The sequence below is a fragment of the Sphingomonas sp. Leaf257 genome (assembly GCF_001422185.1).
GTDB classification, from domain to species: Bacteria; Pseudomonadota; Alphaproteobacteria; order Sphingomonadales; family Sphingomonadaceae; genus Sphingomonas; species Sphingomonas yabuuchiae.
The window spans coordinates 1-55,067 of record NZ_LMMH01000005.1; the positions used below are offsets into that span (position 1 = coordinate 1).

General features: G+C 64.7%; 62 protein-coding genes and 1 riboswitch (1 of these 63 running past the window's edge). Of the genes, 29 read left to right on the top strand and 33 right to left on the bottom strand.

All coding sequences use genetic code 11. From position 1 onward, the window contains the following. The first annotated feature begins 159 nt into the window (after positions 1-159). The 7 genes from ASF14_RS05495 (at position 160) to ASF14_RS05525 (ending at position 4,782) form a co-directional block, all read left to right on the top strand. A complete protein-coding gene (locus tag ASF14_RS05495) occupies positions 160-438 on the top strand; it encodes a hypothetical protein (RefSeq protein ID WP_018251244.1) in 279 nt (92 codons plus the stop codon). A 122-nt stretch (positions 439-560) separates the two neighbouring features. Further along, complete coding sequence (locus tag ASF14_RS05500) at positions 561-1,394, top strand: DUF3800 domain-containing protein (RefSeq protein ID WP_018251243.1); 834 nt, start codon at positions 561-563, stop codon at positions 1,392-1,394. 207 nt (positions 1,395-1,601) lie between these two features. Then, complete coding sequence (locus tag ASF14_RS05505) at positions 1,602-2,225, top strand: hypothetical protein (protein ID WP_056432825.1); 624 nt, start codon at positions 1,602-1,604, stop codon at positions 2,223-2,225. 439 nt (positions 2,226-2,664) lie between these two features. After that, positions 2,665-3,600 (top strand): ArdC family protein, encoded by a 936-nt coding sequence (locus ASF14_RS05510; protein ID WP_042469543.1) that lies wholly within the window; start codon positions 2,665-2,667, stop codon positions 3,598-3,600. Continuing rightward, positions 3,597-4,250, top strand: coding sequence for a hypothetical protein (locus tag ASF14_RS05515; protein WP_018251240.1), 654 nt, complete (start codon positions 3,597-3,599; stop codon positions 4,248-4,250). Before ASF14_RS05510 ends, ASF14_RS05515 begins: the two co-directional genes overlap by 4 nt. Before the next feature lie 20 nt (positions 4,251-4,270). After that, the gene (locus ASF14_RS05520; RefSeq protein WP_018251239.1) at positions 4,271-4,588 is read left to right on the top strand and encodes a DUF7673 family protein; all 318 of its coding nucleotides are present in this window, start codon (positions 4,271-4,273) and stop codon (positions 4,586-4,588) included. Continuing rightward, complete coding sequence (locus ASF14_RS05525; RefSeq protein WP_018251238.1) at positions 4,585-4,782, top strand: hypothetical protein; 198 nt, start codon at positions 4,585-4,587, stop codon at positions 4,780-4,782. The genes ASF14_RS05520 and ASF14_RS05525 overlap by 4 nt, the downstream gene beginning before the upstream one ends. A gap of 57 nt (positions 4,783-4,839) precedes the next feature. Here ASF14_RS05525 and ASF14_RS05530 read toward each other — a convergent pair whose 3' ends face one another. Both ASF14_RS05530 and ASF14_RS05535 read right to left on the bottom strand, forming a co-directional pair. Continuing rightward, the gene (locus ASF14_RS05530; protein ID WP_241217812.1) at positions 4,840-5,364 is read right to left on the bottom strand and encodes a manganese efflux pump MntP; all 525 of its coding nucleotides are present in this window, start codon (positions 5,362-5,364) and stop codon (positions 4,840-4,842) included. A 43-nt stretch (positions 5,365-5,407) separates the two neighbouring features. Continuing rightward, a riboswitch (yybP-ykoY riboswitch) is annotated at positions 5,408-5,579 on the bottom strand. A 67-nt stretch (positions 5,580-5,646) separates the two neighbouring features. After that, positions 5,647-5,916 carry a metal-sensing transcriptional repressor gene (locus ASF14_RS05535; protein WP_007406864.1) on the bottom strand — a complete coding sequence of 90 codons (270 nt, stop codon included), beginning with the start codon at positions 5,914-5,916 and terminating at the stop codon, positions 5,647-5,649. A 137-nt stretch (positions 5,917-6,053) separates the two neighbouring features. On the opposite strand from ASF14_RS05535, the gene ASF14_RS05540 reads away from it, so the two are divergent. Both ASF14_RS05540 and ASF14_RS20640 read left to right on the top strand, forming a co-directional pair. Beyond that, positions 6,054-7,178 carry a nickel/cobalt efflux transporter gene (locus ASF14_RS05540; RefSeq protein WP_007406849.1) on the top strand — a complete coding sequence of 375 codons (1,125 nt, stop codon included), beginning with the start codon at positions 6,054-6,056 and terminating at the stop codon, positions 7,176-7,178. Beyond that, positions 7,178-7,369 (top strand): DUF1289 domain-containing protein, encoded by a 192-nt coding sequence (locus tag ASF14_RS20640; protein ID WP_037569978.1) that lies wholly within the window; start codon positions 7,178-7,180, stop codon positions 7,367-7,369. Before ASF14_RS05540 ends, ASF14_RS20640 begins: the two co-directional genes overlap by 1 nt. 152 nt (positions 7,370-7,521) lie before the next feature. Here the strand turns inward: ASF14_RS20640 and ASF14_RS05545 are convergent, their stop codons facing one another. Beyond that, a complete protein-coding gene (locus tag ASF14_RS05545) occupies positions 7,522-7,734 on the bottom strand; it encodes a hypothetical protein (protein ID WP_043058994.1) in 213 nt (70 codons plus the stop codon). Positions 7,735-7,929: 195 nt separating this feature from the next. Here ASF14_RS05545 and ASF14_RS05550 point away from each other — a divergent pair, with 195 nt between their 5' ends. From ASF14_RS05550 to ASF14_RS05560, 3 genes are read left to right on the top strand one after another with little or no spacing between them, the layout of a single operon-like run. Beyond that, positions 7,930-9,189, top strand: a complete 1,260-nt coding sequence (locus tag ASF14_RS05550) for a TolC family protein (protein WP_007406848.1) — start codon at positions 7,930-7,932, stop codon at positions 9,187-9,189. After that, positions 9,186-10,334 (top strand): efflux RND transporter periplasmic adaptor subunit, encoded by a 1,149-nt coding sequence (locus ASF14_RS05555; protein WP_018251232.1) that lies wholly within the window; start codon positions 9,186-9,188, stop codon positions 10,332-10,334. Before ASF14_RS05550 ends, ASF14_RS05555 begins: the two co-directional genes overlap by 4 nt. Next, entirely contained in the window at positions 10,331-13,567 is a 3,237-nt protein-coding gene (locus ASF14_RS05560; protein WP_018251231.1) for an efflux RND transporter permease subunit, read from the top strand. Before ASF14_RS05555 ends, ASF14_RS05560 begins: the two co-directional genes overlap by 4 nt. A 418-nt stretch (positions 13,568-13,985) precedes the next feature. On the opposite strand, the gene copM is transcribed toward ASF14_RS05560, so the two are convergent. The 21 genes from copM to ASF14_RS05665 form a co-directional block, all read right to left on the bottom strand. Beyond that, entirely contained in the window at positions 13,986-14,381 is a 396-nt protein-coding gene (gene copM / locus ASF14_RS05565) for a CopM family metallochaperone (protein WP_050794225.1), read from the bottom strand. Next, positions 14,368-14,682, bottom strand: coding sequence for a hypothetical protein (locus ASF14_RS05570; protein WP_206379108.1), 315 nt, complete (start codon positions 14,680-14,682; stop codon positions 14,368-14,370). The genes copM and ASF14_RS05570 overlap by 14 nt, the downstream gene beginning before the upstream one ends. Before the next feature lie 5 nt (positions 14,683-14,687). Continuing rightward, a complete protein-coding gene (locus ASF14_RS05575) occupies positions 14,688-15,038 on the bottom strand; it encodes a DUF3147 family protein (RefSeq protein ID WP_018251229.1) in 351 nt (116 codons plus the stop codon). A 245-nt stretch (positions 15,039-15,283) separates the two neighbouring features. Then, positions 15,284-15,892, bottom strand: a complete 609-nt coding sequence (locus tag ASF14_RS05580; RefSeq protein ID WP_007406854.1) for a DedA family protein — start codon at positions 15,890-15,892, stop codon at positions 15,284-15,286. A gap of 12 nt (positions 15,893-15,904) precedes the next feature. Beyond that, complete coding sequence (locus tag ASF14_RS05585; protein WP_236696946.1) at positions 15,905-16,384, bottom strand: hypothetical protein; 480 nt, start codon at positions 16,382-16,384, stop codon at positions 15,905-15,907. After that, a complete protein-coding gene (locus tag ASF14_RS05590; protein WP_018251228.1) occupies positions 16,381-16,836 on the bottom strand; it encodes an MgtC/SapB family protein in 456 nt (151 codons plus the stop codon). The genes ASF14_RS05585 and ASF14_RS05590 overlap by 4 nt, the downstream gene beginning before the upstream one ends. Positions 16,837-16,949: 113 nt before the next feature. Beyond that, complete coding sequence (locus ASF14_RS05595) at positions 16,950-17,699, bottom strand: HAD-IIB family hydrolase (RefSeq protein ID WP_007406852.1); 750 nt, start codon at positions 17,697-17,699, stop codon at positions 16,950-16,952. Further along, a complete protein-coding gene (locus tag ASF14_RS05600; protein WP_018251226.1) occupies positions 17,696-20,197 on the bottom strand; it encodes a heavy metal translocating P-type ATPase in 2,502 nt (833 codons plus the stop codon). Before ASF14_RS05600 ends, ASF14_RS05595 begins: the two co-directional genes overlap by 4 nt. Continuing rightward, positions 20,194-20,802, bottom strand: coding sequence for a cation transporter (locus tag ASF14_RS05605; protein ID WP_007406859.1), 609 nt, complete (start codon positions 20,800-20,802; stop codon positions 20,194-20,196). The genes ASF14_RS05600 and ASF14_RS05605 overlap by 4 nt, the downstream gene beginning before the upstream one ends. Beyond that, complete coding sequence (locus tag ASF14_RS05610; protein ID WP_018251225.1) at positions 20,799-21,485, bottom strand: ZIP family metal transporter; 687 nt, start codon at positions 21,483-21,485, stop codon at positions 20,799-20,801. The genes ASF14_RS05605 and ASF14_RS05610 overlap by 4 nt, the downstream gene beginning before the upstream one ends. 3 nt (positions 21,486-21,488) lie before the next feature. Further along, on the bottom strand, positions 21,489-21,881 hold the full coding sequence (locus ASF14_RS22145; protein WP_037477072.1) for a hypothetical protein: 393 nt from the start codon (positions 21,879-21,881) through the stop codon (positions 21,489-21,491). Then, positions 21,878-22,765, bottom strand: coding sequence for a bestrophin family protein (locus ASF14_RS05620; protein WP_019368194.1), 888 nt, complete (start codon positions 22,763-22,765; stop codon positions 21,878-21,880). Before ASF14_RS05620 ends, ASF14_RS22145 begins: the two co-directional genes overlap by 4 nt. A 31-nt stretch (positions 22,766-22,796) precedes the next feature. Then, the gene (gene fliE / locus ASF14_RS05625) at positions 22,797-23,138 is read right to left on the bottom strand and encodes a flagellar hook-basal body complex protein FliE (protein ID WP_026189139.1); all 342 of its coding nucleotides are present in this window, start codon (positions 23,136-23,138) and stop codon (positions 22,797-22,799) included. 45 nt (positions 23,139-23,183) lie between these two features. Beyond that, positions 23,184-23,558 carry a hypothetical protein gene (locus tag ASF14_RS05630; RefSeq protein WP_026189138.1) on the bottom strand — a complete coding sequence of 125 codons (375 nt, stop codon included), beginning with the start codon at positions 23,556-23,558 and terminating at the stop codon, positions 23,184-23,186. After that, entirely contained in the window at positions 23,555-24,043 is a 489-nt protein-coding gene (locus ASF14_RS05635; RefSeq protein ID WP_026189137.1) for an SRPBCC family protein, read from the bottom strand. Before ASF14_RS05635 ends, ASF14_RS05630 begins: the two co-directional genes overlap by 4 nt. A 53-nt stretch (positions 24,044-24,096) precedes the next feature. Then, entirely contained in the window at positions 24,097-27,342 is a 3,246-nt protein-coding gene (locus ASF14_RS05640) for an efflux RND transporter permease subunit (protein ID WP_018251219.1), read from the bottom strand. 3 nt (positions 27,343-27,345) lie between these two features. Continuing rightward, complete coding sequence (locus ASF14_RS05645; RefSeq protein WP_004212877.1) at positions 27,346-28,524, bottom strand: efflux RND transporter periplasmic adaptor subunit; 1,179 nt, start codon at positions 28,522-28,524, stop codon at positions 27,346-27,348. Then, the gene (locus ASF14_RS05650; RefSeq protein WP_013039111.1) at positions 28,524-29,801 is read right to left on the bottom strand and encodes a TolC family protein; all 1,278 of its coding nucleotides are present in this window, start codon (positions 29,799-29,801) and stop codon (positions 28,524-28,526) included. Before ASF14_RS05650 ends, ASF14_RS05645 begins: the two co-directional genes overlap by 1 nt. 60 nt (positions 29,802-29,861) lie before the next feature. After that, on the bottom strand, positions 29,862-30,158 hold the full coding sequence (locus ASF14_RS05655) for a hypothetical protein (protein WP_007406840.1): 297 nt from the start codon (positions 30,156-30,158) through the stop codon (positions 29,862-29,864). Between the two features lie 73 nt (positions 30,159-30,231). Next, positions 30,232-32,199 carry a cytochrome c/FTR1 family iron permease gene (locus ASF14_RS05660; RefSeq protein ID WP_018251218.1) on the bottom strand — a complete coding sequence of 656 codons (1,968 nt, stop codon included), beginning with the start codon at positions 32,197-32,199 and terminating at the stop codon, positions 30,232-30,234. Next, a complete protein-coding gene (locus tag ASF14_RS05665) occupies positions 32,199-32,825 on the bottom strand; it encodes a cation transporter (protein WP_004212870.1) in 627 nt (208 codons plus the stop codon). Before ASF14_RS05665 ends, ASF14_RS05660 begins: the two co-directional genes overlap by 1 nt. Before the next feature lie 78 nt (positions 32,826-32,903). Here ASF14_RS05665 and ASF14_RS05670 point away from each other — a divergent pair, with 78 nt between their 5' ends. Next, complete coding sequence (locus tag ASF14_RS05670; RefSeq protein WP_004212867.1) at positions 32,904-33,320, top strand: MerR family transcriptional regulator; 417 nt, start codon at positions 32,904-32,906, stop codon at positions 33,318-33,320. Here the strand turns inward: ASF14_RS05670 and ASF14_RS05675 are convergent. The 3 genes from ASF14_RS05675 to ASF14_RS05680 form a co-directional block, all read right to left on the bottom strand. Next, on the bottom strand, positions 33,314-34,516 hold the full coding sequence (locus ASF14_RS05675) for an aspartyl protease family protein (RefSeq protein WP_082442099.1): 1,203 nt from the start codon (positions 34,514-34,516) through the stop codon (positions 33,314-33,316). The genes ASF14_RS05670 and ASF14_RS05675 overlap by 7 nt on opposite strands. Before the next feature lie 262 nt (positions 34,517-34,778). Continuing rightward, positions 34,779-35,000 carry a GDCCVxC domain-containing (seleno)protein gene (locus tag ASF14_RS22480; protein WP_081609171.1) on the bottom strand — a complete coding sequence of 74 codons (222 nt, stop codon included), beginning with the start codon at positions 34,998-35,000 and terminating at the stop codon, positions 34,779-34,781. Then, positions 35,000-35,416: a mercuric transporter MerT family protein gene (locus ASF14_RS05680; RefSeq protein ID WP_017980799.1), complete on the bottom strand. Its 417-nt coding sequence runs from the start codon at positions 35,414-35,416 to the stop codon at positions 35,000-35,002. The genes ASF14_RS22480 and ASF14_RS05680 overlap by 1 nt, the downstream gene beginning before the upstream one ends. Before the next feature lie 62 nt (positions 35,417-35,478). On the opposite strand from ASF14_RS05680, the gene ASF14_RS05685 reads away from it, so the two are divergent. Next, on the top strand, positions 35,479-35,895 hold the full coding sequence (locus tag ASF14_RS05685; protein ID WP_017980798.1) for a MerR family transcriptional regulator: 417 nt from the start codon (positions 35,479-35,481) through the stop codon (positions 35,893-35,895). A gap of 73 nt (positions 35,896-35,968) precedes the next feature. Here ASF14_RS05685 and ASF14_RS05690 read toward each other — a convergent pair whose 3' ends face one another. Further along, positions 35,969-37,216, bottom strand: a complete 1,248-nt coding sequence (locus tag ASF14_RS05690) for a cytochrome P450 (RefSeq protein WP_017980797.1) — start codon at positions 37,214-37,216, stop codon at positions 35,969-35,971. 212 nt (positions 37,217-37,428) lie between these two features. Between ASF14_RS05690 and ASF14_RS05695 the strand changes: the two genes are divergently transcribed. Further along, positions 37,429-37,950 carry a DUF6118 family protein gene (locus ASF14_RS05695; protein ID WP_017980796.1) on the top strand — a complete coding sequence of 174 codons (522 nt, stop codon included), beginning with the start codon at positions 37,429-37,431 and terminating at the stop codon, positions 37,948-37,950. A 52-nt stretch (positions 37,951-38,002) separates the two neighbouring features. Here ASF14_RS05695 and cueR read toward each other — a convergent pair whose 3' ends face one another. Together cueR and ASF14_RS05705 are read right to left on the bottom strand one after the other, a co-directional pair. Next, positions 38,003-38,386 (bottom strand): Cu(I)-responsive transcriptional regulator, encoded by a 384-nt coding sequence (cueR, locus tag ASF14_RS05700; protein WP_017980795.1) that lies wholly within the window; start codon positions 38,384-38,386, stop codon positions 38,003-38,005. Further along, entirely contained in the window at positions 38,383-40,740 is a 2,358-nt protein-coding gene (locus tag ASF14_RS05705; protein WP_371262954.1) for a heavy metal translocating P-type ATPase, read from the bottom strand. The genes cueR and ASF14_RS05705 overlap by 4 nt, the downstream gene beginning before the upstream one ends. A gap of 331 nt (positions 40,741-41,071) precedes the next feature. On the opposite strand from ASF14_RS05705, the gene ASF14_RS05710 reads away from it, so the two are divergent. The 3 genes from ASF14_RS05710 to ASF14_RS05720 all read left to right on the top strand — a co-directional run bounded on the left by ASF14_RS05710 (position 41,072) and on the right by ASF14_RS05720 (position 43,756). After that, positions 41,072-42,385 carry a hypothetical protein gene (locus tag ASF14_RS05710; RefSeq protein WP_017980793.1) on the top strand — a complete coding sequence of 438 codons (1,314 nt, stop codon included), beginning with the start codon at positions 41,072-41,074 and terminating at the stop codon, positions 42,383-42,385. A gap of 70 nt (positions 42,386-42,455) precedes the next feature. After that, complete coding sequence (locus tag ASF14_RS05715; protein WP_017980792.1) at positions 42,456-43,334, top strand: DUF4396 domain-containing protein; 879 nt, start codon at positions 42,456-42,458, stop codon at positions 43,332-43,334. An 89-nt stretch (positions 43,335-43,423) separates the two neighbouring features. After that, the gene (locus ASF14_RS05720) at positions 43,424-43,756 is read left to right on the top strand and encodes a four-helix bundle copper-binding protein (protein ID WP_017980791.1); all 333 of its coding nucleotides are present in this window, start codon (positions 43,424-43,426) and stop codon (positions 43,754-43,756) included. A gap of 45 nt (positions 43,757-43,801) precedes the next feature. Here the strand turns inward: ASF14_RS05720 and ASF14_RS05725 are convergent, their stop codons facing one another. Genes ASF14_RS05725 through copC form a run of 3 tightly spaced genes read right to left on the bottom strand, consistent with a single transcriptional unit; the run spans position 43,802 to position 45,423 of the window. Beyond that, positions 43,802-44,071: a flagellar biosynthetic protein FliQ gene (locus ASF14_RS05725; RefSeq protein ID WP_017980790.1), complete on the bottom strand. Its 270-nt coding sequence runs from the start codon at positions 44,069-44,071 to the stop codon at positions 43,802-43,804. Positions 44,072-44,123: 52 nt separating this feature from the next. After that, positions 44,124-45,050 (bottom strand): copper homeostasis membrane protein CopD, encoded by a 927-nt coding sequence (copD, locus tag ASF14_RS05730; RefSeq protein ID WP_017980789.1) that lies wholly within the window; start codon positions 45,048-45,050, stop codon positions 44,124-44,126. A gap of 4 nt (positions 45,051-45,054) precedes the next feature. Then, positions 45,055-45,423 (bottom strand): copper homeostasis periplasmic binding protein CopC, encoded by a 369-nt coding sequence (gene copC / locus ASF14_RS05735; RefSeq protein WP_020486671.1) that lies wholly within the window; start codon positions 45,421-45,423, stop codon positions 45,055-45,057. Positions 45,424-45,550: 127 nt separating this feature from the next. On the opposite strand from copC, the gene ASF14_RS05740 reads away from it, so the two are divergent. The 11 genes from ASF14_RS05740 to ASF14_RS05790 all read left to right on the top strand — a co-directional run. Beyond that, complete coding sequence (locus ASF14_RS05740) at positions 45,551-45,820, top strand: hypothetical protein (RefSeq protein ID WP_020486670.1); 270 nt, start codon at positions 45,551-45,553, stop codon at positions 45,818-45,820. Next, a complete protein-coding gene (locus tag ASF14_RS05745; RefSeq protein WP_017980786.1) occupies positions 45,817-46,257 on the top strand; it encodes a periplasmic heavy metal sensor in 441 nt (146 codons plus the stop codon). Before ASF14_RS05740 ends, ASF14_RS05745 begins: the two co-directional genes overlap by 4 nt. Positions 46,258-46,267: 10 nt before the next feature. Further along, complete coding sequence (locus ASF14_RS05750; protein WP_018251214.1) at positions 46,268-46,837, top strand: RNA polymerase sigma factor; 570 nt, start codon at positions 46,268-46,270, stop codon at positions 46,835-46,837. 67 nt (positions 46,838-46,904) lie between these two features. Next, complete coding sequence (locus tag ASF14_RS05755) at positions 46,905-48,938, top strand: copper resistance system multicopper oxidase (protein WP_018251213.1); 2,034 nt, start codon at positions 46,905-46,907, stop codon at positions 48,936-48,938. Further along, complete coding sequence (locus tag ASF14_RS05760) at positions 48,935-50,227, top strand: copper resistance protein B (RefSeq protein ID WP_043060765.1); 1,293 nt, start codon at positions 48,935-48,937, stop codon at positions 50,225-50,227. Before ASF14_RS05755 ends, ASF14_RS05760 begins: the two co-directional genes overlap by 4 nt. A gap of 15 nt (positions 50,228-50,242) precedes the next feature. Then, on the top strand, positions 50,243-50,827 hold the full coding sequence (locus ASF14_RS05765; RefSeq protein ID WP_024310687.1) for a c-type cytochrome: 585 nt from the start codon (positions 50,243-50,245) through the stop codon (positions 50,825-50,827). A gap of 25 nt (positions 50,828-50,852) precedes the next feature. Then, positions 50,853-51,590 carry a PepSY domain-containing protein gene (locus ASF14_RS05770; protein WP_017980780.1) on the top strand — a complete coding sequence of 246 codons (738 nt, stop codon included), beginning with the start codon at positions 50,853-50,855 and terminating at the stop codon, positions 51,588-51,590. Positions 51,591-51,723: 133 nt separating this feature from the next. Continuing rightward, a complete protein-coding gene (locus tag ASF14_RS05775) occupies positions 51,724-52,116 on the top strand; it encodes a DUF305 domain-containing protein (RefSeq protein WP_042469554.1) in 393 nt (130 codons plus the stop codon). A gap of 68 nt (positions 52,117-52,184) precedes the next feature. Further along, a complete protein-coding gene (locus tag ASF14_RS05780; protein WP_017980778.1) occupies positions 52,185-52,637 on the top strand; it encodes a DUF411 domain-containing protein in 453 nt (150 codons plus the stop codon). 897 nt (positions 52,638-53,534) lie between these two features. Beyond that, positions 53,535-54,752: a TolC family protein gene (locus ASF14_RS05785; RefSeq protein WP_018251210.1), complete on the top strand. Its 1,218-nt coding sequence runs from the start codon at positions 53,535-53,537 to the stop codon at positions 54,750-54,752. Continuing rightward, on the top strand, positions 54,749-55,067 hold the start of the coding sequence (locus tag ASF14_RS05790; protein WP_056432830.1) for an efflux RND transporter periplasmic adaptor subunit. The gene runs 1,181 nt beyond the window's last position; 319 of the gene's 1,500 nt are visible here — the first part of the coding sequence; it begins with the start codon at positions 54,749-54,751; the stop codon falls past the right edge of the window. Before ASF14_RS05785 ends, ASF14_RS05790 begins: the two co-directional genes overlap by 4 nt.

The following is a 55,067-nucleotide window of genomic DNA, read 5'->3' on the forward strand; positions in this document are numbered from 1 at the left end:
CGCCATCTGCTCATCCGTCAGCCAGTACAGGTCGCTCATCCACTCTCTCCTCACGCGCCATCTGCTCATCCGTCAGCCAGTACAGGTCGCTCATCCACTCTCTCCTCACGGAGCCTGAATCAGATCGCGCCTCCCACATCAATGGGTCCTGACCCTAACATGGCAAAGCCTCTCGCCGCTGACGCCCGTAAGACCTTGGTCGAACGCCTCGCCGCGATCGAACATGAGCGCTGGTCGCATTGGCAGCGCTACATGCACGGCAAGGCGACCAAACAGGAGGACGGCTCGTTGCTGATCCCCGCCGATCTTGTCGAACGCTGGGAAAAGCAGATTGCGACCGACTATGCCGATCTTCCCGCCGATGAGCAGGAGAGCGACAAGGAGCAGGTGGAGCGATACCTGCCCATCATTGAGGACGCCTTTCGCTCAGGGGAGTAATCAGCGTCCGTTCTTGACAACACCAGGCTCATCGCTCATATCTGTTGACGGACGCGGCTCACGGGCTGCCCCAATTCCGAGGCCCACGCTTAGCGTGGGCTTTCGCGATTCTGGGGACCTGCATGCTGTATTTCGCTTATCTCGACGAGTTTGGCCACATCGGCCCGTATGTCGCGCGCGACGATCCCGCCTACAATGACAGTCCCGTTTTCGGGCTCGGGGGCATGATCCTCCCCTACTCATCCGTGCGGCAATTCTCGACCTGGTTCTACCAGCTCAAATGCAACATGCTGGCTTGGGAGATCGGGCAAAGCGGCCAGCATCCCGCGACATGGGAGAAGAAGGGCTCGGCCCTCTTCACCAGCATGAACGTCGAGAAATACCGGCAGGTTCGCACGGCGGCCAATCGCATCCTCAACAAGATCCGCGCAAGCGGCGGGCATGTCTTCTACGTTGGCCTCGAGAAGAACCGCCCCGTCGCGGAGTTTAAGGCGCAGGCGCTTTACCTCACGGTCCTGGGCGAGGCGATGAAGCGCCTCAACCAATATGCCGATCAGAACGACGCCGATATGGTCATCGTCATGGACGAGCATCAGGATCGCGACGCCATCCTGACTCGCGCGAGCCAAGCCATGTATGGTGGCCCCTCCCCCCGGCGTCGCATCATCGAGCCGCCCTTCCAAGTCGAGAGCGAACGCTACCAGACATGCCAGTGCGCCGACTGGCTATGTGGTCTGGTCGGCCGCGTCGGCGCCTATCAGGCGCGCCCCGACGAATGGGCTGACATGGCTTGGTCGCAGACCTACTTTCAGGACCGGCTCGACGCGGCATCGGTGCGAAGCTCGATCCGCCTGCAAACGGCCGCTACCGAGGTCGAAACGGTGGAAGCCCTACCCGCCGTCGTCGATACAGGTCTCGCACAGCCTGCACCGGGCAACGACGACACGCCGGCCTGACTCCGGCGGGTCAATCCGCCGGCATATCACTCGGCCGGGTCGGACGCATCGTTCCAGCGATGAAGAGGGGTGTGCCACGTGGCACAGCTACGCCAGCAAGGAACTGGTTCCCGAGCTGGGGCCGCGTTCGTCAGCTCGACGATCCAGCCACCCGTGTACGTGGGATCTATACGCCGCTTCGCAAAGCCATTCCCGTAAGGAGGACAAATGCCCGCAGGCCCTGGAACATCTTCCTCACCGCGTGAACTCGTCACCAAGGCGTTTGACTCCGCCTTCGTGATCGCCACCATATTAGCGGCCATCTATTTTGCCGGGTGGACCTACAGACAGGCCTATTTCGGCCGTTTTGCCATCGATCCGACCAATCTTGGCGGTTCGAACATTGCAGTTGCGGTGGAGGGCCTCGGTGCCATTATCACCACAACCGGCGCGTGGCTTACAGCGATCCTGCCGCTGCTGATCGTGACGGCGCTTACTTTGATTGCCGGCAAGCTCTTCGACCGCGCCAGGGCTGCATCGCATAGGCCGCCGTTTTTTGATCCTCTGACATTGTTTATGGCTCGGGTGGGGTGCGGGACCATTGTCATCCTCATTGTGGTCGCCGCTGGCCATGTTGCAGGTACGATCCGAGCGAAAGACCGCATAGGTAACATCACCCGAGGGGAGGTGTGGATTTACCATCTCGAAGGAAAGCAGGTGTCAGGTATCACGCTGGGGCAATCCAACGACATGACATGGGTTCTCACCAAAGAGGGTGTGCGGCCCCTCAAAACGGCAGAGATCCAGCTTATAGATGGCGCTCTATTCAACAGGGTTGCTACAGAACGCTAACGTCTAGGATCAGCGTGAAGCCGGGTGCGACCCTGCAAGCACCGCTCCTTTCGCTCTCTGCGCCGACCAAGCCGCCGTACCGCCGTCTCGGCCCTATTGGGTGACGATCCTCGCGTGAAAGGTGTGCCACGTGGCACACCTGATCGAAGCGCCTAGGGCGCGGCGTAAGCCCGTTCGCGCCGCTGCCCTCCCCCGGAGGCCATCCAGCGCCGGGGAACACCAAGGGCGGCTGCCCTTTCGTTCCCGAACGACAATCGACCGCCCGTGTAATCCGCCAAGCGTGGCACTCGACGCCCTGCAGGGCGTCGGCCACGCTAGGGCGGCTCGCCCGCGCCAGCGGTAGATTCTCGCCCTCCCTCCCCATCCCGTTCCTCGCCGGAAAGGCAGAGCCGGTTGCTGTTGCGACCGGCTTTCAGCCTCAGAGGAAAGGAAGACAATCATGGGACGGATCACCGACAACCGGGCCGACATCTATCAGGAAATCACCGATCAGATGATCGCCATGATCGAGGCGGGCACCCGGCCTTGGTCGAAATCGTGGAACGGCAGCACCGCACCCACCATCCCGCTGCGCTCGACGGGGGTTCCCTATCGCGGCATCAACGTCCTGACCCTTTGGGTTGCCGCCATGACGAAGGGCTATGCTTCCCCGCATTGGCTGACCTTCAAGCAGGCGCTCGCGCTCGGCGGCTGCGTCCGCAAGGGCGAGAAGGGCTCAACCGTCGTCTATGCCAACAAGATCGAGGTGAACGCCGACAGCAAGGCACAGGAGGGCGCAGAGCGAGGCGAGGATGGCAAGCGTCAGGTGGCGTTCCTCAAGCGCTACACCGTCTTCAATGCCGAGCAGATCGACGGCATCGAGGCGAAATATCCTGCCCCCTTGCCCGTCATCACCGCGACCAATCCCGACCAGCGCGACGCCGAACTGGACACGCTCTTTGCCCGCGTGCCCGTCACCCTCAAGCACTTCGGTTCCCAGCCCTATTATCAGCCGAGCGGCGATCATGTCGTCATGCCGCAGTTTGCCGACTTCCACACCAGCGACGACTATTATTCGACCCTAGCGCACGAGCTTTGCCATGCGACGGGGCACGTTGACCGCCTTGCCCGCCCCTCCCTCATTTCCACGAAGCGCGAGGACTATGCTCGCGAGGAACTGGTCGCCGAGCTTGGGGCCGCGTTCGTCAGCGCCACCATCGGCATCAAGCTCCACGATCGCGAGGACCACGCCGCCTATCTGGCGAACTGGCTTCAAGCGCTCCGCAACGACAAGAAGTGCATCTTCACCGCCGCACGGCTCGCGCAGGACGCGTCCGACTGGCTGTTGAGCCGCATGGCGGTCGAGACAGCGCCCGAACTGGAGGCGGCGGCGTGACCGCCGCCGACGATCCCGGCCCCGACGGGGGCCGGGGCGTGGCGGCGCGCATTGTCTTTGACCCGAGCGTCGCCACGGTGAGCGAGGAGGAGTTTAACGAGCTGGTCGCGATCATGCGCGATGGCCCAAATGCGAAGCCGCTGACCCCCGAAGCGCAATGGCGGCGCGACTATCACAAGGCGATGTTCCACCGCCGCCTTGTCGGCGTACAACCCGACCTGTTCGGCGGGAAGCCGGTAACGCATATGTACAAGGCCGCCCCCGGGCCAGTCAGCGACTGGAAACCGGAACCGGTCGAGGAGAAGCTGTCCCGGATCGCGCGCGATCCCCAAGCGACGTTCGGCATCGGCCGACCGGCTCTTTCGCCGGAGGAACTGGCCGTCGTCATCGACGGCGCAGCCAATTGGCTGCGGATCGCGCAGCGGGTCCGGATTGCGGGCGCTTTCGCATCCTATGACGGGCGCGCGGAACGCCGCATCGGTCGGAAAGGCGTGATCTGGCGCTTGTGCAGCCCGGTGTTTGCAGGCCACACCTATGTTTATCTCGATCCGACCGGCGCCGAGCGGGTAGAGAAGATCGTGATGGTGGAGCTGCGCGACGTCGAGCCGATCGATGATGCGCTGTTGGTCCCCGTCCCCTTCCACGCTTGAAGGAGCAGAAGCGAATAGTCATGAGCCCACCCCAACGCCGCCCCGCAATCCGGGCTGTCAGCTTCGAGGACGTTGGCGAGGCCATTGCCCGCCTGATCGTCGTCGCCGGGTCCGATACCGGCCAAGCCTCGCGTGCGGCCGACTTCCTGTTGGCATGGTGGGACGGCAGTGCATGGGGCCATTTTCCGGTCCTTCACCTCTGCAATTGCGATCCCGGCATCTCGGAAGACATGCTCATCGTCATGGCGCATCTGGCGGCCGAGCCGTCCGTCTATCCCGATGCTTGGGGCTACCGCGACGCGATGGCGGCGCTGGTCGAGCAGTGGCGGCCCGCATGACCCCGCTGCGCACCGCCATCGACATCATGACGGGCTTGCCCATCGATCGCGATACACGCCGCGCGCGGCTACTCGCCGCGCGCCGCAAGCCGGTCGGAAGCATCCCCCGGCGCGGCATCCTGTCCGGCCATTGGGATCGTGGCAATGTCGTCGGCGCGTTCCGGGGAGGACGCGGCAGCTTTATCGCGGACTAGCTGCGAAATCGCGCGCCGCTTCCCCGCCAAGCGAGCAAGCGGCGCGCTGGTTTGAGGTCAGGCGGTGAGGTGCTGGTAGAGGATCGTGCCGCCGATGAGGATGAGCGTCAGCCCGCCCAGCATCTCTGCATAGCGGCCGATATACCGTCCCGCGTGCTTGCCGAGCATGACGCCGATCGTGGCGACGACCGTGGTGATCCCGCCAATGATGAGGCACGCGGTCAGGATATTGACCTGCATGACCGCGAGACTGACACCCACCGCCGTTGCATCGATGCTGGTGGCGAGCGCGGTAACGACCAGTCGCCACACGCCGGTCTGAGCGCGCTGACCCGCGTCCACGTCGCTTTTCGTCGCTGCATGGATCATATGCCCGCCGACGCCGAAAAGCAGGAAGAAGGCTATCCAATGATCGACTGCCGCGATCCAAGTGCTCAGCGCCAGGCCGATCGCCCAGCCAATCGCCGGCGTGATCGCCTCGAAGAAGCCGAACACGGCGCCGACACGTAAGGCATCGCGCCAACGATTGCGCTGATTGGTCGCACCCTTCCCCACCGCCGCAGCGAAGGCGTCGACCGACAAGCTGGCGCCAAGAGCGCCGAGCGTTAGCAAACCCGTCATTGATATACGTCCAAGGGCCGTCAACCGAACGACGCAATCCACCTCCGGCCACGAGAGAGGTAGCGCATCGTTGGTCTCGCCGGGCAGATCAAAATCTGCTGCCATCGCCACGAACCGGAAGGTTCAAGGATGTTGACGATGGCCCCGCAACAGCGGGTAGCTACTCCCCAAAAGTGAGACGCCCGTATCCCCTGGGGGGCATATGTACAAGCCGAATCCGATCAACCCTGTCCGATTAGGCGATCACCAGTATTTGGATATCGCCCGGAACTGCTCCACCGCCACCTTTGTCCCCTCGCCCTCTTCGGCGTGAACCAAGCAGTGATCGATATGATCGTTGATGAGCGCGCGCTTGGCGCTGGCGATCGCGTTCTCCACCGCCTGAAGCTGCTGCGCGATATCGACGCACGGCCGTTGCTCTTCGATCATCCCGACGATGCTTTTCAGGTGCCCGGTCGCACGGTTGAGCCGCTTGATGATCGCGGGATGATTGGAATGATCGTAATGGGCCATGTCACCCTATAAGACAAACGGACGAACTTTGTCGAGCAACCCCCCGGGGGGATAGACTCTATCCCCATGGGGGGATATGGACCTGCCCGAACTTCACGTCCGATCGGTCGCGACCGCCGGGCTTGCCGGGACGCACCATGACCTCTTTCGCCGAACTCGTTCAACAGGGCAGCTCCAATCTCTGGCTGTTCATCCCGACCGCGCTGCTGCTCGGTGCGCTGCACGGGCTGGAGCCCGGCCATTCCAAGACCATGATGGCTGCGTTTATTATCGCAGTGCGTGGCACTGTTGGCCAAGCCGTCCTGCTCGGCCTGTGCGCGGCGCTTTCGCACACCGCGATCGTGTGGGGCATCGCGCTTGGCGGGCAATATCTCGGGCGCGGCATCAACACCGAAACGACCGAGCCTTACCTCCTGCTCGGCTCGGCCGTCATCGTTCTTGGCATCGGTCTATGGATGATTTGGCGCACGCGTGCCGATCAGAAGGCCGAAGCCGCGCACGATCACCACCACCATCACGGCGAGGACGAGATCCGCACGATCGACACCGGCCACGGCATGATGCGTCTGGAGATTTTCGAGGATGGCGTGCCGCCGCGCTGGCGGGCGAGCTTTGCCAAGGGTGGCTGGAAAGCGGCGGATGTTATCCTCACAACGGATCGCGGCGAAGGCCGTTCGCAGACATTCCGCTTCGTCGATCGGGGCGATTACATCGAAAGCGTCGAGGAGATCCCGGAACCGCACGCCTTCAACGCGCGCGTCTCGCTGGGCCACGGCGGCCACAGCCATGACTACGACCTCACATTCGCCGAACACGGGCACGATCACGGCCACGGGCATGATGGACTGAAGGTCACGGGCGACGATGCCTACATGAACGCGCATGAGCGCGCCCACGCCGCCGATATCAGCCGCCGGTTCGCCGATCGTCAGGTAACGACCGGCCAGATCGCGCTGTTCGGCCTGACGGGCGGGCTGATCCCCTGCCCCGCAGCCGTCACCGTCCTCCTGCTCTGCCTCCAGCTCAAGCGTCTCGCGCTCGGTGTCGTGCTGGTGAGCGCGTTCAGCGTCGGCCTTGCCGTGACGATGGTCAGCGCCGGCGTCATCGCATCGCTCAGCGTCACGCACATCCGCAAGCGCTGGTCAGGGTTCGGCGACTTCGCGCGCAAGGCGCCTTATGCGTCGGCGGGCCTGATGCTCGTGATCGCGGGCTACATGGCCTATTCCGGCTTGCAAGGCCTCAGTCGGATCGGCGCGATCTGATGCGATCGCCTTGCGTCGATCTATGTGGTTTCGATGCCCGCACCGGATGGTGCCGGGGGTGTGGCCGCACGCGCGACGAGGTCCGGCGTTGGCGTAACCTGCGACCTGGTGATGCACGCCGCGTCATGAGCGACCTGCCACACCGCTTGGCAAAGCTGACCGACCGTTCCGCAAAGGGGGGCACGTCCTGATGTCGTGTCTCGCCGCCAAGGCGCTGGTATAATGTCGAGCAGGCTGAAATAGCGTGAACGCTCGAATTGACCGGCAAGTGATTTCCTTGCCCCGTTTTTTGCGTCGGCTTACGCTGCAAATGATGGCGGTGCAGCGTTCCTCTGTTGCGATCCTAGGAGTCGTGTTGGCGCTGGCCGCTGTCCTCGGGCTTGTCGCAGTATCGGGATGGCATAGCGCCATGGTTCACGATCACGGCCCGGTTCAAGTCGCCATGGTCGATACCCATTCTGATGACGATCACGACCATGCGGTTATGATCGATCATGACGATCAGGCTCCGGCAAAGCAGGCCGACGGCGACGGGCCAGCTCACCTTCTTGCCCACGCCGCAGGCCACTGGGTTGCTTTCGATGGCGCGAGGGCTGCGCCGGTTGCGGCCATCGTCGCCGCTCGCGTGTGGTCGATATTAACTCCATCGCTCCCCAGCGGGATCGACCCATCTAAGCTTCTGCGTCCGCCTCGCGGTTGAGTCTCGCCGACGCCGCGCGCGTCGACTGACTACCCTAGAGGATCATGCACTATGAACGGCAGTTTTCGCCGGTCGCGCACCGTTGCGCTGACCGGCGCCTTTGCGGCGCTATCGCCCGTAGGTGCGGCGTGGTCGCAGACCGCACCCCCCTTTGCACAGCTTCTAAATCAGACGCGTGATGTGCCGCGCGTCCTGGCGCTAGAAGCAGACGTCGCCCGAGCACGCGGCTTGGCATTACAAGCGCGCGCCCGACCGAACCCCTCGATCAATGTCTATGCAGAGAATTTCGTGGGCGACCACGATCGCAATGCGCGCAATCAACAACAGACGACTTTCCAGGTCGATCAGCCTGTCGAACTGGGCGGCAAGCGATCCGCTCGGATCGCCGCCGGTGAAGCCGGGATCGTTGCGGCAAAGGCGCGCGATCGTGACGGCCGTCTCGTCTTTGCGACTGAGCTGGCGCGCGCTTATGCTGGTGCCGAAATCGCCGATCGTCGCATCACCATCGCCGAAGAAGAGGTTAAACAGGCGACCGATGTCTTGAGGGTTGCCCGCGCTTTGGTCGGCGCCGGCAAGGAAGCCCGTCTCCGGCAAGTGCAGGCCGAAACCGAACTGAACACGCTTCAGGCCGACCTCGAAAACGCGCGCGCTTTCAAGACGGTCGCGCTGGCACGTCTTTCGGCGCTCGCCGGTATGACCACCCCCTTCACCGGTCTTTCGGAGTCACTCCTCGATCGGCTCGATGCCAAGCCGGCTTTCGGTCCCATTGACGCGATGCAGGCGACGACGGTGCGGGTCGCGGAAGCCGAACAAGACGCCGCTGCGCGGGCGGTGACGGTGCAACAGCGCCTCGCCATTCCGAACGTCACTGCGCAGCTTGGAGTGCGTCAACTCCGCGTCGCGAGCGGCCCTGCCCTAGTCGCCGGCATATCGGTCCCGCTCCCCTTCTTCGATCGCAACCAGGGCAACATCGCGGCGGCACGCGCTGAGCTGCAAGGAGCAGAAGCGCGCGCCGCCGCGGCCCGGCTCGAAGCCGAGGCCGGGACACGCGCCGGTCTAGCGCTGGTCGAGGCAGCCGACGCTCGTGCCGCTGCCGCGCAGCGGACTTTGACAACCGCCGAAGAAGGCTACCGCCTCGCCCGCATCGCTTACGAGGCAGGTAAAAGCCCGCTGATCGAACTGCTCGCCGCACGTCAAAATCTCGGAGTCGCCCGCGGCCTCATCCTCGATGCCGCCGCAGCGCGCCTCGACGCCCGCGCCAATCTCGCCCGTCTGCAGGGCCTCACCATCACCGGAGAAGCGGTGCAATGACCGATAAAACTCGCCTCTACACCGGCGCCGCCATTGGCCTGGTCGCTGCCGCCGCGCTTGGATTCGGCGCTGCGCGCCTCACCCAATCGCCCGCCCCTGCCCCTACGGAGGCCGCAGCGCCAGCCAAGCCGTCGAACACGGTCGCGATGACGCAGCAGGCACTTTCGGCATCGCAGATCACTGTAGCCCCGGCGGCCTCCGGCGAGCTGGACGCCGCGATCCTTGCCTCCGCTACGGTCGAGGCGACGCCCGACGCCGAGGCGGTGCTGACCGCGCGCGCACCGGGCACGGTCAGCCGTATCATGGTCCGCATCGGCGATCTTGTGCGAGCCGGCCAGACGCTCGCTCTGGTCGAGAGCCGCGATGCTTCGCAGATCGCAGCCGATCGCTCGGCCGCGTCCGCGCGCGTCACTCTCGCCGCTCGCCAGCTCGAACGCGAACGCGGTTTGCTTGCCCAGGGCGTCACCCCCCGCGCTGACTATGAAGCCGCACAAGCCAATCTGGCGGTCGCCCAGGCCGATGCCCGGCGCGCTAGCGCCGCCGCAGGCGCTGCCCGCGTATCAGGTGACGGCCGATCGGTTGCGGTCGTCAGCCCCGTCTCGGGGCGCGTCACCAATGCTGGTGCCAATCTCGGCCAGTTCGTCGCGGCTGAAACCGAGCTGTTCCGCGTCGCCGACCCGCGCCGGCTTCAGATCACGGCTAGCGTTCCCCCCGCCGATGCAGGCCGGGTCCGAGAAGGTGACAGGGTGGAGTTGACCACCACCGATGGCCGCAAGATCGAGGGCCGCGTACGTTCGTCGACCGGCGTCGTCGATCCGCAATCGCGGACCGCGACCGTCGTCATCACGCCGACCTCTGGCGGCAGCACACTCGCCCCGGGCCAGCTTGTGCAGGCTCGTATCCTCGCCAGCGGCGGGGCCGCCAAGAGTGGCGTGATGGTGCCGCAAGACGCGGTGCAGACGCTTGGCAGCGATACCGTAGTGTTCGTCCGCACCGGCCAAGGCTTCCGCGCACAGCCGGTTCAGGTCGGCAGCCGATCAGGCGGGATGGTGGCGATCACCGGCGGCCTCGCCGCCGGCACGCAGATCGCCACCACCAACGCTTTTCTCCTCAAAGCGGAGATCGAGAAGGAGTCGGCGGAATGATCGGCCGCATCCTCTCCCTTTCGGTCCGGATGCGATGGCTTGTCGCCGTCCTGACCCTCGTCGTCATTGGCTTTGGTTTATGGCAGATCACCAAGCTGCCGATTGACGCTGTGCCCGACGTCACCAACCGACAGGTCCAGATCAGCACATTCGCCCCGACGCTTGGGCCGGTCGACATCGAAAAGCAGGTGACGTTCCCGGTGGAAACGGCGCTGGCCGGAATCCCAGGGCTTGAGATGACCCGCTCCATCTCGCGCAACGGCTTCAGCCAGGTAACGGCGGTCTTCACCGACCGCACCGACATTTACTTCGCGCGCCAGCAGGTGACGGAACGGCTCGCACAATCGCGCGACAGCCTGCCTTCCAACGCGCAGCCGATCCTAGCACCGCTCAGCACCGGGCTCGGCGAGATTTTCTTCTATTCGGTCGCCTTCCGTCACCCCGACGGCAAGGGCTTGAAGACGGTCGATGGGAAGCCGGGCTGGCAGTCGGACGGCAGCTATCTCACGCCCGAGGGCGAACGCCTGACCACCGAGCTGGCGAAGGCGGCATATCTCCGCACGGTGCAGGATTGGATCATCCGCCCACAGATGCGCGCCGTGCGCGGCGTCGCCGGGGTTGATTCCAACGGCGGCTATGTGAAGCAATATCTGATCGAGCCAAACCTGAACGCGCTCGTTAGCTATGGGCTGTCGGTGACGGAGTTGGCGGACGCGATGGAGCGGGCCAATCTCTCTGCCGGCTCCAATTACGTCCGCCGTGCCGGCGAGAGCTTCCTTGTCCGCGCCGATGCTCGCCTCAAATCGATCGATGACATTCAGGAAGCCGTCGTGGCAACCCGGAACGGCGTTCCCATCCGCGTCAAGGACGTGGGCCAGGTCGTGATCGGCGGTGCGGTCCGCACCGGATCCGGCAGTCGCATGGGATCGGAAGCGGTCATCTCGACCGTGCTGATGCTGGTGGGCGACAACAGCCGCATCGTCGCGACCGATGCCGCCGAGAAGCTGACGCAGATCAACAAGGCGCTGCCGCCCGACGTGTTCGCCGAGCCGGTCTACAACCGGTCCAAGCTGGTCAACGCGACGATCGCGACGGTCGAAAAGAACCTCACAGAAGGCGCGCTGCTCGTCATCGTCGTGCTGTTCCTGCTGCTCGGCAACATCCGCGCCGCGCTCATCACCGCTGCGGTCATCCCGATCACTATGCTGATGACGGCCGCCGGCATGAACGGGCTGGGCGTATCGGGCAACCTGATGAGCCTTGGAGCGCTCGACTTCGGGCTGATCGTCGACGGCGCCGTCATCATCGTCGAGAATGCGCTTCGCCGCCTCGCCGAGCGCCAGGAGCATGAAGGCCGGCTTCTCACCCGCGACGAGCGGATGGAGGAAACGACACTCGCGGCCAAGGAGATGGTGCGGCCGACCGTTTATGGTCAGCTCATCATCTTCCTCGTCTTCGTGCCGCTGCTCACCTTCCAGGGCGTTGAGGGCAAGACGTTCGCGCCGATGGCGATCACGTTGATGGTGGCGCTCGCCTCCGCTTTCGTCCTGTCGCTGACCTTCGTTCCCGCGATGATCGCGATCGTCGTCAAGGGCCGGGTCAGCGAGACGGAAGTGAAGCCGATCCGCTGGTTCAAGGAACGCTACGCCCCCGTGCTGGGCAGGGGCGTAGCTCGGCCGATGCCCTTCATTCTGGGCGGTGTCGGCGTGTTCGTCGCGGCAGTGCTGAGCTTTGGCTTGCTCGGCGAGGAGTTCATGCCGCAGCTCGACGAGAAGGACATAACCGTCACCAACTTCCGCGTGCCATCGGCGTCGATCGATCAGTCGACACAGATGCAGCTTCAGATCGAGAATGCATTGAAGACGCTGCCGGAGGTGGCGCTGGTCTTCTCTAAGAACGGCAACGCCGATCTCGGCACCGATCCGATGCCGCCCAATGCGTCGGATACCTATGTGATTCCAAAGCCAGAGGACGAGTGGCCGGCGGAGGTTAAGAGCAAGGAGGACATCCTTCGCCGCATCGAGGAGCGGATGAAACCGCTGATCGGCAACCGAACAGAGATTCAGCAACCGATCCAGATGCGCTTCAACGAGCTGATCGCCGGCGTTCGCGCCGACGTCGCGATCAAACTCTACGGCGATGACCTCGACGCGATGAGCGAACAGGCGCGGCGCATCGCTTCCGTCATGCGCACCATCCCGGGCGCTGGTGACGTGAGTGCCGAACAGACGTCCGGCGCGCCGACCTTCGACGTGCAGATCGATCGGCAAGCGGCGGGCCGTTATGGCCTGTCGGTTGAGGAGGTGGCGAACACGGTCTCGGCTGCGCTTGGCGGGCGCGAGGCCGGGTTGTTGTTCGAGGGAGACCGGCGGTTCGACGTCGTGGTCCGCCTCCCCGATGCGCAACGGGATGACCTTGAGACACTGGGGTCGATCCCGGTGATGCTGCCCACTGCCGAGGGTCAGGTGGCGCGCTCGATCCCGCTCAGCCAGGTCGCCCGGTTCAACTACACGCAGGGGTTGAACCAGGTTAGTCGCGAGAATGGCAAGCGGATGGTGGTCGTGCAGATCAACGTCCGCGGGCGCGATCTTGGCGGGTTCGTCGACGAAGCACAGGCGAGGATCGGCCAGATGCAGCTTCCCGCCGGCATGTATACTGAGTGGGGCGGCACCTTCGAGAGCCTGCAATCGGCTCGGTTGCGCCTGCTGATCGTCGTGCCGATCTGCTTTATCGCGATCTATGCCCTGCTCTACATGGCGCTCGGCAGCTTCGTGTCGGCGGCGATCGTGTTCTCGGCGGTGCCGATGGCGCTCGCAGGGGGCGTGTTTGCGCTGCTGCTGCGCGGTATCCCCTTCTCGATCACCGCAGCGGTCGGGTTCATAGCCCTATCGGGCGTTGCCGTCCTCAACGGCCTCGTGATGATGAGTGCGATCGGAAAGTATCGCGAAGACGGTGCGGCCGACGACGATGCGATCGTGGGCGGCGCAATGGAGCGCGTCCGTCCGGTGCTGATGACCGCGCTGGTCGCGTCTCTTGGCTTCGTGCCGATGGCGCTTGCGACCGGCACAGGAGCAGAAGTGCAACGCCCACTCGCAACGGTCGTCATCGGGGGGCTTATAACATCGACAATCCTGACCCTTCTTGTCCTGCCAGCCATCACAGCGTTGTCCATGCGATTGAGAGGCTCAAAGGCACAAGGTTCGACTGTCGGCACCACAAAGGCCCAGATTTGAGTCTACATGCGCACGTTCTGGTATCGTTGACCGGCATCAAGTTCAGTGTCGGTTCAAGTAGAAGCCCTAATATCAAATACGCCGTCGTTCGATCCTATCGTCCGATGGTAGGAGAGTAGACATGCGTAAGACATTTTGGATTGCAGCGGGGCTGCTGGCTTCGTTGGTCCCTGGTACTGCGATGGCGCAGCACCATGGTGGCCGTCATTCCACAGGTCATGGTAGCTACGGCGGACATGGACGTGTGGTCGTGTCAAATCACGGCTATGGCTATGCGCAGCCCTATTATGGTGGCGGCTATTATGCCGACTCTCCGCGATACCAGTCTCGCCACTACGTGCGCGATCGGCACTATGATCGTCATTCCCGTCCGAGGCATTACCGCCGCCATCATTGACGGCGGTAAGGCTTCGGGCCGCTACTTGCGGGTTTCGCGCCGGGCAAGCCACGCCCGCATCTCGGCGATCTCGCGCCGCTGCGTCGCCACTACTTCGGCTGCAAGCCGGCGAACAGCGGGATCGCGCCCGTACCTCAATTCTATCTCGGCCATCGCGATCGCGCCTTCATGATGGGGGATCATCGCGCGCATGAAGTCGGCGTCGGCATCACCAGTGAAGGCCACGTCCATAGCGCCATGCATCTTGGCGTTCGCGGCCCGGTAGGCTCTGGTTGCGGGCGTGTCGGCCCGCTTTCCCGCATCAGCTCCCCGGGTCACGCTCGTACCGTGTTGAGCGTGCTGTGCGCTCGCAGCAGGTGGCGTCAGTCCAGCGGCCGTTGCGACCATCAGCGCGAGCGTGCCGTTAATTCCGATCATCACGTTCCTTCTCCAGTGTAGCATCATGTCCGCGCTGGCGTCCGGCTCTGGCCGGAGGTTGCCGGCGCGCAGCCGCATCGAGCTCGGCCACGGCCTGGGCCGCGGCCTCGCAGTCGCTGCCGGTTTCCTGGCCCCGCTCGCAGCGGGTGACAACCAGCCTCGCCTCTTCCGCGTGGAAACGGAAATAGCCAGCATCCCGTGGTTTAATCAGTCCGCATCCAGTCAGAGCGATGGTCGCGACAGCGGCAATGAGCGCGCGTTCCTTGAGGTTTGTCATTCTGTTCACCCGCTCGTTGTTCATGGAAATCACAAAGCGATGCCAAAGCGCCGGAGTGCGAGAACCATCGCGATATAGAGCAGGACGGTCAGGCAGCATCCGGCGGCCAAGGCTGGCCAAAAGCCAATTCCGTGACGCAAAAGGACTGGTATCAGTAGGAATAGCGGCAGCGAGGGGAGTACGAACCAGAAGGTCGCCTGCGCATGGGCCGCCATGTTCATCGCATCAGGCCGGTCGTGCCACAGCCATATCATGCCAAGGACCGAGACGACCGGTAGCGACGCAATCAGCGCTCCGAACCCGGGATAGCGCTTCGCCACTTCCGACGCTGCCGCGATTAGTATGCCCGAGACGATGGCCTTGACTGCAAGATAGTACATAGGATGCTTCGCTTACCTTGTGGCGGTGGATCTTGATGATGCGGCCCAGCGCCACTTCCCCCCGTTGCGACGCCATGCGCGAAACCCGATGCGGTAAAGCCTCCCGATCCACTTGATGAGAATGAACGTGGTTCCTCGCGGGACCAGGCCAAGGGCACTGGCGTAGCGCGTGACGAAGACCAGCATCGAAGCTGCCGTAAGCCAAAGTCCGGCGGGAAAAACGGGAGACGAGCCATTGACATTCATCAATGGCGATCCCCGGATCGCCCGAAGGTCGCGACCCGCCAGAGATACCAAATGACGGCCAGCAAGAGCACGGCGTTGCTGACCGGTTCGATGACGCTCGCCACCTGATTATAGCGTTCGCCCAGCTCGTAGCCGGCTAGCACGAGGATCACGGTCCATATTGCCGAGCCGGCAAGCGTGGAAAGCAGGAACGGACCGAGGGGCATTCCGCTGACCCCTGCTGGCACCGAAATCAACGTCCGGACTCCCGGGACCATTCGTCCGAACAGAACCGCCCAACGGCCATAGCGGTCGAACCAGCGATCGACATGATCGATCTCGTCCGCCGTCAACGTCAGCCATCGACCGTGGCGAGAAGCAAAGCGCTTCAACCGATCGATGCCGATCCAGCGCCCGACATAGTACCATAGGATCGCTCCTGCGGCCGATCCGAGGGTGCCAGCGATAACGACCACCCACAGCGAGCCGCGCCCCTGCGCGGCCGTGTAGCCCGCAAGGGGCAGGATCACTTCCGATGGAATCGGCGGAAAGACGTTCTCGGCCAGCATCAGCAGGAAGACGCCAAAGCCGCCGAGTGCCGATAGGATCGATGTTATGATGTCGAACACAAGACAGCCTCGTCAGATGATCCAATAGAAGATGGCGCAGAACACGAGGATGAGGGCGAGGACCGATCCTACGATCGCGTTTTCCAGTCGCGGGCACTCGACGTTCCTGATCCGCGCGGCGACCTGCCAAGCGGGGCGGATCGGACACCGCCACGACCCAGCGACAATTCGATCCAATTCCGCGTCCGACAGCCCGAAGAATGCTTTGGCTTCACGGCGCGATCGACCCGCCAGCCCCATCACACGCAGCACCACATCGTCCCATGCGACATCGATCGCGCTCGGCCGATCGATCATCGGGCCGCGCGCGTCACCGCCTGCCCAAGAGGGAGGCAGCAGGCCGATGATCTGGTGAGGATTGCGCTCCAACAGCGTCGCCCAGCGCAGCAAGCGGTGTTGGCGGTCCCGCGCCGGGATAGTCCGCGCCGGCGCCCAACGTCGGGTGAGGGCTTGCACTGGATGTGTCCATCGGCTCGCCTGAGAGGTCGTCATGGACTTGCCGGAGTACAGGCGTCGCCATTGGTAGCGCGCTTGAGCGGACGAGAACAGCGCAGGGTCAGGAAGGTGGTGCAGCTCAGGATGAAGGCGATATCGTATAGGCCGTAGCCGACGGCCGCCCCGAGCGCGCCAGTCGCCCACAGGCTGGCCGCTGTTGCCGTACCCGAGGCTTTGCTACCCTTCTTCAGGATCGCGCCGCCCCCAATGAAACCGACGCCTGTAATCAGACCTTCGAGCAACCTGGCCTGCGCCGGGGACGTGCGGCCGAGGATCGCGATGCCTACCAGCACGAAGCCGCAACTGGCGATGGCAACCAACGGGAATGTGCGGATGCCTGCGCTACGGGCGTCCTTCTCGCGATCCCAGCCAACCGGAAGGGCAAGCGCGTAGGCGACGGCGAGACTGATGATATGGGTGGTTATCTCCCACCATGAGCTTTGAAACATGCCGGCCTGCCTGTTCTACGCGATCGCTCCAAATCGGAGGTTAAAAACGAATGTTGGGCCGAGCGCCTTGAAGGCGCTCGTGATTAAGGCGAGGATCGTGAACATCTGCGAACCTACCGGTGCAGACATGCGATGATGGCGGCCACGACGGCGGCGGTTTCCGCAACGTCGCGCACCCTGACCGTGTCGAGGCCGATCTCGACGGCGGGATAGTCATTTCCACCGGGGAAGATCGCATCGCCGATGAACAACATGCCGTCGAGCGGCACGCCGCTTTCGGCGCTCAGGCGCTTCAGGCCGTAGCCTTTGTCGACCCCTGCCCTCGTCACGTCGATCGATGTCGTACCGCCAAGATTGATCGAGAGGCCCGGCAGCACTGCGCGCAAGGTCGCCTGCAATGCAGTGCGTTTTTTCCGATCCCGGTCCCATCCCTCCTTTTCCTTCAGCGGCGCCGCCTGCCCCAGCCCCGAAAAGGTAATCTGGCTGCCGCGATCCTCGATCCGCTCGCCCCATATGCGTTCATCGGCGAGGCCGGCATCGGCCAGCGCCCGGTCGAAGGCCGCGCGGATCTTCGCCTTCTCCGCATCGTCGAACAGCTCGGCATAGACCACGCACCAAGCCCCATCGATGAAGCGATAGAGCTTGGTGCCGGTGGTCGGCATCAACCAGAGGCGGTCGAGCGCTGCGTCCGCAGGCAAGCGCGACGCGACCTGCTTTTCGAATTGTGGCCAGTCCCCGCCCGAGATCACCGCCACATCGGTAACGGCGAGCAACCGGGCGATGATCGCGGCCATATCCTCCGATAACGGGCGTTTGCTCTCCGCGAGCGTGCCGTCGAGGTCGAAAGCGACCAGCCACTTCATGCCGCGTTCCCCGCCGGGTCGCGGTAGGCGAGCAGCCGGAGCGCGTTGATGACGACGAGCAGTGTCGATCCCTCATGGACCGCCACCGCTGGCCCGATGCCGAGGCCGAGGATGGTGGCAGGCACGAGGAAGGCGACGACGCCCAGGCTGACGAACACGTTCTGACGGATGATGCCGCGCGTATGACGGCTCAGGCCGACCGCGAACGGCAAGTGCGCCAGGTCGTCGGCCATCAGCGCTACGTCGGCCGTCTCGAGCGCTACGTCCGACCCCGCCGCGCCCATTGCGATGCCGACCGTGGCGCTCGCCATCGCGGGCGCGTCGTTCACGCCGTCGCCGACCATCGCGACCTTGTCCTCGCCGGCAAGCTTCTTGATTGCGGCCACCTTGTCTTCGGGCATGAGGTCGCCCCACGCCTCATCGATTCCGACATCGTTGGCGATCGCTTCGGCGACCTTCTGGTGATCGCCGGAGATCATTATCATCCGCGACACACCCATCTCGTGCAGCCGGCGCAGCGCGGTCTTGGCCGCTTCGCGGGGCGTGTCCATCAGGCCGATCGCGCCTAGGTCGCGGTCTCCCTTGCGGACGACCATCGTCGTGCGGCCGTTCTCGCGCAGCTTCGCGATCGCGTCCTGCGCCCCCTGCCCCAGCGCCGGTATGCCCTCGCCCCCAAACATCTCGGCCTTGCCGATCCACACCGTCTCGCCATCCACGCTCGCGGTGACGCCACGACCGGTCAGGCTCTTGAGGTCGCCAGCGGTGGGCAACGGGCGCCCATTCAGGCGTTCGCGGCCGTCGTTGACGATCGCTTGGGCCAGCGGGTGATCGCTCAGCGCCTCGACAGCGACGGCCAGCGACAGCAGCTCGCCTTCGTCGGTGCCGTCGACGGGCACGACATCGGTGATGCGCGGGCGCCCTTCGGTCAGCGTGCCGGTCTTGTCGAAGGCGATCGCCTTGAGCGATCCGAGGTTTTCGAGCGGCGCACCGCCCTTCACCAGCACACCGCCACGTGCCGCGCGCGCGACGCCGGACAGGACCGCGCTCGGCGTCGCGATCGCGAGCGCGCAAGGGCTCGCTGCGACCAGTACCGCCATCGCGCGATAGAAGCTGTCGCGGAACGGCTCGTCGATGACCACCCAGGCGAACAGCAGCAGCACCGACAGGATCAGGACGGCGGGCACGAAGATGCGCTCGAACCGATCGGTGAAGCGCTGCGTCGGCGACTTCTGCGTCTCCGCCTCGCTCACCATCTTCACCACCTTGGCGAGCGCGGACTCGTTGGATCGGCGCGTCACCTCGATCTCGATCGCGCCGCCGCCATTGATCGTGCCGGCAAAGACGCGGCTCTCCGCCTCGACCGCATCGGGCTTGGCGCGGGCGGCTGCCGCGTCCGCGACCGGCACCTTGTCGACCGGGATGCTCTCGCCGGTCACCGGGGCTTGGTTGATCGCGCTGGTGCCCGTGATGACGAAGCCGTCAGCAGGCAGGCGCTCGTTCGGGCGGACGATGGCGACATCCCCAACGACCATTTGCTCGACCGGGATTTCGCTGGTCTGGCCGTCGCGTCGCACGGTCGCGGTTTCGGGCGCGAGCTTCGCCAGCGCCTCGATCGCCTTCTTGGCGCGTCCCATCGCGTAATGCTCAAGCGCATGGCCAAGGCTGAACAGGAACAGCAGCAGCGCGCCTTCGGCCCATGCGCCCAGCGCAGCGGCGCCGGCGGCAGCAACCAACATCAGCGTGTCGATCTCGAACTTCTTCATCCGAAGGTTGTCGATCGCCTCGCGCAGCGTGAAGAACCCGCCGAAGAAATAGGCTGCGACATAGCAGGCCGTGGGCAGCCACTCCGGTGCGCCGGCAACCAGCCTTTCGATCGCATAGCCGATCCCCAGCAGCGCGCCGCAGGCAAGCGCGAAGATCAGCTCGGTATTGGGGCCGAGAAATTCGGCGTGGCTATGGTCGTGACCATCGCCGGGGCCGTGCTTCTCTTCGCCCGCGTCGTGGCCCCCGGGGCCGTGGTCGTGGCCGGCATGGTCATCGGCGGCGACCCGCTTGCCAACCCTCACCTTCAGCTTGCGAAGAGCAGCGCGCACTTCCTCTTCTGTGGTCTCTCGGCGATCATATTCGACCCGGACCGACCCGCTGGTGCTGGCGCTTGCCTGTACCACCCCGGGCAACGCGCATAGCGCATCGCTGACCGTGCGCGCCCGCCGTTCGTGACTGATCCCCGTCACCTGCCAGATCGCATGACCGTAGCGTTCAGTGATTTCGGCACCTGCGGCCCGCACCATTTCACGCAATCGCGGCAGCGGTAGCTTGGCGGCGTCGAAATGGATGCACAGGGCCGCCGGCGTGTCGCCATCGAGGCAGATCACATGCGCCCGCTCGACGCCTTCGCGCTTTGACAGGGTTGATACGAGACGGTCCAGGCAAGCGTCGGCCGCGTCAGGAAGGTCCGGCAACAATACTGGAATATCGAGTTCGAGCTTGTCGTTCATGACGACCTCCTTTCGCTTTTCTTGGTTTCGGCGCGCGCGTCGCGCAGGATTTCGACACCGCCCTTGATGGCGATGATGGCGGTAGCGAAGCCGACCAGAAGGTCCGGCCAGTTGGTGCCCAGCCACAGCACCAGCACGCCCGCGATCAGGATGCCGCCATTGGAAATGAAGTCATTGAAGCTGAAGGTGGTGGCGGCCCGTAGGTTAACGTCCGGATCCTTGAGCCGCTGGAGCAGCCGCAGGCAGAGGTAGTTTACGACGCCGGCGATCGCCGACATGACCATCATGGTCGGTCCGATCGGCTCGCTCCCCTGCACATAGCGTCGCCCGACATCGATCAGGATGCCGCCCGCAAAGATCAGCAGCATTACCCCCGATGCGATCGCGGCGCGCGTCTTCCACGTCTTACCGTGGGTCAGCGCGACGAGGCTGAGAGCGTAAACGGCGGTGTCGGACAGATTGTCGACGCCGTTGGCGATGAGCGCACTTGAATCGGCGAACGCGCCGGATACGAAAAAGCCCGCTGCGATTGCTGCGTTCAGCAGCAGCACGATCCAGAGCGTGCGACGCTCCTGCGTGCCCGCGTTGTCGTTGCTCGCATTCATCCCATGATCTCCTCGAGCGTCAGGAGGGCGAGGAACCCTACGAAGAACATCGAGCTGATGAGCGGGGTGTCAGGCTTCTCGTGCGCCTCAACCAGCAGCTCTTCCGTGACGAGGTAGAGCAGCGCCATCAGCCCAAAGCTCAGGAAGCCAGCGACCATTACCGGCGAGAGCGTGGCGACAGGAACGGCAGCGAGCGCGCCGATCGGCAGCAGCAGCGCCAAGGCCGAGACGATCACGATGATGCGCAGGCGCGAGCGATAGGTTTCCGCCAGCTCGTTGGTCAGTGTCAGACCCAGGAAGAGCACTTCGAGTGTCAGCGCGATCGTCAGCAGAAATCCCGCCTTCTCGCCCGCGACGAACGCAAGGCCGAGCACCAGGCCATCGACCAGGATGTCGATGCCGATCGCGGCGAGCAGCGCCATCGGCCCCTTGAAGCGGGCCTCGAAAGCCTTGAGACCCAGCATCGTTACGACGCCCGCCGCCCCGCCGATCAACGTCGCGCTGGGCGAAGCCTCATGCTTGACCTGCGGCAGGATTTCAGTCGCTGCCGCCGCGAACACGACGCCGGCAGCAAGATGCTGTAGCCCCGCCACGAGGCCAGGATTTAACTTTGTGCGGCTCGCGATGATCGCGCCGAGCACGACCGCCAACACAGGCGCAAGCGTGTAGAGCAATGCCTGCATATCCTATGATTCCTCCGGTGTTCGATGACAGACGCGGATCTTCCCGCGCTGCGTGAAGGCGATCGACCCGCCCGCCACGACTGCCCGCGACTGGTCGCCGCGAAATTCTTCGCCGGTCCGTTGCGCGTGCAGGATCTCGGTTCTGCCCTTGGGCAGCCAGGTGACACCCATCTTCAGGCCGTCGTCGATGAAGTCGACATCGGCGCGCGATCCATCGTCGCAATACATGATGCGCTGCGCGATCAATCGAGGCGTCAGATGCTTTTCATGCGCCGGCTCGGCCGGTTGGCTTGGAGCGGGGTTGCACGCCCCTACGACCATACCCGCGAACAGAACGGCGCCGATGCGCGCGGCTGTCAGGCCAGGCAGGTGCCGCAAGGCGCGCACCGCCCTCACCACAGCACGCCGTGATCGGGCGTCAGCGGCTCAGGGGCCGGTAGTCCCGCCGTCTGAAGAAGGTCGATCTCGATCGTGCGGCACATGGCCGTGAGCGGGACATCGTGGACGCTATTGGCGAACGGATCGGTCAGATCCTCGCCGATGCTCAGCACCGCGAGGAAGACGAGTCCGATCAGCGTCGATCCGATCGGCGTGGCAAGGCCCAGGGATTCGACCAGCGCGATCGGAAGCAGCACGCAGAACACGCGCGTGAAGAGGTTCGGGAAAAACCGAAAGCCATTGGGCAGCGGCGTGTTCTTGATCCGCTCCATGCCACCCTGCGCATTGGCGATGTCGATCAGGACGCGCTCTACAGTTGCCTGCTGGATCTCGGTGATCCGACCTTCCGCGAGCGCGTCGGCGTAATTGCCCGATATGTCCTCCAAGAGCGCGTTGGCAGGGTTCAGGCGAGCGACCGCCATATCGGCGACGTCCGTTCCGGCGATCCGGGCAATGTCTTCATAGGGCGACTGTCGGCGAAGCTGGCAGCGCATCGAGTGCGCGAAGGCGATCTGCCGCAGGATGATGTTGTGCCGCGTCTCACTGCCCTCGGGTTCCCCCTTGGTCAGGCTGCGTGTGATCCTGGCCAGGCTGCGCGACGCATTGATGAGCGCGCCCCAAAGGGTTCGCGCTTCCCACCAGCGCGCATAAGCTGCGTTGGTCCGAAACCCCATGAAGAGCGCGATGGCAGTGCCGAACAGCGCCGTCGGCAAAGGCGGTTCCTTGATCGGGGTCATCATGTGGAATGCCGTCACCGCCACGTCCCACACGAACAGGATCGTGAGAGGCTTCCAAACCTCGATAATGATCTGCCTAAAACGTGGCCTCGCGCCGACTATCATATCAATTACGCCCTAAATCTCTTAGCAATCGTCATCCGATCGGCATGTTCATGATGTCCCGATAAGCGGACAGCAGCTTGTTCCGGACTTGCAGGGTCGCCTCGAAAGTAATGGATGCGCGGCTCTGGATGAGCGCGACGGTTGCAATGTCGGTGGTTTCGCCACGCTCATATGCTTCGGTGACGACATCCTCCTGCTCCTGGGTCTCGTTGACCTTCGCGACCACGGCATTGAGGGTGTCGGCAAAGTTCGACGCCGGAGCGGTCGGCGTCACGCCGGGCGGTGCCGTCGGCTGCGCCGCACGCAAAGCGCGGCTTCGCGCGATCACTTCGGCCCGAATGGCCATCACATTCGAGATCGACGTGTCAGACATCGTTTCTCTCCCGTTCCAGTGCGACGTGTCGGAAGACAGGACGGTTCATCGGGTGCCCTCCCGTTCGCAGATTCGGGTGCGGCCCTCGCCATCCACGACGGTGAGCTGCGACCCCTTGAAGGTCGCGGTGGCTGTCTCGCCGACATATTGGAGGCCCTGCGCTGGCGCGGTCAGCGTCATGGGCACGGCGCTGCTGGAGCGCCGCAAATCGATCTGCAGGCCGTTGTCCTTGTAGTCGACGAACAGCGGTTCCCCGTCGGAACAGCGATAGGGATGGCGCCCCATTTCCCCGGTCGCCACGGCGCTGTCGGACGAATGGATTTGCTGCTCCGTTGGCGGGGCTGGCGGCTTGCTTTCCGTGCAAGCCGCCAGGCCGACAACGAGGATGAGGGCGGGCAGTACCCGCTTCAACGGCATCATCGCGCCTTCCTCCTGTAGCGGGAGGGGACGCGCTGACGATTGATCCCACGGGCAGGCTGACCCACCCGCCAGCGCAGATAGGTTGCGAGGCGATCATCAGCCTCGATCATCAGGGACCGCAGACGACGCAACATCATCGCCGCGAACGGCAGAGACAGCGCCCCGCCCAGCGTGCAGCTATGTGTTAGCCTAGTGCCACCATCGTCCCCTGCCAGCTCGTACCGTTCTTCGAGCGTGAACAGATAAGGGATGCCGCAGGACCAAGCGAAGGCGCGCGGCTTATCGAATTGATCGACCCGGGCCGGCGTCCGAATTGGCCGGGTGATGCCCTGGATCGCGAAGGTACATTCCGTTTCGCCAAGCTGGCACGGGTTGTCGAGGAATACGAGCGGACTCCAAGCCCGACGATGATCCGGATCGGTGATCGCCGACCAGATCCGCAGTGGCCCGCCGTGAAGCATTGAGCTGGTTATGGTGCGAGGCATATCCCCATCTCCCAGAGATGAGCGGGGCGATCGCGGATCGCCCCGCGCACCCATCAGGCCAAGTTGTTCACGAAGGTCTGACCGTGGTCGTCCCCTTCATGCTCCTCATTGTAGTGCTCGGGCTTCTCGATCACTTTCTGCCCGAACCGGGCGTAGAGCGTCGGCAGCACGAACAGCGTCAGCAGCGTCGCCGAGATCAGGCCGCCGATGACGACGGTCGCCAATGGCTTCTGCACCTCCGCGCCCGCCCCCTCGCCAAGCGCCATCGGCACGAAGCCGAGGCTTGCGACGAGCGCGGTCATGACGACTGGCCGCAGACGCTGCATTGCGCCGACATGGGCCGCCTCCTCGCGCGATAGCCCCGACCGGATCAGATCCTGGATTGAGCTGACCATGACGAGGCCGTTGAGGACCGCGATGCCCGACAGGGCGATGAAGCCCACCGCCGCCGAGATCGAAAAGTCCATGCCGCGCAGGAAGAGCAGCAGAACGCCGCCCACCAGCGCGAATGGCACGCCGGTGAAGACGATCGCGGCATCGCGGACCGATCCCAATGCGCCATAAAGCAGCAACAGGATCAGGATGAAGCAGGCCGGAATGACCAGCTTCAGCCGCTCGCTCGCCGATTGCAGGTTCTCGAACTGACCGCCCCATTCGAGATAGGCACCGGCAGGCAGCCGGACCTGGCTGCCGATCGCCGCCTGCGCGTCTGCAACGACGCTACCGACATCGCGACCACGCACGTTGGCTTGCACCACCACGCGCCGCTTCCCGTTTTCGCGGCTGATCTGATTGGGACCGTCGACGACCTTGATGTCAGCGACACTGGACAGCGGCACATAGCCGCCGCCTGCCACCGGCACCTGCACCTGCTGGAGCAGGCCGATGTCGGCGCGCTGCGCCTCCGACAGGCGGATCACCACCGGGAAGCGACGGTCGCCCTCGAAGATCTGGCCCGATGTTCGCCCGCCGATCGTCGCAGTCACGGTGTCCTGCACATCCTGAGCCGTAACGCCCAACCGCGCCATCGCGTCGCGGTTGACGCGAATGTCGAGCATGGGAAGACCGGTCGTCTGCTCCACCTTCACGTCCGCTGCGCCTTGCGTTCTGCGCAGCACCGCCGCGATTTGCTCGGCCGTCCGGTTCATCTGGTTGAAGTCGTCCCCGAACACCTTCACCGCGATGTCGCCGCGCACGCCGGCGATCAGCTCGTTGAAGCGCATCTGGATGGGCTGGGTGATCTCGTAGGCATTTCCCGGAATCTTCGCGAGATTACCCTCGATCCGGCTGACCAGCTCCTCCTTGGGAAGCTCAGGATCCGGCCAATCCTTGCGCGGCTTCAGGATGACGAACATGTCGGTCGCGTTCGGCGGCATCGGGTCGGCCGCCAGCTCGGCGGTGCCCGTCTTGGAATAGACGAATTGCACCTCCGGCTGCTTCGACATCATCCGCTCGATCGGCACCTGCATCGCCTGGCTCTGCTGGACCGACGTTGCCGGAATGCGGAGCGACTGGATCAGCAAATCGCCTTCGTCGAGCTGCGGCAGGAACACCGAGCCGAGCGTAGTGAAAGCAAGCGCCGCCACCACAAGGCTTCCCACACCCGCACCGATCGTCAGCGTCGGGCGCTTCATGGCCCGGTCGAGACCGGGTTCGTAGCGCTTCTTCAGCCACGTGATGATGCGGCCGTCCTTCTCCTCGACCTTCTTCGACAGCCAGATCGCAATCATCGCCGGCACGAAGGTGAGAGAGAGGATGAAGGCGAAGGCGAGCGCGATGATGACGGTCAGCGCCATCGGTCCGAACGTTTTACCCTCCACGCCGGTCAGCGTGAGCAGCGGTACGTAGACGAGGATGATGATTGCCTGCCCGTAAACCGAGGGGCGGATCATCTCGCGAGCGGCGGCTGCCACGGTCGCAAGCCGTTCCTTGACGGTCAGCAAGCGACCTTCATGATGCTGTTGTTCGGCAAGCCGCCTCAGCGCGTTTTCAACGATGATGACGGCGCCGTCGACGATCAGACCGAAGTCCAAAGCCCCAAGGCTCATCAGATTGGCCGAGACCCCAGCGCGCAGCATACCAAAGCCTGTCAGCATCATGGTGATCGGGATGACCAACGCCGCGATCAGGGCCGCACGGAAGTTGCCGAGCAGCAGGAAGAGCACGACGATGACCAGCACCGCGCCTTCGGACAGGTTTTTCGCGACCGTCTTGATCGTCGAATTGACCAGCTCGGTGCGGTTCAGCACCGGCTGAATTACGACGTCAGGAGGCAGCGAAGCGTTGATCGTCTTCAGTTTCTCAGCGACCGCGGTCGACACGATGCGGCTGTTCTCGCCGATCCGCATGATCGCCGTGCCGACGACGACTTCGGTACCGTTCTCCGATGCCGAACCCATGCGGATCGCCTGACCCGTCTTCACAGTCGCAACTTGTTCGACCGTGATCGGCACGCCGTTACGTGTCGCGATCACGGTCCTGGCCAACTCGCTGGCATTGCGAACGAGCGCATCCGAGCGAACAGCCAGACCTTCGCCATTGCGATTGACGAAGCCACCGCCGACGCTGGTGTTATTGCGCTCCAGCGCATTTCCCAGGTCCGTCAGCGTGATGCCGAGCGAGGCCAGCTTCTGCACGTCGGGCACGACGAGGAACTGCTTGGCGTAACCGCCAATCGAGTCGACACCGGCGAGGCCCGGTGTGGTCTTCAGAAGCGGCGTCACGATCCAGTCCTGCGCGGTGCGCAGGTAGGTCGCCTTGTCCTCTTCGGTCGTCAGTCGCTCGCCCTCTGGCGTGATGTAGCTGCCATCGGGCTGTTGGCCCGGTTCACCGGGCTTGTGCTTGTCGTCCTCGCGATGATCGAGACGAACGGTGTACATGTACACCTCGCCCAGGCCTGTCGCGATCGGACCCATTTCAGGGTTCACGCCGTCGGGCAGATTCTCTTGCACGCCCCGCAGACGCTCGCCCACCTGCTGGCGGGCGAAATAGATGTCCGTCGCGTCCGAAAAGACCGCCGTGATCTGCGCGAAGCCGTTGCGGCTCAACGAGCGCGTATATTCCAGGCCGGGGGTGCCGGCGAGCGCGGTTTCGATTGGAAACGACACCTGCTTCTCGACCAGCTCGGGCGAGAGGGCAGGCGCGCGGACGTTGATCTGGACCTGATTGTTGGTGATGTCCGGCACCGCGTCGATCGGTAGCCGGTAGAGGGAAAACGCGCCGATGGCGGCGACGATGACGGTGAGGAGCAGGACTAGCCAGCGCTTCTCGACCGCCCAGGTTACGATACGGGCGATCATGGCTTAATCCTCGTGGCTCGCTTCGCCCTTGCCGATCTCGGCCTTGAGCGTGAAACTTCCGGTGGTGGCGATCTGTTCGTTGCCGGTCAGGCCCGACCGGACGATCACCGTGTCGCCCGACGCATCGCCGAGCTGGACCGGGGTCGCCTTGAAGCCGGTGGGCGTGCGCACGAACACGACCGACTTGCCCTCGAAACTCTGGACCGCCGTCGTCGGCACGCGGACCGCCCCGCTCCCGCCGCTGCCCGTGAGCTGCACGGCTGCCGTCACAGGCTCGCCGACCCGCCATTCGCCACCGCGATTGTCGAGGGTGGCGAGCGCAGGCACGAGCCGCGTCTGCGGATCAAGCGCCGGCGACACGAAGGTCACGCGGGCGGTCGCCTGACGGCCTGCCGCCTTCACCAGCACCGTATTGCCGGGACGCACCCGGCCCGCATCCTCGGGCTTGAGATTAAGCGCGATCGACACCTGGCTCAGGTTGGCGATGCGATAGAGTTCGGCATCCGCCGCGACCGTTTGTCCCAGCGTCACGGGGCGCGCAATGATCTGGCCCGAGATCGGCGCGGCAATGCCGAGCCGGTTGAGCCCGCCGCCGCCGACACCCGCCGCCGAAACCATGCTCTGCGCCTGCGTCAGGGCGATCCGCGCCTCCGTCGCCGCTGTGCGGGCGGCGATCAGATCCTGTTCAGGGGAGACTCTCTGCGCGAACAGCCGCTGTTCGCGCGCGAGGTTCGAATTAGCGAGCTGAAGCCGCGCCCGCGCCGCCTCGACCTCGCCCTTGATCTGCGCCGCCTCGCGGCTTTCGATGACCGCAATGGTCTGGCCGCGTCCGACCGATTGGCCGAGGTTACGGGTGAGCGCGACCACGCGTCCCGCAATTGCGGCCGAGACGACCTGCGTTCCCTGTGGGTCGCCCTCGATGATCGCGGGCAGCTCGATCGTCCCGGCCCCGCCGATGATCGGCCGTCCGACCTGGACGCCCGCTGTGGCGATCTGGTCGGCACCCAATGTGACGACGCCTTCACCGGCATGACCGCCTTCAGCACCGCCCTTTTCCGTGCCCGCTGCCGTCTCATTGGCAGCTGCGCCTTCGGCAGTTGCCTCGTTTCCGCCATCCTTGCCGCCGCAGGCAGCCAAGAGCAGGGCGAGCGACGCCGCGCCCGCGAGATAAAAGCTCTTCATCACTGATTCCCCCCATTGGGCGCACGAGCGGTCAGTCGCTCCACTTGCGCGCGGGCATTCTGGTAATTGGCAAGCGCGTCGATCGCGGCGACCCGCGTTTCGGCGAGCGTGCGTTCAGCATCGAGCAATTCGAGCTGGCCGAACTTGCCCTCGCGATAGCCGATCCGCGCGATGCGGGCGGCCTCCTGTGCAGCCGCCAGCGCCGGCCCCGACGCCGCACGAGCCGTCGTTGCGGCATTGGCCGCCTGCGCCTGCGCGTCCGTGATCGCCTGTTCGATGTCGAGCGCGGTCACGCGGCGCTGCGCATCCGCCTGGGTCCGCTGCGCGGTCGCCTGCGCAATCGCGGCGCGACCATTGTTGAACACCGGGATCGGGATCGACACGCTGAACACCGCCGCCATGTCGTTGGTCGCTTCCAGGCGGCGGATCGACGGCCCGACGTTCAGGTCAGGCACGCGATTGGCGCGCGCGAGCCGCACGCCGGCTTCGGCAATGGAGAAATCCGCGTTGGCTGCCGCCAGCGCGAGTGTGCCGGTCGTGTTGACCGGTGCCAACGGCCCATAGACGTTCACATCGGGAAGGCGATCGAGCAGCGTGTCATCGAGCAGGCCGTCGATCGGCCGTCCGATCCGACGCGCCAGATTGGCGCGGGCCGCCTCGGCCAAGCGAAGCTGCCGCTCCACATTGGCGTCGGCATTGATACGCGCGACATCCGCGCGCTGTTGCTCGAGTGGCGATGCCCGCCCTGCCTGCACGCGAACGCTCGCGGCCCGCAGCGCATCGCTGGCGATCCGGGCCTGATCGCGGGCTGTCATTACCCGGCGATCGGCCGCGACCGCTTCGACATAGAGCTGCGTTACCTGAAGCCGGACATCCGCCGCGATGATCGCGGCCTGGATCTCGGCCCGGGACAATTGCGCATTGGCGACCGCGACGCGGGCGCCGCGCTTGCCGCCTAGCTCGATCGGGATCGCAAAGCCGACCGTGGTTTCCGCGCTGCGGACCCCCCGATACGGCCCGGAGCCGATGACATTCTCGACTTGGCCTTGAACCACCGGATTGGGCCGCAAGCCGGCGACTGTGCGACCTGCACGGGCCGCGTCGATTCCAGCTGTCGCCGCTTCCGCAGCAGGGGCCGAACCGCCCGCTGCACTGACCGCTTGGTCAAGCGTGTAGACCGGCGCATCCTGCGCAACAGGCGCGGACGGTCCGACCTGCGCCTGCGCCATCGTGGCGCAAGACGCTGCGGCCAGCATGGCCGCGAGGATACGATTCATGAAAATAGGACTCCTGACGATGATCGACAGGGGCGCGCCAACGCACGCCCAAATCGGACGTCAGGCTTGGGGGGGCCTCAAATGGACCATGCCGGTGCGGCCGTCGAGCGACGCAGAGGCGGAGATTGTCGGCTTGGGCACTGTGAGGACGGGGGTATATTCCATCGTCGTGCGCGCAGGCGCGCCGACGTCGTGTCCGTGACAATAATTGTGATGATGCGGGACATTCTTGTCCGAGTCCGATGGCACCTGATCGATGTCACCGGCGGTATGGACCGTGAACTCAACGCCCGCGATGCTTCCCCCCGCCAGATCGGCGGCATGGGCCATGCCGGAGAAGCTGGTCAGGACCAGCATCAGGCATGTCAGGAAAGGCAAAAAGGCTCGCACTAGCTTGCCTCTATCACGGAAGGGTTTTCATGTCATTGCACTAATTCGAACCAAGGGTCACTGAGCCGGAACCCGAGCGGGATCGGTCGCGCCCGTTCCAGGCGAACCCGACCGCAATGGCGACCGCCATCAGGAGTTGCGCCAGCACCGATTGCCAAGTGGGAAACACGCCGAGCATCGACAGCCGTGGCACGTCCGCGAGCGGTGCGATGTTGATAAGGCCGGCTTCCTGGAGCGCGGCGACGCCTTTACCCGCCAGCACGACGGTCAGGACCGCCATGAGCCAGGAGCTATAGCGGAAGAACTGCGCGATCGGCAGCTTGCGACTGTAGCGAAGCATGGCCCAAGCGATCAGGCTGAGCAGTCCAATCGCCGACCCGGCCCCCGCGAGAAGCATCCCGTTGTCACCTTGCGCCGAAAGCGCGGCATAGAACAGGATCGTCTCGAAGACCTCGCGATAAACTACGACGAACGCCAGCCCGAACAGGAACCAGCCCGACCCGCCCGAGAGCGCCCGCGACATCTTCTCGCGAATATAGCGCTGCCACTGATCGGCCTGCGCCTTGCCGTGCATCCAAATCCCGACCGAGAGCAGCACGACCGCGGCGAACAGCGAGCCAAACCCTTCCGTCAGCTCCCGGCTCGCACCGCTGATCCCGATCGCATAGGTGGCGACCGCCCAGGTGATCCCGCCCGCGATGATCGCGCTGACCCAGCCGCCATGCACGTACCGCAGCGCCTCGCCGCGCTCGGCTTTACGCAGGAACGCGATCATGGCGACAACGATGAGCAGGGCTTCGAGCCCTTCACGCAGCAGGATCGTGAACGCGCCCAGGAACGTGGACGCTTCGGTGGCGGCATCAGGCGCGAGCGCCGCTTCCGCATCGTCGAAAAGGCCGCCCAGTACTGCGACCTTCTCCGCGAGATCATCGGGCGACGCGCCCCGGTCGATCGAGGCGCGGAACTCCCCCATCGCGCCCTCGATTCGACCCATCAGCGTCGCGTCGCGCGCGGTGAGTGTTGGCTCGATCGGCTCGAACCCATCGAGATAGGCCGACAGCGCCAGCTCTTTCGCCATGCGCGCATCGCCGCGCCGCGCAGCCGCCACGCTTTCGGCGAGTTTGGCGCGGGCGACCGCGAGCGAGCCGGGAGCCTGTTGTATCACCTGTTCGGGATGACGACGCAGGAACGCGAGCACGGCGTCAGCCTTGGCGTCGCCGATCGCCGCGCCGAGCGCGGCCGGGGTGAGCGCGACCAGGGTTTTCAGGTCCGGAATGCGCCGGCGAAGGGTCGGGTCGGATTTCCAAAGCCGCTCGCCTTCGCGCGCCTGCGCATCCGTGAAGGCGAAGCTCCCGGCTCGGAATGCTAACGCCCAGCGCTGATCGTTGGGCAGATCGGCGAAGCTCTGCATCGCGGTCCCGTCGATGCCTTGCGTCACCACCTGATAGAGCGCGAACACGCTGCGCTGGCGCGCGCGCTCGGCATCGGTGAAAGCAATCGGGGGCGTAGCGAGCTTGGCGGCGTCAGGGCCACGGCCGTTGCCCGTCATCCCGTGGCAGGACGCGCAGGATTGTCGGAACAGTGCATCGCTGGAGACGAGGTTCGGAGCCTTATCGGGCGCGAGCGGCACCGGGTAGGCGCGCAGCAGATCGGCCGCGAGCCCGTGCGCCAGTGTTGCCACCTGTTCAGTCGATCCCTTTTCCGCGATTACCGCTTGGAGGTTGGCGGCCCGCTGAATGAGGGCTTGGCGCTCCGGCTTCGCCGGCAGGCCTTGAAGCCGTGTCGAGACCGACGCGGCAAACTCATTCATTTCGGCGTATTCCGACGCGCTCTTGATCCGACCGTTCGCGACCGCGCCTCCATAATCGACGGCCATATAGTCGAGCAGCCGCCATGCGGTTTGCACGTCGCCGGGTTCGGCGAATGCCGCAGCAGGGATCAGCAGCGCAGCGAGCGCGGCGAGCAGCCGCAGCGAGAGCATTGCCCGGATCAAGGTGAGCAGACGCACTACCGCTCTCCCAGTTCGCGCCGAGCGCCAGTGACGATTTCATAAGCGGAGTGGAGGAACAGGAGGGCGATGAGGCCGGCGACGGCGAGGTCCGGCCAGGCGCTTCCTGTCCACGCCACCAGACCGGCCGCGGCGATCACCGCGACATTGGCGAGCGCGTCGTTGCGGCTGAACAGCCAGATCGCGCGAACATTGGCGTCCCCTTCCCGGAAACGCGCAAGCACCAAGGCGGACACGACATTGATCGCGAGCGCGACAACGCCGATTGTGCCCATCAGTTCGGCATCCGGCGCGGTTGCGTTCAGGGCGCGCCAAATCGCGAAACCGATTACGCCCACGCCAAGCGCACCGAGAAACAACCCCTGCGTCAGCGCGACCTTTGCCCTCGCCCGTGCGGACCAGGCAAGCGCGAGAAGACCGATAAGGCTGATCGACCCGTCCCCGAGAAAATCGAGGGAATCCGCTTTCAGCGCTTGGCTATCGGCGATGAACCCGCCGAACAGCTCGGCGACTCCGAAGCCGAGGTTGAGCACCACGACGGTCAGCAGCGCACGGCGATAGGCCGGATCGGTTTGCGCGCGCGCGGGCTCCCCGTGGCACCCGCAGCTTTCGGTAGAAGCATTCATGCGGCCTTCCTTACCACCTCCAGTCGCTGTAGAAGCAAGCGAAATGTGCGACACGTTCGCATAAGCAAGGATGGCATGATGAAGCCGGTGATGATTGGGCAGCTCGCCAGCGAGACCTCGACGAAGGTGACGACGATCCGCTTTTATGAGTCGATCGGGTTGCTCCGATCCGCCCCTCGCACGGCGTCGGGTCGCAGAACCTACGATGCCAGTGACATTGAGCGTTTGCACTTCATCCGCAACGGTCGCCGGCTTGGCTTCTCCGTCGACGAGATCCGTTCGTTGATGGGGCTGGCGCAGAACCCGGACCAGGATTGTGGTGCCGCCTCAGCTATCGCTGCTCAGCACCTCAAGGATGTGGAGGAGAGACTGGCGCAACTCGCGGTGTTGCGGGATGAGTTGGCAATGCTCAGCCAGAGCTGCACCAAGGCGCGCATGGCCGATTGTCGGATCATGAAGGCGATCGGCAAAGGCCACCCTCAAGCCGATCAATAATAATCGGCCAGCCTGAGCTCGCGCACATCACCCGAGGCCATCGTCAGCTTTACGAGGGTGCCAGCAGGCCGGGAGCGCACTTGCCAGAGCTCCCCACGCGTATAGTTCGCATCGATCGAATGGCCGTTCACCGCCACGATCCGGTCGCCGACCGCCCAGCCAGCCTTTTCCGCGGGACTGTTCGCCGCCACATGAACAACGGTGAGCGCCGTTGGTGAGGCTGCGAGGCCAAGGCCGCTAAGGTCCTTCAGCATCGGCAGGCGACGACGAGGACCGAGTGGCCGGAGCCACACGAATCCGGCGGTCACGTCGAACACCACGTCGAATTGAGCGATCAGCGGTAGGCCGACATTGCCAACCGTGCTGGTGGAGAGCCAAGCTCTCATCCCGAGTGTGGGGACGTTCGAGACGCCAAGCCCTTCGATGTTGATGTTCTGGATCGTGAAAGCATCGTTGATACGCACACCATCGACGCCGCCGATCGCCGCGGTCGAGACGAGCTTCCCGTTCAACAGCCCTTGATCGCGGGCATAGGCCGACGAGAGCATCAGCGCGGCCGAGCTGCCAAGATCGATCATCAAGGGCACGGGAGACAGGCCCTCGACGGAGGCCCGGATGAACAGCTCCTGCTTGGCACCGCGTCCGAGCGCGACAGCGCGCCAGTCGGGGCCGGCGAGAAACGTGCCTGACTTGACGACCGCCATACGCCTGTTCGCGAAATCGAGCGCGATGCAGCTGCCCGTGAACATATCGGCACCGAGGAGAACGTCGATCGGTCGTCCGAAGGCCGCCGACACTGAACTCAGATCACCAACAACGGCAAAGGGTAAGCGACGGGTTTCGCGGGCGAGCTGTACGTCGATGTCGCGGACCAGCAGCACCGGGGCCTTGGCGCTCAGCCCGCTAATCATGCGCCGCTCACCATTGTTCAAGCCGAGCTTCGCCGCGAGCGCCGTGCTCATGATCGACGCGCCGCTGCCACTGTCGAGCACCGCCCGCGCCGGCACTCCGCGCACTTGTGCCGAAACAAGGAGGGTATCACCCGTGCCGACTTCCAGCGGCTCCCATTCGAGGTGAGCCGCGCCGAAGTTCCACGAGGCCGCAGACCGGGAAGTCTGTCGCGCGAGCGTTGGAGAACCGAGCACCAAGCCGGTTCCACAGGCCACCAACCGCGCCACTAATGAGCGTCGAGACATACCGATTGCTTCAACACGGGCCGTCAAAAAGCCACCTCCAGCCCCCCGTCCGCAGGAGAGCAAATTGCGGTTACATGCTCTAGCAACTGGAGGAGCAAGGGTTTTTGAAGCGCCCGAAATGCTATCCTGTTCAAATGCCCTCTCGAAAATGAGCAGTTGAGGCAGGTCAGGAACCGGTCGAATAAGACCGAAGTAGGCAATTTCGCTTGCGCGACCTTGGCGAGCAGGACCCCAGTTCACGAAGAAACGTGAAGCTATCGCCTCACCCGCAGCAGCCCGCCACAGTCCCGTTTGCTTTCGCTTCCTGGATCGGAGGGCATGGGACATCGCCAAATGAGCAGAACACGCAGCAGTCGCCAGCCAGGGGCCGCAGCACCACCGCGCAATGCCGGCAATCATAGAAGAATTGGCAGGCGTTGGTGGGCATCCTTTCGGTGGCCACCCCGCCGCATTTGGGACAGGTCAGGGTTGAGGTGAGCTGCATCAGGAAAGCGCGTTCATCAGCGGCGCTTCTAGGAGGTCCCAGGCGAACGCGATAAGCGTCAGAACCGTTCCAATCGCGAGCAGGATAGGTGTCGCGCGCGAGGGCAGCGGCATTGTGCAGGACCGGTCCCCAGCACAGGACCTCCGCCGCTGCGCGTAGGCCCACCACCCAGCAGCCAAGCCGATGAGGGAGGTCGCCGTTAGCGGCCACCGTAGTGGTATCAGCGCGGCGAAGTTGCTGGACAGGCCCGCCCCCAGGCCGAGCGCCGCGAGTGCGAGGGGCAGGACGCAGCATGACGCCGCAGCTAGAACAGCGGCTAAGCTCGCAAGCGCGCCGAGGGCGGATAGCCCCGTGTCGGCGCGACGTCGTGACGTTGGTGCGCCTAGGGGTTCACGCGGGATGGTCTCTTGGTTCATCTATCGCCTCTAGCGGGTTAGCCCGTTATGCATCCTGTAGTGACTACAGGAGCAAGCAATATATGCGCGTTGAGGAAAGCATCACGATCGGCGAGCTGTCTCGCCGGACTGGCGTGAATATCGAGACGATCCGGTACTTCGAGCGCGTTGGTGTTCTCGCAACGCCACCCCGCACAAGCGGCGGGCGGCGGGTATATGGGACCGGTCACGTCCGCGCACTTGGGTTCGTCCGTCGCGCGCGCGAACTCGGCTTCTCCCCGGCCGAGGTGCGCGCGATCCTGTCTCTTGGCGGTTCTGCGCAGGCGTCATGCAGTGAGGTCCGCGAGATCGCGGCTCACCATCTAGAGCGTGTGCGCGCTAAGATGGAGGATCTGGCGCAACTAGAAAGCCTGCTGGCTGCGACCATCGACCGTTGCGAAGGCGACGGGGCGGCGAGGTGCGCCGTGATCGACTTGCTGAACCAACATTCGACTGCGTAGATGTCGCATCGCACCCCGTACTCGCGCAAACGGTCGATAACGGAGCCGATCACCATCACCACGGCACGCGGCCCTAGCCACCTATGTGGACGTTGCGCATCACGAAGCCGCTTTTCGGAAGCGCTGGCAGCCTGGCGAAATCGATGCTCAGGTCTTGGTCCGGTACGTCATAGCGCATCGCGTTGACGAGGAGGTGTGCCGCCACCTTCATGATCGCGAGGACGATCCATTCGCCGGGACAGCGATGGCCGAGATAGTGATCGCCGCCGCCCTGCGGAATGAAGTTGAAGGAGTCTTCGTCCCAAGCCCTGAAACGCTCAGGGCGAAACTCCTGGGGGTCGGCCCAGGTCGCTGCGTCGTGATTGCTCCCATAAAGGTCTAGCACCACTTGACGCCCTTCCGGAAAGGCCATCCCCTCCCACTCGAAATCTTGGCTCGCGCGCGCCACCACAGCGGGAAAGAAGGGATAGAATCGGCGGACCTCTTGGACGAAGAGCTCGGCATAGTCCGGCTGCTGAACCAAGGCCGCCCTGATCCCTGAACAGGTTTGCAGCGCGTGGGCGACGAAGGTGATGTACACTGCGATCGCGACGGTCGGGCGAAGGACATTTACCAGTTCGACCGCTGCGACGTGCGGCGAAAGAAGATCGTCGTGCCGGTCGCGATGCCAGGCTATCGCGTAAGCCGCGGTCCCCGAGCCCGAGCCGATGCTCCCGGCCCGAATGCCTTCAATGATCCGCTTCGCCCATGCGTCGACGCGACGACGGGCCAGCCGTGACCAAAGATGCCTTGGGCTCGCCGAGCCGGCGGCGTCGAACAGCGCCCGCAGCTCGCCCGCGCGGTTGCCGGCTTCATCGTCCGGAAGAGGAACTCCCGCCCAAGCGCATACCGCTCGCGTCAGCGGCTCATGCAACTCGTCATAGAAGACGATCTCTCCTTTGCGCGTCCAGCCCGGCACCGCCCTGCGCCACTCGGCCTCGAACAATTGCGCCAGCGCCCGCACGCGCTCTGGTGTCATCAGGCCCATGAACATCTGCTTGCGGTGCCGATGGGTCTCGCCGTCCAGACCCTGAACGCCGCCTTGGCCCAGCAGTGTCTTCTGAATAGCGACCGGCATGGCACCTTCGCGCTCGAAGCGGGTCGTATCGTAGAAGATTTCGGCGGCCTTGGCCCCCTTAAGGCAGTTGGTCTTTTTCAGCAGGAAACGGGATTCAAAAGCGTTTGCGCCTAGGCGCTGGCACTGCCTGGAGATGAACCGATAGGGATCGGCGAGGAGAGAAAGGGTTTCGTCCGGGCCTTTCGTGTGTGGTGTCTTAGGCATGACCGGTCCGGTGATTGTTGGGTCTCCTTTGATTAACTCGGAGGAATATCACGGGTTGCAGGCTCACGACAGGTGACGAACGAGGACGATCAGGGCGGAGCAGGCGCGGCCGAGGCGTTCGAGGCCATGCGCGGCGAGCTGGCGCTGCGCCGTGGAGGGCTTGGCGGCCGAGCGCGGCGATCGACATACCCGACCATACCGAGACGCTTGGCGTGCTCCAGCAGAACGTGAACACGGCAGGCGAGAACGTCGCGCGCATCGGCCAATTCCTGAAAGCGGCCCCGGCGCTGGCGATGACGCCGGAGCAGATGGCGCAGCGCATCGCCGCGGCGGGCAGCGCCGCCCGGCGCGAGGATCAGGCGGCGCTCGCCAAGGCGGGCGAGGACAAGGCCCGCATCATGGCCGATCTTCGCGCCATCGCCGGGTCCGCATGGACACGCGCCGACCAGAAGAATCGGCAGCTATGGTTTGCCCTGGGTGGGGTGGCGGCCGGCATCCTCGCATGGGCGATCGTGCCGGGCCTGGTCGCGCGCGAGATCGCACCGGCGAGCTGGCAATGGCCCGAGCGCATGGCGGCGCGGACGCTCGACTTGCCCCGCTGGGAAGCCGGGCAGCGTATGATCCAGAGCGCCAGTCCCACCGCGTTCCGCGCCATCGTCGGGGCCGACAGGATCGTGACGGCCAACCGCGCGGCGATCGAGGGGTGCGGCAAAGCCGCAGCGCGAAACGCGTGAAACGGTGCGACGCACGATCACGCTCAAGTGGAGTAAAAGTTAGCCGCGCAAGTTATTCAGCCAAGCGTTCGATGATCGGACAATCAGGCCGATCATCGCCATGACAGGCTTGGGCGAGCCCGGTAAGCGAGCGGCGCATGGCGTCCAAGACGCGGACCTTGCGGCCCAGTTCGGCAGCGCGGGCTTCCGCCAGCGTCTTCACTTCCGCGCTCGACCGATCGCGATCCGACCACAGCCCCAGCAGCGTGCGGATTTCCTCGATCGGGAACCCCAGGTCGCGCGCGTTGGCGATAAATCGCAGCCGATGAACGTCAGCGTCGGCGTAGTCCCGGTAGTTCCCGCGCCGTGGCGGCGCGGGCACCAAACCAATCTTTTCATAGTGGCGGATCATGCGTTGGGAGACGCCGCTGGCGTCCGACGCCGCTCCGATGTTCACAGCTTTACCGCGTTGAGCCGCAGTGCGTTCAGGACCACGGTGAAGGACGAGAGCGCCATCGCTGCACCGGCCAGCATCGGCGACAGCAGGATACCGGCAACCGGGTAAAGCACGCCGGCCGCAACCGGCACGCCGATTCCGTTGAACAAGAACGAGAAGAACAGGTTTTGGCGGATATTTCGCATCGTCGCGCGAGCGAGCTTGCGGGCGCGCACGATCGCCGAGAGATCGCCGCGCGTGAGCGTCATGCCGGCGCTTTCGATCGCCACGTCTGTTCCCGTTCCCATCGCCAAGCCGACATCCGCGGCGGCGAGCGCCGGGGCGTCGTTGATCCCATCGCCCGCCATTGCGACCCTTGCGCCGCTCGCTTTCAGCTCGCCGATGATACGCGCCTTGTCTTCCGGCAGCAGATCGGCGCGCACGTCATCAAGACCGCCCACGGCGCGCGCGACAGCATCGGCCGTCCCACGATTGTCGCCGGTGAGCATGACGACCCGCAGGCCCTCCTTGCGAAGCGCGGCAATAGCGTCGCGCGCCGATGCGCGCACCGGATCGGCGACTGCGAGCAGACCGGCGAGCGCCCCGTCGATCGCGACGAGGATGATGCCCGCGCCTTCGCCACGGTGACGATCGGCCGCGGCGTCGACCGGCTTGAGATCAGCGCCGATCCGGCTCATTTGCACCGCATTGCCAATCACGACCGAGCGGCCGCCCACCGTGGCGCTGACACCCAGCCCGGTTTGCGAGGCAAAGTCCGCGACTGTGCCGAGCTGCAATCCTCGTTCTTTGGCGGCAACGACGATTGCGTGCGCGAGCGGATGTTCGGATTGGCCTTCGACGGCCGCGGCAAGCGCGAGCATGTCGTTCTCTCCGACCGCGCTGACCGTCTCGACCGCGATCAGCTTGGGCTTGCCTTCCGTGAGCGTACCCGTCTTGTCGATGACAAGGGTATCGACCTTTTCCAGCCCCTGTAAGGCTTCCGCGTTCTTCACCAGCACGCCGGCCTGAGCGCCGCGTCCCGTGCCGACCATGATCGACATGGGCGTGGCGAGCCCGAGCGCGCACGGGCAGGCGATCACCAGCACTGCGATGGCGTTAAGCAGGGCATGGCCCATGCGCGGCTCAGGGCCGACCAGCGACCAAGTGATGAAGGTCGCAATCGAGATCAGCACGACGAGCGGCACGAACCATCCTGAAACCCGATCGGCGACCGCCTGTATCGGGGCGCGGCTTCGCTGCGCTTCCGCGACCATGCGGACGATACGCGCGAGCATCGTGTCCGAACCAACCGCGCGGGCTTCCATCACCAGGCTGCCCGTCCCGTTGACGGTGCCCCCGGTAACGATCGCCTCGACTTCCTTGAGGACCGGCGCGGGTTCGCCGGTGAGCATGGCTTCGTCGACCGACGAACGACCCTCGACCACGACGCCATCGACCGGGATGGCTTCACCGGGGCGGACCCGCAGCCGGTCACCGGTTGCCACGTCGGCAAGCCCGACTTCTTCTTCAGAACCGTCAGGCTGCAAGCGTCGCGCCGTCTTGGGGGCGAGATCCATGAGAGCGCGGATCGCGCGCCCTGTCGCCGCCCTAGCGCGCAGTTCGAGCACTTGCCCGAGCAGCACCAGTGTCACCACGACGCCGGCCGCCTCGTAATAGACGGGAACCATGCTCCCATGCGTGCGGAAGGTCGCTGGGAAGATGCCCGGCGCGAGCGTCGCGACCACGCTATAGAGGAAGGCGGCACCTACGCCGATCGCGATCAGTGTGAACATATTGAGATGGCGGGTACGAAGCGATGTCCACCCCCGCTCGAAAAACGGCCAGCCCGCCCACAGCACGATCGGCGCGGTGAGTGCGAGCTGGACCCAAGGCGAGGCCGCAGGGCTAACCACATGCAGGCCTAACATTTCCGCGAACATCGAGACGACGAGCAGCGGGATCGTGAGCGCGCCCGCCACCCACAGTCGGCGCGTGAAGTCGACCAGCTCAGGGTTGGGAGTATCGTCGAGCGACGGTTCTTCGGGTTCGAGCGCCATGCCGCAGATTGGGCAAGTTCCCGGCCCTTCCTGGCGAATTTGCGGGTGCATCGGGCACGTCCACATCGCCCCCGGCGTCGCCATCGGCTCCGGTTTCGGCTTATCGCTCAGATAGGCGTCAGGATTGGCGACAAACTTGCTCCGGCACCCTGCGCTACAGAAATGATAGGCATGACCAGCGTGCTCGGCATGGTGTGTCGTTTTTGCGGGATCGACCGTCATGCCGCACACCGCGTCGATCACTGCTGCTGCGGCATCGTTGTCCTTACTGCCCGAGCAGCAGCCGCCCGCTTCGGTGTGATGATGTTCGTGCTCGATCTTTGCGGGAGCGGCCGAGCCGCCCCCGCAACAGGATGAGGGCGTGGAGACCGATTCAGGCGCAGGCTTCGAACAGCCGCAACGCCCGGCTTGGGAATGGTAATGAGGGTCGTTCATGGCAAGACTCCTTCGACCCGAGAGCATGTAGGGTATGACACCGTGTTAGGGTCAAGGCCCTGTCGGCACCGCTGGCGTGTATGTTGAATCTACGCGCGGGAGCGGCGTTGCCCTCATATTGCGGGGGCCAGCTCTACACCCTCGACGCCATAAGGGCCGCAGCTTAGGTCTATTACTAGCTCGCCAAACGCGGGCCGGGGGCAATCGGGGACATATGGCAGCGCAGATCGACAGTCTTTCTACTGGCACCGACCATGACGGCCTGGTGCGCCGCTTAATTGCCCGCTGGCGTGACGATCAGGGCGCGACCTATCGGAGCTGGTTTCTTTGGGACGAGCGGTTGAAGAACTTCCGATCAATCCGGCGCGGCATCACCCAGGTTGTCGGCGAGATCGAGCGCGGCACGTTCGGCGTCGCCTACCGCGGATCGTCGCTCGAAACCGTCGTCCATTCCGTCGCCGAGCAGCGGCAAATCTTCAAGGGCGCGGACCATGCGTTCCTCTGGAAGCCGAAGCTCCGCATCCCCGACATTTACGAGAGCCCCGACAATCAGCGCGCGTTCGGCCGCTTGCTCGACGCCTGTTCCTGTTGCGACACGGCCGAGGAGATCATCAGCCATATCCACGCGATCGACCGTTTGAAGATCAAGGGGCTGGGTCCGGCGGTCGCCAACCTCCTCTACTTCCTTCACCCGACGCTGGTGCCGCCCTTCAACACCGCAATCGTTAAGGGCTACAACGCGCTGACGGGGGCGAATGTGAAGCTCGGGAGCTGGGAGCATTTTCTGGCGATGCGGACCGGCATCCTCGATCTCAACGACCGCTTCCGCGAGCTGCTATCGAATGATTTAGGCGCGATCGGCGGTCTGTTGTTCGACATCGGCTCCGATCGCTATCCGGCTCCGCCCCTCGACGTGAGCGGCGCGACGCTGGCGAGCTGGGGGCAGCGGCTTGAGGCGGCGCGCGAGGAAGCGCGCACGCTCAGCAAGGCCGCTCAGCGCGAGGGCGAGAACGAGCGCACCCATACCGAAATCCAGGCATGGCTTCGCGATCTAGGGTTGGCGCTCGGCTATGACGTATGGATCGCCGCGAACGACCGCAGCCGCGCCTTCGACGGATCACCCTTGGGCGCAGGATGCCTTGAGCGCCTGCCCGACACGATCGCGACGTCGAAGGGCGCTGACTCGATCCGGCTGATCGACGTGCTGTGGCTTGAGAAGGCCGGCGATCATGTCGCCGCGGCGTTCGAGGTGGAGCATTCGACCTCGATCTATTCGGGCATCGTCAGGATGCTCGACCTGGCCTTGAGCGGTGGCGACCTTCACGCGACCGCGGGGCTGTTCCTTGTCGCGCCCGACGCGCGCGAGACGGACGTTCGCGCGCAGTTGCAGCGGCCCGCGTTCAGCCGCGTAGCCGACCTCGACATATCCTACCTGCCCTATGGCGAGCTGGAGAAGAACCGGGAGGCCATCGCGCGGTTCGGATCGGGACTGAAAGCGATCAAGGCCGTTTCCAGCAAGCTCGCCTAGCCCGCTCCGCGCAAGGGATGATCCGGAGAGCCGCGTATCCTCTAGCATGTAGAGGAGTGCTGCCGTGACGATGCCATCCCCGGCCCCCTGGCTCGACGCCGTGCTGATCGGGTGGTTCGTGCTGACCGCCCTTTCGGTCGCTTACGTCGCGTGGGATGCCTTCACCCGCAACCCCGAGCTGCGCGTGATGAAATGGGGGTGGCTGTTGGTCACGCTCTATGGTGGCCCGATCATGGCCGCGGCCTATGTCCTGTCCTGCCAGGAGCCGGCGAACGAGCGGCACGAGGATTTCGTTCGACCGCTCTGGAAGCAGGCGTTCGGCTCGGCCATCCATTGCATGGCGGGCGATGCAACCGGCGTCATCGCCGCAGCCGCGATCACCACGGCGCTCGGCCTGCCGATGTGGCAGGACGTGATCGCGGAATATGTGTTCGGCTTCGCGTTCGGACTGCTGATTTTCCAGGCGCTTTTCATGCGCGACATGGCGGGCGGTTCCTATTGGGGCGCGCTTCGCATGTCGTTCATCCCCGAATGGCTGTCGATGAATGCCGTCATGGCCGGCATGATCCCGACGATGGTGGTGTTGATGAGCCGCGACATGGCCGCGATGCACGCCAGCTCGCTCCGCTTTTGGGGCGTCATGTCGCTGGCGACACTCGTCGGGTTCGCAGTCGCCTATCCGATCAACCTTTGGCTGGTTGGCGTGCGCTTGAAGCACGGCATGGGCACGGTGCGCGCGCTGGGGCATGGCGGACACGAAGTCGGCGCGGACCGGCAATCGGCCACGCCGATGCCGGACATGGGACACGACGCAATGGCAGGGATGAGCGGCATGGCGGCCGGCGCGCGCGTGACCGGACCTCAGATCGCCGCGATGACAGTGTTGACGCTCATCATGCTTGGCGCGGGCATCATCGTTGCGACGCTGTTCGGTCGGTGGGCCATGTAACTTGCCGCGAACGACGGAGATCGCGGCAAGGGGTGATCGCGCGGCGCGCGTATCTAGGAACAGGCGGGGGCTCATACGGAGATAATGCGATGCACCAGATCGACCCCGGCATGAAGGCGTGCATGGACGCCTGCCACGAATGCCATGTGACCTGTCTTCACATGGCGATGAACCATTGCCTCGAAATGGGCGGCCAGCACGCCGCGCCCGAGCATATGAAGATCATGGCCGACTGCGCGCAAATTTGCGCGGTTGCGATCGACTTCATGGCGCGCAAGTCCGCCCACCATCAGCATATCTGCCGCGAGTGTGCCGAGATCTGCCGGGCTTGCGCAGCGAGCTGCGAGGCCCTGGGCGGCATGGAGGATTGCGTGGCAGCGTGCCGGAAGTGCGCCGATTCCTGCGATCGGATGGCGGCATAGCGGGGCTTGCGCGGGCGGTCGCCCGCCCGCGCAGCTATCTGCATATCAACGGCCCATGCTCGCGATCACAGCGAACAGCTCGGCCGTGAACTTGGTCAGGAGCTCGGTCGCTGCGCTCCCGAAAATCACCAAACATACGCCTAGCGCGATCAGCTTAGGCACGAAGCTCAGCGTCTGTTCGCTAATCGACGTCGCCGCCTGGATGATGCTGATTATCAGCCCGACGATCATCATCGGCACGAGCAGCACCACGCAGATCAGGCCGGCCACGGCCAGCATCCTCCCCGTCTCGTCGAGCAGGATCGACTGATCCATCAGGCGCGGCCCCGTGAACGGCCGGGGACCGCGAGGGCTCCCCGGCCGCGCATCACATCGCCGATGCAGGCGGCGCGAGCGTCCCGAGCCAGGCGATCAGCCCGAGAACCGCGATGACACAGGCGGTTTCGATCGCCAGACTTGTCCGCAGCGCGCCGAGGGCGCCCTTGTGATCGTCCGCTGCGATCGACCGCTCGAATGCCGGCGTGAGCCGGAAGCGGTTGAGCGAGGCGAGCCCTAGCATGGCGACGAACAGCGCCAGCTTTGCGATCAGGAGCTGACCATAGAGCGTCGCAGGAAGCGTGGCGAGGTTGCCGATCCCGACCAGCATCCAGCCGTTGACCAGGCCGGTGACGAGGATCGTGCCGACCACAACCGTCCCGATCGCGCCGAACCCGTGCAGCGCGCGGTGCGTCAGCCCCAGATGCGCCGCGTCTACGCGCGCCGCGGGTCGGGAGACGAGCAGGAGCAGCCCCAGTAGTGCGCCAACCCAAGCGCCCGAGGCGATCAGATGGAGAATGTCGACGATGAGGTGGACCCAGCCCATCACGGCTTCGTCCATCGCGCCGTGTCCGGTCCACGCCAGCGTTGCGAGTGCCACGGCCGAGCAGAGCGCGACGATGCTCAGCCAGATGCCGCGCCCGCCCGCGACCAGCGCTGCCAGCGCCGCGAGGGCCACCATGACCATGCGCAGCTTCCATGCTGCTCCGATCGCAGAGCCGGTGAGCAGCGCGCCGACTGCTTCACGGTCGATCGGCCAGGCCGGCGTTCCGGCCATTGAGGAGGCCATCAGCACGACCCAGGCGCCTGAAAACAACAGGCTCAGGCCAGCGCTGGCGATGAACCAGGGACGCAGCGCGAGCGCGTCGCCGCGCTCGCGCGCCCGCAGCCCATAAAGGCTGAATGCGGCAAGGCCGAACAGCGCAGCCAGCGTCACGTAGAGCGCGAAGCGGACGCCGATAAGCGACCAGTCCCCCATCGCCTCACTTCACCGCGAAGACGTAGGTTCCTGCGACCTTGTGGGTGTCGGTCGAGACGACATTCCACGCGACGCTATACCGACCCGATGGGAGCGGCGATTTCGGGGTGATGACGAGGGTCCGGCCATCGGACGAGAGCGCGGAGGCGCTGGCCATCTTCATGGCTGCCATGCCGGGCATCGCTGCCATCGTGAGATCGGCCTTGGAGAAGGCTGGCATCAGCTTCTCGCTGAAATGAAGTTCGATACGAGCGGGCTTCGCGACCGTCGCATTGGCGGCCGGCGATGCCGACACCAGCTTAGGATGGGCGTTCGCCGTTCCGGCGAACATGACGAGAGCGGCAGCAGCAGTCAGAACGGATAGGCGGCGCATAGGGGGCCTTTCGACAGGAGGGTTCCTGTCCTTCATTACGCGCCCCGATCGACCACCCCTCACGGATGGATTTGAGGGATGGGCGCGTCGCTTGCGTAATCCATGCTAGAGGGGTGGAGTGAACGACATGGACCTCGACGCAGTATTGATGAGGCTGGCGCAAGCACCCGTGCCCGCGAGCCTTGATGGCATGGAAGATCGCGTGCTGGCGCGGGTCGCCGCACGTCCAGCGGCGCGCGCCGGCTTAGGCGTTGGGGCAATGACGATCGCTGCGGCGCTCGTCATGGGCATCTTCGGTGCCGGTGTGCCCGCGAAGGAAGCCAGCGCGGCTTCGCTATCGCCCTTGGGGCCGGTGTCGCCGCTCGCGCCCTCCACGCTGCTCGTCGGCGTGCAATGAGCGGCCGCATCCGCCTTCTGCTTGGCATTGTCGCGTGCTTCATCGCCGCGATCATCGGTGTGTTCGTGGGGCGGGCGCTACTTCCGCCACGTGCCCAGCCCGGCTCGGAGCTGCACGACGTGCTGCATCATAAGCTGGCGCTGGACGCCAACCAGGAAGCGCGACTTGAAGTGCTGGAGCAGCGTTTCGCCGTGCAGCGGCGCGCATTCGAGCTGGAATTGCGGGCGAACAATGCCCGGCTCGCTGAAGCGATCGAGGCCGAGCATGGCAACGGGCCGCGCGTCGCCGCAGCGGTCGACCAGAGCCACGCCGTCATGGGCGAGCTCCAGAAAGCGACGCTGGCGCACATCTTCGCCATGCGCCAGCTCTTGCGGCCCAATCAGACCGGCCAGTTCGATCAGGCCGTGGTGAAGGCGCTCACCGACGACGCACGTTGAGGTTCGGCGCGTGAGCCTCGACTGGACCACGCTTACGGACGGCGAGCTGGCGACCCTCAGCATCGCCGGGCGCGAAGCCGCCTTCGCCGAGATCATGCGCCGCCATCGGCAGTCAATCTTCCGCATGGTGCGCGCGTGCGTCGGCGAGGCCGACGAGGCGCTGGACCTTCTGCAGGAGACCTTCGTCGCGGCGCATCAGGCCCTGCCCCGCTACGACGGCGATCGATCGATGCGCGCGTGGCTATCGACGATCGCGATCAACAAGTGCCGCGATTGGGGGCGCAAGCGCACCGTGCGGCGCTTTCTGGCGTTCGCCGCACCGATCGGCCCGGAAGCCGAAGCCATTGCAGACGACCAGGTGGCGATCGACGACGCGACGGGCGACCGACAGGAACTCGACCGCGTGACGCGCGCCATTGCGGGCTTGCCGACCGCATTGAAGGAATCCTTGGTGCTGCGCACGATCGAGGGGTTGAGCCAGGCTGAAACCGCGGCAGTGTTGTCGATCAGCGAAAAGGCGGTAGAAACCCGCCTCTATCGCGCGCGATCGAAGTTGCTGGAGCGATTGGGCGGGCGCTGAGGGATAGCGCCCTGAGCTGCGTATCAAGGCTAGAGGGACACTCCCGTTCGAGAGCCTTGAGGACCGTATGAGCCGCACTATCGATCGCCGCCAGATGCTTCGCGGCGCCGCCCTTGCTGGCGGTGGCATGGCGCTGACCGCCTATATGCCCGCGTGGGCGCAGCCTGTCTCGGGCGGGATCGTCAAACCGCTGCCGACCGTCTCGGGCACTGACATCGCGCTGACGATCGACAGTTTCAGACTTCCCGTCGACGGCAAGTCGACGCCCGCAATCGGCGTCAACGGCACGGTGCCGGCCCCTCTCATTCGCTTGAAGGAGGGGCAAAAGGTCCGCCTCTCCGTCACCAACAATCTCGACGAGGACAGTTCGATCCACTGGCATGGGCTGCTCGTGCCGTTCGCGATGGACGGCGTGCCCGGCATCAGCTTCCCCGGCATCAAGGCGCGCTCGACCTTCATCTACGAGTTCCCGATCATCCAGTCGGGCACCTACTGGTATCACAGCCATTCCGGCGAGCAGGAGCAGGGCGGACTTTACGGGCCGATCGTGATCGACCCGGCCGGTGCCGATCCGATCGCGTTCGACCGCGAGCATGTGATCGTGCTGTCCGACCACAGCCAGATGACCGGCGAGCAGATTTTCCGGAAGCTGAAGCAGATGGGCGGCGCCTATTTCAACTATCAGCGGCCGACCCTCGCGGGCTTGCTCGCGGGTCGGGAAATGCCGCTCAAGGACCGGATCGAGTGGGGAAAGATGCGAATGGACCCCGCCGACATCGCCGACGTCACCGGCTCGACCTATACCTTCCTGGTCAACGGCTACGGGCCGTATGACAACTGGACGGGGCTGTTCAAGCCGGGCGAGCGGGTCCGCTTGCGGATCATCAACGCCGCGGCGCAGACCAACTTCAACGTCCGCATCCCCGACCTGCCGATGACCGTCGTGCAGGCCGATGGGCAGAATGTCCGTCCGGTGAAGATCGACGAGTTCCAGATCGGCGTTGCCGAGACGTTCGACGTGATCGTGACGCCCGAGGACCGGGCCTACAGCTTCGTCTCCGAGGCTATCGATCGCTCCGGCATGGGCCGGGCGACGCTCGCCCCGCGTGAGGGGATGGTCGCCCCGGTCCCGCCGCTTCGTCCGCGCACGCTGCTGACCATGACCGATATGGGCATGGACATGGGGAGCATGGGCGGGATGCAGGGCATGTCCGGCATGAAGGACGAGAGCCCGGTCGCCACGCGCGGGCCGGACCCCACCTTGATGCAGAACGCCTCGCGCAATCTTTGGAAGCTGACGGGCTGGAAGGGGCCGACCGATCACGGGACGGTCGCGGCAGGCGCAGCGATGGCGGGCATGTCCGGCATGTCGGGCATGGACCACAGCCAGATGGGCGGCGCTGTAATGCCCGGGATGGACCATAGCCAAATGGCAGCGGGCGGTGCTGGCATGGCCGGCATGGACCATAGTGCCATGTCGGGCGGATCGGGCCAGGCTGGCGGCATGGCCGGGATGGACCACGGGTCGGGTGGCGGCATGAACATGAACATGCGCGACCCGAAGAATGCGCCGGGCGTGAAGATGGGGCCGGGCGTGCAGACCATCTCCCCGATGCCGAAGGACCGTAGCGGTGAACCGCCCCAGGGTCTGGAGGGCCTGGATCACCGCGTCCTCACCTATCGCGACCTCGTTTCGCTCGCGCCCAACCCCGACGTGCGCGCGCCGTCGCGTCAGTTCGAGATCCATCTGACCGGTAACATGGAGCGCTACATGTGGGGCTTCGACGGGCAGAAGCTGAGCGATCCCGCCGACCCCATCCCGTTCCGCAAAGGCGAGCGGGCGCGGGTGACGTTGGTCAACGATACGATGATGCCGCACCCCATCCATCTCCACGGCCATTTCTTCGAGCTGGTGACGGGGCACGGCAATCATGCGCCGCGCAAGCACACCGTCAACGTGCCGCCTGGAGGCAAGATGACCTTTGATCTGACCGCCGATGCACCCGGCGATTGGGCGTTCCACTGTCACAATCTCTACCACATGACCGCAGGCATGATGCGCGTCGTCACCGTTCGCCCGTTCGCGGGAGAGGCGGCATGAACCGGCTGACCGCGGCGCTCGCCGCCGCCACCATGCTCGGCATCGCCGGTCCTGTCGCCGCTCAGTCGATGCAGGGCATGGATCATTCGGCAATGCCGGGCATGACCATGCCGATGCCTGCGAAAAAGAAGCCGGTGGTGAAGCCCACGGCCAAAGGCAAGCCGGCCAAGACTAGGTCAGCTCCTGCGAGGCGACCATCAGCTTCGACGACGAAACGCCGCGCCGCGCCAACGGCCGGCATGAATGGTATGGATCACGGGACCATGCCGGGCATGGATCACTCGTCTATGCCCGGCATGGACCATGCGGCTCCGCAGGGCTCACAGCAGGGCATGGAAGCCATGCCGGGGATGCAGATGCCCGGAAACGGCCAAACGGTCCCTCAGGGCTCCCAGCAGCCGATGCAGGGCATGGACCATTCGGCGATGCCGGGGATGACCATGCCAGCCGACCAGCACAGCGGCCACGACATGCAGGGCATGTCGGGAATGGCCGGAATGCCAGGCATGGCGGCCGATGGGGTGCAGCAGACTGGCACCGCGCTTCCCGCAGGAAACGCCCCCGCCCCGCCCCTGCCGACCGACCATGCGGCCGACAGCGTTTACGGCGCGGACGCGATGGCGATGGGTCGCCATCACCTTCAGCAGCATCACGGCGGTCAAAACTTCAGCCAGGTGCTATTGAACCTCGCTGAGTATCAATTCCGCAACGGTCGTGACGGCTATCGCTGGGATGGCGAGGCGTGGTTCGGGGGTGACATCAACCGCCTCTTCATCAAGTCTGAGGGCGAGGGAGCCTTCCGCGAGGGCATCGAGAGCGCCGAGGTGCAGGCGCTCTATAGCCGGACCATTGGCCCTTATTTCAATCTACAAGCGGGTGTCCGCCAGGATTTGGGGCCGTCCCCGAAACGCACCTATGCGACCGTCGGGCTGGAGGGGCTGGCACCGGGCTTCTTCGAGCTAGAGGGCGCGGTATTCCTGTCCAACAAGGGCGACCTGCTAGGGCGGCTTGAGGGCTATTACGACCAGCGCATCACCCAGCGGCTGATCCTGCAACCGCGCGCCGAGCTCAATTTCGCTGCGCAGGACGTGCCGGAAAACCGGATCGGATCGGGCCTATCCAACGCCGAGCTTGGATTGCGGCTGCGTTATGAGATCCGGCGCGAGTTCGCCCCCTATGTCGGCGTGTCATGGGATCGCCGCTTCGGCGACACCGCCCGCTACGCGCGCGCCGATGGGGATCGCGCAACGTCCAAGAGCATCGTCGCCGGCGTTCGTGTCTGGTTCTGATCGATGGAGGAACAGATGGCTCAAGACGGCAGGCGCTCGATAAGGCAGCACTTCCCGAGCCTGCCGTTCGTAGGCGCCCTGGCGATCGTCCTGGCGCTGGGCGCAGCCGCGTTTATCTACCTTGGCGTGTATAACATCGCGGCCGACGAACCGCACACGCCGGCGGTCTATTCAATGCTCGAACGCCTGCGCGATCGGTCGATTGAGGCACGCGCGCGCGGCATAACACCCCCGGCCGATCTGGCATCGGCGCAGCGCGTGTCAGTCGGCGCGGGCCTTTACGGAGAAATGTGTTCCGGTTGCCATCTCGGCCCCGGCGTCGAGAAATCCGAGATGAGCCAGGGCCTCTATCCACAGGCGCCGGAACTCGCGCGCGCTCAAGATCTCACCCCCGCCCAGCAATTCTGGATCATCAAGCACGGGGTGAAGCTCAGCGCCATGCCGGCATGGGGCAAGACGCATCCCGACCCCCTAATTTGGAATATGGTCGCGTTCGTCCGCAAGCTCCCCGGCATGACGCCCGAACAGTATAAGGCACTGGTCGCGAGCGCCCCGGCCGATCACGACGAGATGATGAAGGACATGCCGGGTATGAAGTGACCCCGGCGACGAGGTTGAGGGAGGAGTGGTTCTGAAAAGCGCGAAACTGAGGCTGCATCTACTCGCGAGCCGCACGCACAAATGGCTCGCGATCATCATCGGCGCGCAGCTCCTGCTATGGTTCGCAAGCGGCGCCCTGATGAGCTTCCTGCCGATCGATCGGGTGCATGGCGATCACCTCGTTGACCGCAAAGCCGCGGCGCCCCTTCCCCGCGGCAGCACGTTCGCCCCACCATCGGCGATCGTAGGCGCAGCAGATGCGCCCATCGAGGCCATCACCTATCGCATGTGGCTTGGCCGCCCGGTCGCCGAGGTCGCGACAGCCAAGGGAACGCGCCTGTTCGACGCCGCGACGGGCCAAGCGCTGCCAGCACCAACGGCTCGTGAGGCCGAGGAGATCGCGCGTTTGGCATGGCGTGGCGGTGCTCGACCAGCGGCGAAGGTAGAGCGGATCGAGCGCGCCAGCCCCGAATATCGCGGCACGCTCCCCGCCTGGCGCGTCGCGTTCGCCGACCTCGATTCCACCCGCGTCTTTGTCGCGGCCGACACCGGTCGGATCTCGGCTGTCCGAACCGGCACTTGGCGGCTCTACGACTTCTTCTGGGGCCTTCACATCATGGATTGGACGAATCACGAGAACTTCAACACGCCCTGGCTGCTCGCCTTCGCGATCGGTGGGCTTGCGCTTTGGTTAGGGGGGGCAGTGCTTCTCTACATGCGATGGCCCAAAACGCGGCGTCGCAACATCGTGATCGAGGCATAATATACGCGGCTCAGGAGCGTAGCCCTCGGAAATAAAGTCCTGTTTCCTGACAATTTCTCGCGCGTTCTAGCACCCCGGGTGAGGGATAGCCGCCTCGCACGCGTAGAAGTCTTAGAACCCAGGGAGATCAATAATGCGCTTCGCACCAACATTCGCAGCTTTGGCGCTGCTCGCCACGCCCGCCCTCGCGCAGCAGAGCGGCGGAATGCAGGGCATGAACCACGGTCAGATGGCCGGCATGAACCACGACGACATGGCGGGCATGATGGCCGGCAATCCCTACGGCCAGGCCGAGATGGACATGCATCAGAAGATGATGGCGGCCAAGCAGGGCGACGCGGCCGAAATGTGGACGCGCAAGATGATCGAGCATCACCGAGGCGCCATCGCCATGTCGCGCGTTGCGGTGCGTGACGCGCGCGACGCCGAGACCAAGCGCATGGCGCAGATGACGATCACGAAACAGGAAAAGGATATTGCCGAGCTGCAGGCGTGGCTCAGCAAGCACGGCAAGCGCCCGCAATAAGGGAGCGCTGCCCCGCCCTGTCGATCCCCCTACCCCCCGGCAGGGCGGGGATTTCCTTTTAGGAGCTGATGATGAAGAATGGTGTTCGTGGCGCCGTCGCCGCCTTGCTAATGACCATCCCAGCGGTCGCATCGGCCGCGGCCGACATCGCCATGCACCGCGATCCGGGTTGCGGCTGTTGCGAGAAATGGGCGGCGCAGGTGCGTCAGCAGTTCGGCCGCAAGGTCCAGATCATCGACGATGATCGCCGTGAGGTGCTGCAGCGTAAGATCGGCCTGCCCGCTGACCTCGCGTCCTGCCATACCGCGATCATCGACGGCATGGCGTTTGAGGGACATGTCCCGATCGCGGACATGAAGCGCGCGCTGGCCCAGCATCCTAAAGGCGTGCGCGGCTTGGCCGTGGCCGGAATGCCGATGGGCTCACCGGGCATGGAGGTGCCCGGCATGAGAACCCAGCCCTATGACGTCATTGCGTTCGGTGCCGCTGGCCGGCGTGTCTTTGCTAGCCACGGCGCCTAAACGACAGGTTGTCTTGTGAGCGGCAAATCTTCCCCGGCGCTTCATGCCGGCACTACGGCACCCGGCAAACCACCCGTATTGACCTCGGCGTTGACAATTGGGATAGTATCCGGGTGTTGAAAGCTCGTCTTTCTCTCTTGCTTCTTGTTGGAGCGTTGCTTGGCCTTTTGGGCCAAGGAATTGCGTATGCGGCCGGCCCATCGCTCTCACCCAAGATGGCGATGAGCCATGTCACCCCATCCCGCATGGATTGCGCGGGTATGGCGACCCCGGATCCGTCATCGGAACACCCATGCAAAGGACTGACGCTGGCGTGTATCGCCCAAATGGGATGCGTTGTTCCCATGACGTTTGAGGAGCCGGCAAGAGTGCTGAAGCGCTCGATCGCATCTCAAATCGTTATCTGGCCTGCCAGCCGGGCACTTGCCGGCCTCAACGTCGCTCCCGAGCCCGAACCGCCTACCGTTTGATCGAGTCAAGCCGTGTCAGGCTGCAGCCGTTCGCCGGTTGCGGCTCTGCCGATTTTAAATCTCGATCAAATTGGAAAGTGACATGAAAACGTTCATCTTGGCGGTATTTGCCGCTAGCCTCGCCGCGTCGGCAGCGACGGCGGCCACATCTGAAAATAAAAGCAATGGTCATTGGGAGTGGCGTTCCAATTACCAGCCGGGCCCGCGGGCGCCGCTTCAAGCCCCACGTCGCGTATGGGTTACGGACGTTCCCCAGTCGAGCGCCTGCGTGTGCCCGATGATGGAACGCGGTCGCGACGCCTGCATGTCAATGAAGGGCGGCCAGTCAACTTAAGCTGGCGAGCCTGAACAGGTGCCGGGCTCCGATCAACCATTTGGAGCCCGGCCATCATTATGACATGAAGGGACTAGAGGGATGCGCGCATCCATGATGCTCGCGGTCGCCGCGCTCACGACGAGCGCCGCGCACGCGCAGACACTTACCTATGACCAAGCGCTGCGCGATGCGGTTGCCAACGCCCCGGGAGCGGTTGCCGGTCGCGCGGGGGTCAGCGCCGCCCAAGCCGATGCACGTGCGGCGGGAAGCCTTCCGGACCCCCGTGTGTCGATCGGAATCGAGAATTATCCTGTCTCTGGGCCACCCGCCTTCTCCCTATCCAGAGACGACATGACGATGGGGCGTGTCGGTTTCCAACAGGACCTACCCAACCTTGCCAAGCGTCATGCCGCGCAAGCGCAGGCACGCGCCGTGATCGCAACGGCAGAAGCATCGCAAGCGACCAAGCTCCGGGAGGTGCGATTGGGAGCGGGGCAGGCATGGATCGACCTTGCTTATGCCGAGCGTCGACTAGCTGCCCTCGACACCGTTCTGCTATTCCTTCGATCTCTCCCTTCCGCTGCGCGGGCCGCCGTGACGACCGGTTCGGTCCGCCCTGGTCAGACACTGACGACCGATCAGGAGATCGCGGCACTCGACGACCGCCGCGACGAGTTGATGGCCGCCGTTGCGCGCGCCCGCGCGATGCTGGCTCGCTGGACCGGCGTATCGGCGCCCGAGATTGCCGGCGATATGCCCGCGATCGATCTGGCTCCGGCGCGGCTGCGGGACGCGCTCAGCCTTCACTCCGACATGGTTCTCGCCGAGGCCGGTATTCAGCGCGCCCAGGCCGACGTGGATGCGGCGCGAGCGGAGAAGCGACCCGATTGGGGGGTAGAGGTAGCTTATCAACGCCGTGACCCCCGGTATGGCGACATGGTGTCGGCGGGAGTTTCGATGAGCCTGCCGCTGTTCGCTCGATCGCGTCAGAACCCGCGCATCGAAGCCCGCAAATCCGCACAGGCGCAGGCCGAGGCCGCGCGCGAAGAAACCCGGCGCACATTGGCAGCCGATCTGGAGGCCGCGCTGGCGGACCACCAAATGCATCACAGCCAATGGCAGCGCGCGCGCGACGTGCTCCTTCCGCTCGCTCGGAAGCGAGCCGATCTGGAGATAGCGAGCTACTCTGCCGGTCGCGCGAGTCTTGCGGATGCCATCGAAGCCAAGACCGCGCTCGCCGACGCCGAGCTGACCGTGCTCGACCGTGAGGCGCTCGTCGCCGCAGACTCTGTCCGCCTCACCATTACCTTCGGGAGCGCCGATCGATGAGCGACACTACCATTACCCGCGCCCGCCTTGTCACCGCGGTAAGCGCGCTGGTGCTGGTCGCAGGGGGCGTGGGCTTCGGGCTCGCGAAACTTGGCACGTCCTCGGCTGCCGATCAAACGGCATCCCCAGCCCCGCAGAAGAAGATCCTCTACTGGTATGATCCGATGATCCCGGGGGAGCGGCACGACGGCCCGGGTCTCTCGTCGATGAGGATGAAACTGATCCCCCGCTATGCCGACGAGGGCGCAGGCGGTAGCGCCGCACCGGGCGTAGCGATCGATCCGGCCAGCCTCCAGCGGCTCGGCGCGCGGATCG

Excerpts from the sequence above, each read along its gene's own strand:
- ASF14_RS05585 (WP_236696946.1), bottom strand. The coding sequence starts at position 16,384 with ATGACGACCTCTCAGGCGAGCCGATGGACACATCCAGTGCAAGCCCTC.
- ASF14_RS05505 (WP_056432825.1), top strand. The coding sequence starts at position 1,602 with ATGCCCGCAGGCCCTGGAACATCTTCCTCACCGCGTGAACTCGTCACC.
- ASF14_RS05725 (WP_017980790.1), bottom strand. The coding sequence starts at position 44,071 with ATGGATCAGTCGATCCTGCTCGACGAGACGGGGAGGATGCTGGCCGTG.
- ASF14_RS05535 (WP_007406864.1), bottom strand. The coding sequence starts at position 5,916 with ATGGCCCATTACGATCATTCCAATCATCCCGCGATCATCAAGCGGCTC.
- ASF14_RS05570 (WP_206379108.1), bottom strand. The coding sequence starts at position 14,682 with ATGAACAACGAGCGGGTGAACAGAATGACAAACCTCAAGGAACGCGCG.
- ASF14_RS20640 (WP_037569978.1), top strand. The coding sequence starts at position 7,178 with ATGCGATCGCCTTGCGTCGATCTATGTGGTTTCGATGCCCGCACCGGA.
- ASF14_RS05575 (WP_018251229.1), bottom strand. The coding sequence starts at position 15,038 with ATGTACTATCTTGCAGTCAAGGCCATCGTCTCGGGCATACTAATCGCG.
- ASF14_RS05740 (WP_020486670.1), top strand. The coding sequence starts at position 45,551 with ATGGACCTCGACGCAGTATTGATGAGGCTGGCGCAAGCACCCGTGCCC.
- ASF14_RS05525 (WP_018251238.1), top strand. The coding sequence starts at position 4,585 with ATGACCCCGCTGCGCACCGCCATCGACATCATGACGGGCTTGCCCATC.
- ASF14_RS22480 (WP_081609171.1), bottom strand. The coding sequence starts at position 35,000 with ATGCAGCTCACCTCAACCCTGACCTGTCCCAAATGCGGCGGGGTGGCC.
- ASF14_RS05540 (WP_007406849.1), top strand. The coding sequence starts at position 6,054 with ATGACCTCTTTCGCCGAACTCGTTCAACAGGGCAGCTCCAATCTCTGG.
- ASF14_RS05715 (WP_017980792.1), top strand. The coding sequence starts at position 42,456 with ATGCCATCCCCGGCCCCCTGGCTCGACGCCGTGCTGATCGGGTGGTTC.
- ASF14_RS05690 (WP_017980797.1), bottom strand. The coding sequence starts at position 37,216 with ATGCCTAAGACACCACACACGAAAGGCCCGGACGAAACCCTTTCTCTC.
- ASF14_RS05640 (WP_018251219.1), bottom strand. The coding sequence starts at position 27,342 with ATGATCGCCCGTATCGTAACCTGGGCGGTCGAGAAGCGCTGGCTAGTC.
- ASF14_RS05720 (WP_017980791.1), top strand. The coding sequence starts at position 43,424 with ATGCACCAGATCGACCCCGGCATGAAGGCGTGCATGGACGCCTGCCAC.
- ASF14_RS05780 (WP_017980778.1), top strand. The coding sequence starts at position 52,185 with ATGATGAAGAATGGTGTTCGTGGCGCCGTCGCCGCCTTGCTAATGACC.
- ASF14_RS05685 (WP_017980798.1), top strand. The coding sequence starts at position 35,479 with ATGCGCGTTGAGGAAAGCATCACGATCGGCGAGCTGTCTCGCCGGACT.
- fliE (WP_026189139.1), bottom strand. The coding sequence starts at position 23,138 with ATGTCTGACACGTCGATCTCGAATGTGATGGCCATTCGGGCCGAAGTG.
- ASF14_RS05560 (WP_018251231.1), top strand. The coding sequence starts at position 10,331 with ATGATCGGCCGCATCCTCTCCCTTTCGGTCCGGATGCGATGGCTTGTC.
- copM (WP_050794225.1), bottom strand. The coding sequence starts at position 14,381 with ATGATCGGAATTAACGGCACGCTCGCGCTGATGGTCGCAACGGCCGCT.
- ASF14_RS05555 (WP_018251232.1), top strand. The coding sequence starts at position 9,186 with ATGACCGATAAAACTCGCCTCTACACCGGCGCCGCCATTGGCCTGGTC.
- ASF14_RS05670 (WP_004212867.1), top strand. The coding sequence starts at position 32,904 with ATGAAGCCGGTGATGATTGGGCAGCTCGCCAGCGAGACCTCGACGAAG.
- ASF14_RS05785 (WP_018251210.1), top strand. The coding sequence starts at position 53,535 with ATGATGCTCGCGGTCGCCGCGCTCACGACGAGCGCCGCGCACGCGCAG.
- ASF14_RS05645 (WP_004212877.1), bottom strand. The coding sequence starts at position 28,524 with ATGAAGAGCTTTTATCTCGCGGGCGCGGCGTCGCTCGCCCTGCTCTTG.
- ASF14_RS05500 (WP_018251243.1), top strand. The coding sequence starts at position 561 with ATGCTGTATTTCGCTTATCTCGACGAGTTTGGCCACATCGGCCCGTAT.
- copC (WP_020486671.1), bottom strand. The coding sequence starts at position 45,423 with ATGCGCCGCCTATCCGTTCTGACTGCTGCTGCCGCTCTCGTCATGTTC.
- copD (WP_017980789.1), bottom strand. The coding sequence starts at position 45,050 with ATGGGGGACTGGTCGCTTATCGGCGTCCGCTTCGCGCTCTACGTGACG.
- ASF14_RS05655 (WP_007406840.1), bottom strand. The coding sequence starts at position 30,158 with ATGCTGGTCCTGACCAGCTTCTCCGGCATGGCCCATGCCGCCGATCTG.
- ASF14_RS05605 (WP_007406859.1), bottom strand. The coding sequence starts at position 20,802 with ATGAATGCGAGCAACGACAACGCGGGCACGCAGGAGCGTCGCACGCTC.
- ASF14_RS05600 (WP_018251226.1), bottom strand. The coding sequence starts at position 20,197 with ATGAACGACAAGCTCGAACTCGATATTCCAGTATTGTTGCCGGACCTT.
- ASF14_RS05550 (WP_007406848.1), top strand. The coding sequence starts at position 7,930 with ATGAACGGCAGTTTTCGCCGGTCGCGCACCGTTGCGCTGACCGGCGCC.
- ASF14_RS05765 (WP_024310687.1), top strand. The coding sequence starts at position 50,243 with ATGGCTCAAGACGGCAGGCGCTCGATAAGGCAGCACTTCCCGAGCCTG.
- ASF14_RS05675 (WP_082442099.1), bottom strand. The coding sequence starts at position 34,516 with ATGTCTCGACGCTCATTAGTGGCGCGGTTGGTGGCCTGTGGAACCGGC.
- ASF14_RS05745 (WP_017980786.1), top strand. The coding sequence starts at position 45,817 with ATGAGCGGCCGCATCCGCCTTCTGCTTGGCATTGTCGCGTGCTTCATC.
- ASF14_RS05775 (WP_042469554.1), top strand. The coding sequence starts at position 51,724 with ATGCGCTTCGCACCAACATTCGCAGCTTTGGCGCTGCTCGCCACGCCC.
- ASF14_RS05755 (WP_018251213.1), top strand. The coding sequence starts at position 46,905 with ATGAGCCGCACTATCGATCGCCGCCAGATGCTTCGCGGCGCCGCCCTT.
- ASF14_RS05620 (WP_019368194.1), bottom strand. The coding sequence starts at position 22,765 with ATGATAGTCGGCGCGAGGCCACGTTTTAGGCAGATCATTATCGAGGTT.
- ASF14_RS05710 (WP_017980793.1), top strand. The coding sequence starts at position 41,072 with ATGGCAGCGCAGATCGACAGTCTTTCTACTGGCACCGACCATGACGGC.
- ASF14_RS05760 (WP_043060765.1), top strand. The coding sequence starts at position 48,935 with ATGAACCGGCTGACCGCGGCGCTCGCCGCCGCCACCATGCTCGGCATC.
- ASF14_RS05495 (WP_018251244.1), top strand. The coding sequence starts at position 160 with ATGGCAAAGCCTCTCGCCGCTGACGCCCGTAAGACCTTGGTCGAACGC.
- ASF14_RS05610 (WP_018251225.1), bottom strand. The coding sequence starts at position 21,485 with ATGCAGGCATTGCTCTACACGCTTGCGCCTGTGTTGGCGGTCGTGCTC.
- ASF14_RS05665 (WP_004212870.1), bottom strand. The coding sequence starts at position 32,825 with ATGAATGCTTCTACCGAAAGCTGCGGGTGCCACGGGGAGCCCGCGCGC.
- ASF14_RS05635 (WP_026189137.1), bottom strand. The coding sequence starts at position 24,043 with ATGCCTCGCACCATAACCAGCTCAATGCTTCACGGCGGGCCACTGCGG.
- ASF14_RS05510 (WP_042469543.1), top strand. The coding sequence starts at position 2,665 with ATGGGACGGATCACCGACAACCGGGCCGACATCTATCAGGAAATCACC.
- ASF14_RS05595 (WP_007406852.1), bottom strand. The coding sequence starts at position 17,699 with ATGAAGTGGCTGGTCGCTTTCGACCTCGACGGCACGCTCGCGGAGAGC.
- ASF14_RS05680 (WP_017980799.1), bottom strand. The coding sequence starts at position 35,416 with ATGAACCAAGAGACCATCCCGCGTGAACCCCTAGGCGCACCAACGTCA.
- ASF14_RS05590 (WP_018251228.1), bottom strand. The coding sequence starts at position 16,836 with ATGTTTCAAAGCTCATGGTGGGAGATAACCACCCATATCATCAGTCTC.
- ASF14_RS05520 (WP_018251239.1), top strand. The coding sequence starts at position 4,271 with ATGAGCCCACCCCAACGCCGCCCCGCAATCCGGGCTGTCAGCTTCGAG.
- ASF14_RS05650 (WP_013039111.1), bottom strand. The coding sequence starts at position 29,801 with ATGAATCGTATCCTCGCGGCCATGCTGGCCGCAGCGTCTTGCGCCACG.
- ASF14_RS05630 (WP_026189138.1), bottom strand. The coding sequence starts at position 23,558 with ATGATGCCGTTGAAGCGGGTACTGCCCGCCCTCATCCTCGTTGTCGGC.